Annotated in this window: 58 protein-coding genes and 1 pseudogene (1 of these 59 cut by a window edge); 23 read left to right on the top strand and 36 right to left on the bottom strand. The window is 65.3% G+C overall.

Annotation, left to right across the window (positions count from 1 at the left end):
- Positions 1-50: 50 nt before the first annotated feature.
- Both BN4346_RS39150 and BN4346_RS39155 read right to left on the bottom strand, forming a co-directional pair.
- Positions 51-1,442, bottom strand: coding sequence for an FAD-binding oxidoreductase (locus tag BN4346_RS39150; protein ID WP_067974227.1), 1,392 nt, complete (start codon positions 1,440-1,442; stop codon positions 51-53).
- Positions 1,443-1,448: 6 nt separating this feature from the next.
- Complete coding sequence (locus BN4346_RS39155) at positions 1,449-3,809, bottom strand: Tex family protein (RefSeq protein ID WP_067974230.1); 2,361 nt, start codon at positions 3,807-3,809, stop codon at positions 1,449-1,451.
- Between the two features lie 183 nt (positions 3,810-3,992).
- Between BN4346_RS39155 and BN4346_RS39160 the strand changes: the two genes are divergently transcribed.
- Positions 3,993-5,381: a 13E12 repeat family protein gene (locus BN4346_RS39160; RefSeq protein WP_067974233.1), complete on the top strand. Its 1,389-nt coding sequence runs from the start codon at positions 3,993-3,995 to the stop codon at positions 5,379-5,381.
- Positions 5,382-5,426: 45 nt separating this feature from the next.
- Complete coding sequence (locus BN4346_RS39165; protein ID WP_067974236.1) at positions 5,427-6,137, top strand: ankryin; 711 nt, start codon at positions 5,427-5,429, stop codon at positions 6,135-6,137.
- On the opposite strand, the gene BN4346_RS39170 is transcribed toward BN4346_RS39165, so the two are convergent.
- Both BN4346_RS39170 and BN4346_RS39175 read right to left on the bottom strand, forming a co-directional pair.
- Positions 6,128-7,702 carry a class I adenylate-forming enzyme family protein gene (locus BN4346_RS39170; protein WP_067974238.1) on the bottom strand — a complete coding sequence of 525 codons (1,575 nt, stop codon included), beginning with the start codon at positions 7,700-7,702 and terminating at the stop codon, positions 6,128-6,130. The two genes, BN4346_RS39165 and BN4346_RS39170, sit on opposite strands and share 10 nt — an antisense overlap.
- Positions 7,703-7,706: 4 nt before the next feature.
- Positions 7,707-8,543, bottom strand: coding sequence for an SDR family oxidoreductase (locus tag BN4346_RS39175; protein ID WP_067974241.1), 837 nt, complete (start codon positions 8,541-8,543; stop codon positions 7,707-7,709).
- A 149-nt stretch (positions 8,544-8,692) separates the two neighbouring features.
- Here BN4346_RS39175 and BN4346_RS39180 point away from each other — a divergent pair, with 149 nt between their 5' ends.
- From BN4346_RS39180 to BN4346_RS39200, 5 genes are all read left to right on the top strand, one after another.
- Positions 8,693-9,805 (top strand): glycoside hydrolase 5 family protein, encoded by a 1,113-nt coding sequence (locus tag BN4346_RS39180; RefSeq protein WP_067974244.1) that lies wholly within the window; start codon positions 8,693-8,695, stop codon positions 9,803-9,805.
- A 153-nt stretch (positions 9,806-9,958) separates the two neighbouring features.
- On the top strand, positions 9,959-11,053 hold the full coding sequence (locus BN4346_RS39185; protein ID WP_067974247.1) for a serine/threonine-protein kinase: 1,095 nt from the start codon (positions 9,959-9,961) through the stop codon (positions 11,051-11,053).
- A 26-nt stretch (positions 11,054-11,079) separates the two neighbouring features.
- Positions 11,080-11,586, top strand: a complete 507-nt coding sequence (locus tag BN4346_RS39190) for a hypothetical protein (RefSeq protein ID WP_154677612.1) — start codon at positions 11,080-11,082, stop codon at positions 11,584-11,586.
- 107 nt (positions 11,587-11,693) lie between these two features.
- The gene (locus tag BN4346_RS39195) at positions 11,694-12,734 is read left to right on the top strand and encodes a DUF1942 domain-containing protein (protein ID WP_067974252.1); all 1,041 of its coding nucleotides are present in this window, start codon (positions 11,694-11,696) and stop codon (positions 12,732-12,734) included.
- A 291-nt stretch (positions 12,735-13,025) separates the two neighbouring features.
- Positions 13,026-13,568 carry an MPT63 family protein gene (locus BN4346_RS39200; protein WP_235653756.1) on the top strand — a complete coding sequence of 181 codons (543 nt, stop codon included), beginning with the start codon at positions 13,026-13,028 and terminating at the stop codon, positions 13,566-13,568.
- An 18-nt stretch (positions 13,569-13,586) separates the two neighbouring features.
- Here BN4346_RS39200 and BN4346_RS39205 read toward each other — a convergent pair whose 3' ends face one another.
- Positions 13,587-14,675: an NAD(P)H-dependent amine dehydrogenase family protein gene (locus BN4346_RS39205; RefSeq protein WP_067974261.1), complete on the bottom strand. Its 1,089-nt coding sequence runs from the start codon at positions 14,673-14,675 to the stop codon at positions 13,587-13,589.
- Positions 14,672-15,811, bottom strand: coding sequence for a Rieske 2Fe-2S domain-containing protein (locus BN4346_RS39215; RefSeq protein WP_067974264.1), 1,140 nt, complete (start codon positions 15,809-15,811; stop codon positions 14,672-14,674). The genes BN4346_RS39205 and BN4346_RS39215 overlap by 4 nt, the downstream gene beginning before the upstream one ends.
- 78 nt (positions 15,812-15,889) lie before the next feature.
- Here BN4346_RS39215 and BN4346_RS39220 point away from each other — a divergent pair, with 78 nt between their 5' ends.
- The 3 genes from BN4346_RS39220 to BN4346_RS39230 all read left to right on the top strand — a co-directional run bounded on the left by BN4346_RS39220 (position 15,890) and on the right by BN4346_RS39230 (position 18,901).
- Positions 15,890-16,522 (top strand): TetR/AcrR family transcriptional regulator, encoded by a 633-nt coding sequence (locus BN4346_RS39220; protein WP_067974268.1) that lies wholly within the window; start codon positions 15,890-15,892, stop codon positions 16,520-16,522.
- Between the two features lie 44 nt (positions 16,523-16,566).
- Complete coding sequence (locus tag BN4346_RS39225; protein WP_067974270.1) at positions 16,567-18,150, top strand: Na+/H+ antiporter; 1,584 nt, start codon at positions 16,567-16,569, stop codon at positions 18,148-18,150.
- A 64-nt stretch (positions 18,151-18,214) separates the two neighbouring features.
- The gene (locus BN4346_RS39230; RefSeq protein ID WP_067974272.1) at positions 18,215-18,901 is read left to right on the top strand and encodes a cutinase family protein; all 687 of its coding nucleotides are present in this window, start codon (positions 18,215-18,217) and stop codon (positions 18,899-18,901) included.
- A gap of 24 nt (positions 18,902-18,925) precedes the next feature.
- On the opposite strand, the gene BN4346_RS39235 is transcribed toward BN4346_RS39230, so the two are convergent.
- The gene (locus BN4346_RS39235) at positions 18,926-19,645 is read right to left on the bottom strand and encodes a DUF2652 domain-containing protein (RefSeq protein ID WP_067974276.1); all 720 of its coding nucleotides are present in this window, start codon (positions 19,643-19,645) and stop codon (positions 18,926-18,928) included.
- 4 nt (positions 19,646-19,649) lie between these two features.
- A complete protein-coding gene (locus BN4346_RS39240) occupies positions 19,650-20,282 on the bottom strand; it encodes a TetR/AcrR family transcriptional regulator (protein ID WP_067974279.1) in 633 nt (210 codons plus the stop codon).
- A 125-nt stretch (positions 20,283-20,407) separates the two neighbouring features.
- Here BN4346_RS39240 and BN4346_RS39245 point away from each other — a divergent pair, with 125 nt between their 5' ends.
- Complete coding sequence (locus BN4346_RS39245) at positions 20,408-22,165, top strand: CocE/NonD family hydrolase (RefSeq protein WP_067974476.1); 1,758 nt, start codon at positions 20,408-20,410, stop codon at positions 22,163-22,165.
- Here BN4346_RS39245 and BN4346_RS39250 read toward each other — a convergent pair.
- On the bottom strand, positions 22,162-22,734 hold the full coding sequence (locus BN4346_RS39250) for a carboxymuconolactone decarboxylase family protein (RefSeq protein ID WP_067974281.1): 573 nt from the start codon (positions 22,732-22,734) through the stop codon (positions 22,162-22,164). The two genes, BN4346_RS39245 and BN4346_RS39250, sit on opposite strands and share 4 nt — an antisense overlap.
- Positions 22,731-23,036, bottom strand: coding sequence for a carboxymuconolactone decarboxylase family protein (locus BN4346_RS39255; RefSeq protein ID WP_067974284.1), 306 nt, complete (start codon positions 23,034-23,036; stop codon positions 22,731-22,733). Before BN4346_RS39255 ends, BN4346_RS39250 begins: the two co-directional genes overlap by 4 nt.
- Before the next feature lie 87 nt (positions 23,037-23,123).
- Here BN4346_RS39255 and BN4346_RS39260 point away from each other — a divergent pair, with 87 nt between their 5' ends.
- Positions 23,124-23,369, top strand: coding sequence for a type II toxin-antitoxin system Phd/YefM family antitoxin (locus BN4346_RS39260; protein ID WP_067974287.1), 246 nt, complete (start codon positions 23,124-23,126; stop codon positions 23,367-23,369).
- On the top strand, positions 23,366-23,758 hold the full coding sequence (locus tag BN4346_RS39265) for a type II toxin-antitoxin system VapC family toxin (protein WP_067974289.1): 393 nt from the start codon (positions 23,366-23,368) through the stop codon (positions 23,756-23,758). The genes BN4346_RS39260 and BN4346_RS39265 overlap by 4 nt, the downstream gene beginning before the upstream one ends.
- Before the next feature lies 1 nt (position 23,759).
- Here the strand turns inward: BN4346_RS39265 and BN4346_RS39270 are convergent, their stop codons facing one another.
- The 8 genes from BN4346_RS39270 to BN4346_RS39305 all read right to left on the bottom strand — a co-directional run bounded on the left by BN4346_RS39270 (position 23,760) and on the right by BN4346_RS39305 (position 33,411).
- Positions 23,760-24,530, bottom strand: a complete 771-nt coding sequence (locus tag BN4346_RS39270) for a MerR family transcriptional regulator (RefSeq protein WP_067974293.1) — start codon at positions 24,528-24,530, stop codon at positions 23,760-23,762.
- A 9-nt stretch (positions 24,531-24,539) separates the two neighbouring features.
- Positions 24,540-26,024 (bottom strand): flavin-containing monooxygenase, encoded by a 1,485-nt coding sequence (locus tag BN4346_RS39275; protein ID WP_407695097.1) that lies wholly within the window; start codon positions 26,022-26,024, stop codon positions 24,540-24,542.
- A gap of 11 nt (positions 26,025-26,035) precedes the next feature.
- Entirely contained in the window at positions 26,036-26,956 is a 921-nt protein-coding gene (locus BN4346_RS39280; RefSeq protein WP_067974297.1) for a reductase, read from the bottom strand.
- A gap of 38 nt (positions 26,957-26,994) precedes the next feature.
- Positions 26,995-27,852, bottom strand: coding sequence for an SDR family NAD(P)-dependent oxidoreductase (locus BN4346_RS39285; protein ID WP_067974300.1), 858 nt, complete (start codon positions 27,850-27,852; stop codon positions 26,995-26,997).
- Positions 27,852-28,844: an alpha/beta hydrolase gene (locus BN4346_RS39290; RefSeq protein ID WP_235653669.1), complete on the bottom strand. Its 993-nt coding sequence runs from the start codon at positions 28,842-28,844 to the stop codon at positions 27,852-27,854. The genes BN4346_RS39285 and BN4346_RS39290 overlap by 1 nt, the downstream gene beginning before the upstream one ends.
- A 159-nt stretch (positions 28,845-29,003) precedes the next feature.
- Positions 29,004-30,308, bottom strand: a complete 1,305-nt coding sequence (locus tag BN4346_RS39295) for a hypothetical protein (RefSeq protein ID WP_154677613.1) — start codon at positions 30,306-30,308, stop codon at positions 29,004-29,006.
- A gap of 270 nt (positions 30,309-30,578) precedes the next feature.
- Positions 30,579-32,345, bottom strand: a complete 1,767-nt coding sequence (locus BN4346_RS39300; protein ID WP_067974305.1) for a PI-PLC domain-containing protein — start codon at positions 32,343-32,345, stop codon at positions 30,579-30,581.
- Positions 32,346-32,574: 229 nt separating this feature from the next.
- The gene (locus BN4346_RS39305; RefSeq protein ID WP_096867557.1) at positions 32,575-33,411 is read right to left on the bottom strand and encodes a hypothetical protein; all 837 of its coding nucleotides are present in this window, start codon (positions 33,409-33,411) and stop codon (positions 32,575-32,577) included.
- Between the two features lie 381 nt (positions 33,412-33,792).
- Here BN4346_RS39305 and BN4346_RS39310 point away from each other — a divergent pair, with 381 nt between their 5' ends.
- Positions 33,793-34,551, top strand: coding sequence for a PE-PPE domain-containing protein (locus tag BN4346_RS39310; RefSeq protein WP_067974309.1), 759 nt, complete (start codon positions 33,793-33,795; stop codon positions 34,549-34,551).
- Positions 34,552-34,905: 354 nt separating this feature from the next.
- Here the strand turns inward: BN4346_RS39310 and BN4346_RS39315 are convergent, their stop codons facing one another.
- Both BN4346_RS39315 and BN4346_RS39320 read right to left on the bottom strand, forming a co-directional pair.
- Positions 34,906-35,616: a PaeR7I family type II restriction endonuclease gene (locus tag BN4346_RS39315; protein WP_067974312.1), complete on the bottom strand. Its 711-nt coding sequence runs from the start codon at positions 35,614-35,616 to the stop codon at positions 34,906-34,908.
- A complete protein-coding gene (locus BN4346_RS39320) occupies positions 35,613-37,295 on the bottom strand; it encodes an Eco57I restriction-modification methylase domain-containing protein (RefSeq protein ID WP_067974315.1) in 1,683 nt (560 codons plus the stop codon). The genes BN4346_RS39315 and BN4346_RS39320 overlap by 4 nt, the downstream gene beginning before the upstream one ends.
- Before the next feature lie 468 nt (positions 37,296-37,763).
- Here BN4346_RS39320 and BN4346_RS39325 point away from each other — a divergent pair, with 468 nt between their 5' ends.
- On the top strand, positions 37,764-38,762 hold the full coding sequence (locus BN4346_RS39325; RefSeq protein ID WP_067974318.1) for an amidohydrolase family protein: 999 nt from the start codon (positions 37,764-37,766) through the stop codon (positions 38,760-38,762).
- A 104-nt stretch (positions 38,763-38,866) separates the two neighbouring features.
- Here the strand turns inward: BN4346_RS39325 and BN4346_RS47370 are convergent.
- Positions 38,867-38,962: pseudogene (locus BN4346_RS47370) on the bottom strand (site-specific integrase); the annotation flags it as partial.
- An 81-nt stretch (positions 38,963-39,043) separates the two neighbouring features.
- Complete coding sequence (locus tag BN4346_RS39335) at positions 39,044-39,259, bottom strand: FitA-like ribbon-helix-helix domain-containing protein (RefSeq protein ID WP_096867711.1); 216 nt, start codon at positions 39,257-39,259, stop codon at positions 39,044-39,046.
- 56 nt (positions 39,260-39,315) lie between these two features.
- Between BN4346_RS39335 and BN4346_RS39340 the strand changes: the two genes are divergently transcribed.
- Both BN4346_RS39340 and BN4346_RS39345 read left to right on the top strand, forming a co-directional pair.
- Positions 39,316-39,516: a hypothetical protein gene (locus tag BN4346_RS39340; RefSeq protein ID WP_067974324.1), complete on the top strand. Its 201-nt coding sequence runs from the start codon at positions 39,316-39,318 to the stop codon at positions 39,514-39,516.
- Positions 39,516-40,082, top strand: coding sequence for a hypothetical protein (locus BN4346_RS39345; protein WP_067974326.1), 567 nt, complete (start codon positions 39,516-39,518; stop codon positions 40,080-40,082). The genes BN4346_RS39340 and BN4346_RS39345 overlap by 1 nt, the downstream gene beginning before the upstream one ends.
- Positions 40,083-40,278: 196 nt before the next feature.
- Here BN4346_RS39345 and BN4346_RS39350 read toward each other — a convergent pair whose 3' ends face one another.
- Together BN4346_RS39350 and BN4346_RS39355 are read right to left on the bottom strand one after the other, a co-directional pair.
- Positions 40,279-41,559 (bottom strand): type II toxin-antitoxin system HipA family toxin, encoded by a 1,281-nt coding sequence (locus BN4346_RS39350; protein WP_067974328.1) that lies wholly within the window; start codon positions 41,557-41,559, stop codon positions 40,279-40,281.
- Positions 41,559-41,891 carry a helix-turn-helix domain-containing protein gene (locus tag BN4346_RS39355; RefSeq protein ID WP_078058723.1) on the bottom strand — a complete coding sequence of 111 codons (333 nt, stop codon included), beginning with the start codon at positions 41,889-41,891 and terminating at the stop codon, positions 41,559-41,561. Before BN4346_RS39355 ends, BN4346_RS39350 begins: the two co-directional genes overlap by 1 nt.
- A gap of 318 nt (positions 41,892-42,209) precedes the next feature.
- Between BN4346_RS39355 and BN4346_RS39360 the strand changes: the two genes are divergently transcribed.
- Together BN4346_RS39360 and BN4346_RS39365 are read left to right on the top strand one after the other, a co-directional pair.
- On the top strand, positions 42,210-42,527 hold the full coding sequence (locus tag BN4346_RS39360) for a helix-turn-helix transcriptional regulator (protein WP_078058724.1): 318 nt from the start codon (positions 42,210-42,212) through the stop codon (positions 42,525-42,527).
- Positions 42,520-43,710, top strand: a complete 1,191-nt coding sequence (locus BN4346_RS39365) for a type II toxin-antitoxin system HipA family toxin (RefSeq protein ID WP_067974333.1) — start codon at positions 42,520-42,522, stop codon at positions 43,708-43,710. The genes BN4346_RS39360 and BN4346_RS39365 overlap by 8 nt, the downstream gene beginning before the upstream one ends.
- A gap of 276 nt (positions 43,711-43,986) precedes the next feature.
- Here the strand turns inward: BN4346_RS39365 and BN4346_RS39370 are convergent, their stop codons facing one another.
- Both BN4346_RS39370 and BN4346_RS39375 read right to left on the bottom strand, forming a co-directional pair.
- Positions 43,987-44,883, bottom strand: a complete 897-nt coding sequence (locus BN4346_RS39370; protein WP_067974336.1) for a nucleotidyl transferase AbiEii/AbiGii toxin family protein — start codon at positions 44,881-44,883, stop codon at positions 43,987-43,989.
- Entirely contained in the window at positions 44,880-45,467 is a 588-nt protein-coding gene (locus BN4346_RS39375; RefSeq protein ID WP_067974481.1) for a type IV toxin-antitoxin system AbiEi family antitoxin domain-containing protein, read from the bottom strand. The genes BN4346_RS39370 and BN4346_RS39375 overlap by 4 nt, the downstream gene beginning before the upstream one ends.
- Positions 45,468-45,664: 197 nt before the next feature.
- Between BN4346_RS39375 and BN4346_RS39380 the strand changes: the two genes are divergently transcribed.
- The 3 genes from BN4346_RS39380 to BN4346_RS39390 all read left to right on the top strand — a co-directional run bounded on the left by BN4346_RS39380 (position 45,665) and on the right by BN4346_RS39390 (position 46,916).
- Positions 45,665-46,015, top strand: coding sequence for a hypothetical protein (locus tag BN4346_RS39380; RefSeq protein ID WP_067974339.1), 351 nt, complete (start codon positions 45,665-45,667; stop codon positions 46,013-46,015).
- A 67-nt stretch (positions 46,016-46,082) separates the two neighbouring features.
- The gene (locus BN4346_RS39385; RefSeq protein ID WP_067974341.1) at positions 46,083-46,265 is read left to right on the top strand and encodes an antitoxin VbhA family protein; all 183 of its coding nucleotides are present in this window, start codon (positions 46,083-46,085) and stop codon (positions 46,263-46,265) included.
- A gap of 12 nt (positions 46,266-46,277) precedes the next feature.
- Positions 46,278-46,916, top strand: a complete 639-nt coding sequence (locus tag BN4346_RS39390; protein ID WP_067974344.1) for a Fic/DOC family protein — start codon at positions 46,278-46,280, stop codon at positions 46,914-46,916.
- A gap of 248 nt (positions 46,917-47,164) precedes the next feature.
- Here BN4346_RS39390 and BN4346_RS39395 read toward each other — a convergent pair whose 3' ends face one another.
- The 3 genes from BN4346_RS39395 to BN4346_RS39405 are packed head-to-tail and all read right to left on the bottom strand — an operon-like array spanning position 47,165 to position 50,272.
- The gene (locus tag BN4346_RS39395) at positions 47,165-47,653 is read right to left on the bottom strand and encodes a MarR family winged helix-turn-helix transcriptional regulator (protein ID WP_067974347.1); all 489 of its coding nucleotides are present in this window, start codon (positions 47,651-47,653) and stop codon (positions 47,165-47,167) included.
- A 22-nt stretch (positions 47,654-47,675) separates the two neighbouring features.
- Entirely contained in the window at positions 47,676-49,430 is a 1,755-nt protein-coding gene (locus BN4346_RS39400) for an AMP-binding protein (RefSeq protein ID WP_078058725.1), read from the bottom strand.
- A gap of 32 nt (positions 49,431-49,462) precedes the next feature.
- Positions 49,463-50,272: a sulfotransferase family protein gene (locus BN4346_RS39405; protein ID WP_067974350.1), complete on the bottom strand. Its 810-nt coding sequence runs from the start codon at positions 50,270-50,272 to the stop codon at positions 49,463-49,465.
- 130 nt (positions 50,273-50,402) lie between these two features.
- On the opposite strand from BN4346_RS39405, the gene BN4346_RS47750 reads away from it, so the two are divergent.
- Entirely contained in the window at positions 50,403-50,918 is a 516-nt protein-coding gene (locus BN4346_RS47750) for a hypothetical protein (RefSeq protein WP_067974353.1), read from the top strand.
- On the opposite strand, the gene BN4346_RS50080 is transcribed toward BN4346_RS47750, so the two are convergent.
- The 7 genes from BN4346_RS50080 to gjpA (BN4346_RS39435) all read right to left on the bottom strand — a co-directional run.
- Complete coding sequence (locus BN4346_RS50080; RefSeq protein ID WP_067974356.1) at positions 50,815-51,834, bottom strand: PGRS repeat-containing protein; 1,020 nt, start codon at positions 51,832-51,834, stop codon at positions 50,815-50,817. The genes BN4346_RS47750 and BN4346_RS50080 overlap by 104 nt on opposite strands.
- A 78-nt stretch (positions 51,835-51,912) precedes the next feature.
- The gene (gene gjpA / locus BN4346_RS39420) at positions 51,913-53,127 is read right to left on the bottom strand and encodes an outer membrane porin GjpA (RefSeq protein WP_154677614.1); all 1,215 of its coding nucleotides are present in this window, start codon (positions 53,125-53,127) and stop codon (positions 51,913-51,915) included.
- Positions 53,128-53,769: 642 nt separating this feature from the next.
- Positions 53,770-53,943, bottom strand: coding sequence for a hypothetical protein (locus tag BN4346_RS47760; RefSeq protein WP_154677615.1), 174 nt, complete (start codon positions 53,941-53,943; stop codon positions 53,770-53,772).
- A 32-nt stretch (positions 53,944-53,975) separates the two neighbouring features.
- Positions 53,976-54,239 (bottom strand): hypothetical protein, encoded by a 264-nt coding sequence (locus BN4346_RS49110; RefSeq protein WP_235653670.1) that lies wholly within the window; start codon positions 54,237-54,239, stop codon positions 53,976-53,978.
- Positions 54,236-54,592, bottom strand: a complete 357-nt coding sequence (locus BN4346_RS49115) for a hypothetical protein (protein WP_235653671.1) — start codon at positions 54,590-54,592, stop codon at positions 54,236-54,238. Before BN4346_RS49115 ends, BN4346_RS49110 begins: the two co-directional genes overlap by 4 nt.
- Positions 54,593-54,776: 184 nt before the next feature.
- Positions 54,777-55,451 (bottom strand): PGRS repeat-containing protein, encoded by a 675-nt coding sequence (locus BN4346_RS49530; RefSeq protein ID WP_067974363.1) that lies wholly within the window; start codon positions 55,449-55,451, stop codon positions 54,777-54,779.
- A gap of 77 nt (positions 55,452-55,528) precedes the next feature.
- On the bottom strand, positions 55,529-56,491 hold the 3' portion of the coding sequence (gene gjpA / locus BN4346_RS39435) for an outer membrane porin GjpA (protein WP_096867712.1). The gene runs 90 nt beyond the window's last position; 963 of the gene's 1,053 nt are visible here — the last part of the coding sequence; its start codon lies off the right edge, out of view; its stop codon occupies positions 55,529-55,531.

Raw genomic sequence — 56,491 nt, forward strand, 5'->3', positions numbered from 1 at the left:
GCTGCCTTTCTTGCCGGGCACCGAAGTATGCGGGACGCGCGCTCTGCTGCCTATAGAAGCACGCCGGGGTTGAGGATCCCGGCGGGGTCGAAGGCATCTTTGATCCGGCGCATCAGGGCGATCTTGACCGGGTCCTCCAGCTCCAGGAAATGCTGCGTCTTGACCCGGCCCAAACCGTGTTCACCGGAGATGGCGCCGCCGAGGGCCATCGCGGCCGCGAAGATGTCGTGCAGCAGCCGGTGACGGACCTCGTCGTCGGCGCAGAACACCGCCAAATGGACGTTGCCGTCACCGGCGTGTCCGCAGCCGACCACACCGGCACCTGCCGTTTGGGCTAATCCTTGTGCCTTGGTGAGGAATTGGTGCATCTCGGCCCGCGGGACCACCACGTCGATGACGTCGTGGGCACCGGCGGCCTTGGCCGTCCAAAACGCCTTCTCACGGGCCTCGATCAGGGCATGTGCTGAATTACCTTCCAGCACATAGACATCGTCGGCACCGAGTGAGGCAAGCAGCTCGCCCACCATGGCCACGTCGTCGTCGAGGCGCTCACGGTCACGGTTCTCCACACCGACCACCAGGTAGGCCTCCGCGGTCTCACGCACCGTGTCGGGGATGCCCAGGTTCAGGTTCTGCGAGTAGCTGATCGCGGCCAGGGTGAGCTTGTCGACGTATTCGAGGATCACCGGGTCCACCCCGCTGCGCACCACCGCTGGCACCGCACGCATCACCGCGGGCAGGTCCGGGAACGGCGCCAACAGGGTGGCCGAGTGCCCGAGCCGGGGGTAGAGCCGCACGGTGACTTCGGTGGCCAGCGCGCAGGTGCCTTCCGAGCCGATGATCAGCTGGGTCAGGTCATAACCGGTGGACAGCTTGGTGATTCGCCCGCCGGTGCGGATCAGCTCGCCGGTCGGCAACGCGGCCTGCAACCCGAGCACGTTGTGCCGGGTCACTCCGTATTTGACCGCGCGCATCCCGCCGGCGTTGGTGCCGACGTTGCCTCCGACGCTGGCGGACAGTTCCCCGGGGAAGACGGTGTACATCAGCCCCGCGTCGGCCGTCGCGGCGTCGAGGTCGGCCAAGGTGACGCCGGGTTGCACCACCGCAACCTGATTGTCGGTGTCGATCTCCAGGATCGCGTTCATCCGCTCGAAGGAGATCAGCAGACCGTCGGGGCACGGCCGCGCGCCGGCCGACATGCCGGTGCCCGAACCGCGGGCGGTCACCGGAACTTTCGCCGCGGTCGCCGCGGCCAGCAGCGCCGCAACCTGCTCGGCGGTCTGCGGGCGGGCGACGTAGCTCGGCGTCACCGGCGCTCCGACCAGCGCCTCGTCATGGGCGTAGTCGGGGCCGATCTGCTCGCCGGTGAGCAGTCCGCCGGCTCCGACGATGTCGGCGAACTTGCGCGCGGCCTCCAGGGATGAGCTGTCTACCGTGGCCATCCGTTCCTACTTTCCAAATCCGGCGTCACGCAACGCCTGAGCCATCGACCCGCCTGCCGGCGCCGCATCCCGGCGTCCGGCACTGTTGCCGGGACGCCGCCCACGATTCTGCTTGGCCGCATCACCGCGCGCAGCCGGTTTGGCCGCCGGGGCCCGGGAGGAATTGCCGGGCTTGTCCGCCGGCTTGTCCCCCAGCCGCAGGGTCAGCCCGATGCGCTGGCGGTCGACGTCGACGTCGACGACCTTCACCTTCACCACCTGGCCGGAACGCACCACCTCGTGCGGGTCGGAGACGAAGCGGTCCGCCATCGCCGAGACGTGCACCAGCCCGTCCTGGTGCACCCCGATATCAACGAAAGCGCCAAAGGCGGCGACATTGGTGACCACCCCTTCCAGGACCATGCCCACCTTGAGGTGGGCCACCTTCTCCACGCCCGCGGCGAACGTGGCCGTGGAGAACGCCGGCCGCGGGTCGCGTCCCGGCTTCTCCAGCTCGGCGAGGATGTCGGTCACGGTCGGGACCCCGAACCGGTCGTCGGCGAAGTCGCCGGGTTTCAGTGACCGCAGCACTCGCTCGTCGCCGATGATCTCGGCCAGCGAAACACCCGAGCGGTCCAGGATGCGCCGGACCACCGGGTAGGACTCGGGATGCACCCCCGAGGAATCCAGCGGGTCGTCGCCGTCGCGGATGCGCAGGAACCCGGCGCACTGCTCAAATGCCTTGGGCCCCAAGCGTGGCACGTCGAGCAGGGCAGCCCGACTACGGAAGGGTCCGGTCTGGTCGCGGTGCGCCACGATGGCCTCGGCCAGCGACTCCGACACCCCCGATACCTTGGCCAGCAGCGGGGCCGAGGCGGTGTTGAGGTCGACGCCCACGGCGTTCACCGCGTCTTCGACCACCGCGTCGAGGCTGCGCGCCAGGGTTCCCGGTGTCACGTCGTGCTGGTATTGGCCGACGCCGATCGACTTCGGCTCGATCTTGACCAGTTCGGCTAGCGGGTCCTGCAGCCGCCGCGCGATCGACACCGCCCCGCGCAGCGTGACGTCCAGGTCGGGAAGCTCATGGGCGGCATAGGCCGACGCCGAGTACACCGACGCGCCGGCCTCGCTGACCATCGCCTTGGTCGGTGCTGGGGCGCCGGCGCTCGCGAGGTCGGCGATCAACTCGGCGGCCAGGGCGTCGGTCTCGCGCGACGCGGTGCCGTTGCCGACCGCGATCAGGTCCACACCGTGGCGGGCCACCAGCGCGGCCAGTGCCGCCTTGGCCTGATCCCACTGCTTCTGCGGTTGGTGCGGGAAGATCGCGCAGGTGTCGACGACCTTTCCGGTGCCGTCGACGACGGCGACCTTCACTCCGGTGCGAAAGCCCGGGTCGAGCCCGAGTGTGGTGCGGTTGCCCGCCGGCGCCGCCAGCAACAGGTCCTTGAGGTTCTTGGCGAACACCGCCACCGCGTCCTGCTCGGCACGTTGGCGCAACCGCATCCGGGCATCGACCGCCGCCGAGAACGCCAGGCGAGTGTCCCAGGCCCACCGCACGGTGTCGGCCAGCCAGGGCGTGGCCGCGCCGGGGGCGGTCATGTTCACGCCCAGCGACTTGGCGACCATCGCCTGGTAGGGCTCGTTGTCGCCGCCGTCGAAGGCCAGGGCCAGGGCGTCTTCCTTCTCGCCGCGCAACACCGCCAGCACCCGGTGCGACGGCATGGTCTCCAGCGATTCGTTGAACTCGAAGTAGTCCCGGAATTTTTGTGCCGCAGCACTTTTCGCGGCATCTTCGGAGCGCGGCATGGTCCGTAGCGAGCCTGCCGACCAGAACTTCTCCCGGACTGCACCCACCAGCTCGGCGTCCTCGGCACAACGTTCGACCAGAATCGCGCGCGCACCCTCCAGTGCGGCCGCGGCGTCGGCGACCTCCTCGCCGGTGTACTCCGAAGCAAGCTGCTGGGGGTCCAGCGCGGGGTCGGCGAGCAGCCTGTCGGCCAGCGGCTCCAGGCCCGCCTCACGCGCGATCCGCGCCTTGGTGCGGCGCTTGGGCTTGTAGGGCAGGTAGATGTCCTCTACGCGGGCCTTGGTGTCGGCCGACAGCAGCGCGTTGCGCAGATCGTCGGTGAGTTTGCCCTGCTCCTCGATCGAAGACAGCACTGCAGCCCGACGGTCGTCGAGCTCGCGCAGGTAGCGCAGCCGCTCTTCCAGGGTGCGCAGCTGCCCGTCGTCGAGGCTGCCGGTGACCTCCTTGCGGTAGCGGGCGATGAACGGAACCGTCGCGCCCTCGTCGAGCAGCGCGACGGCGGCCGTGACCTGCCGTTCGGCTACTTCGAGTTCGTCGGCAAGGCGGGCATTCACCGGTTTGAGGGTCACGTTCGCGGTCACGCCGACGGACCCTACCGAACGCCGCTGACAGTTCCGTGGTGCGGCACGGCGTGCCGGGCTCGCGGCAGCTTGAACGGCGTTGCCGTCAGGCAATTTCGGGTGATTCATCCACAGTTGCCCGATTCATCCACAGATCGCCGTTCGACCCCCCGTGTTCGCACACTTGTTCGATACGTTGGAAACGTGTCCGAACTCGATCAGGTCCTTCCTCCCGCCGCGGCGGCGCGCGCAGCCATCCGCGCGGACCTGACTCTGATCGATGACGCCCAAACACGGCTGCGGACAGCCGACACAGACATCGTGGGCAATGCGTTTCGCGTCGAGATGGCCGAACACCTCGAAACCCAGCACCGAGTCAATCGCGGCCTGTCCTATCGCATCTTCGGCGAGATCGCCGACCCCGCCGACGGTCCCGAGGATCCTCGACTGCCCGCCGACACCAAGATCACGGACCTGCTGTGGTCACGCCTGCGCATTACCCGAGCCGAGGTCCGGCGCCGGTTCCGCATCGCCGCCCGCATCCGGCCGCGGCGCAATCTGACCGGACCCCCGGCCCCGCCGGAACTTCCCGAAGTCGCAGCCGCGGTCGAGGACGGTCAGATCGGCGATGACCACATCAAATCCGTTACCAAAGCCCTCGACCAACTGCCCGCGAACGTCGCGCCGGCCGATCGCAAGGCCGCCGAACGCACCCTGGTGCGCCATGCCACCGAACAGGACGCCGAGTTCGTCACCGCCATCGGGCACGCCATCGCCGACCGTCTCAACCCCGACGGCAACTTCACCGACGACGACCGGGCACGACGGCGCAACCTTGTCCTGGGCCGCCAAGGCTCCGACGGGATGAGCCGGCTGTCCGGCTGCGTCGACCCGGAAACCCGCGCCTATCTCGAGGCCGCCCTGGCCGCGGTCCGGCCCGGCCACCGCCAGCCCGAAAGCACCGAAGAACGCGATTCCAGGTCATCGGGGCAGCGCGACCACGACGCGCTCAAGCTCGCGCTACGCCACGGCATCGAATCCGGTGCCATGGGCACTCACCGCGGTGTACCGGTGACGGTCATCGTCACCACCAAACTCGCCGACCTCGACCAGGCGGTCCACGCCATGTCCAATCCGGATATCCCGATGCCGGCTGCGGCACGCACCGGCGGCGGCAGCCGCCTGCCGATGCGTGATCTGATCCGCATGGCGGCCAACTCGATTCACTACCTCGCTGTCTTCGACAACCACTCCGATCGGCCGTTGTATCTGGGCCGCAGTAAACGGATCGCCACCCTGGATCAACGGATCATCTGCCACGCCCGCGACCACGGCTGCACCCGACCCAACTGCACCGAGCCCGGCTACCACTCCGAGGTCCACCATTCGACCGACTGGGCTCAGGACGGCCGCACCAACGCCGACGAACTCTACTTCGCCTGCGGCAGCGATCACGGCGCCGTCACCCGCGGCGACCTCCAGACTCACGTCACCGAGCAAGGGCGCCTGGCCTGGACCGACGGCAGCAGCCCACCGCGAATCAACCATCTGCACCACCCGGAGGAGCTCCTGGATCCCGACGCGGATCCATAGCCGCAACCTCAGGTATCACCGCCCGAACCGCGAGAAGATGGCACCGTGACGACCTACGCCGAGATCCGCAACAACGCGCCACTGTGGCCAGGGGTGATGGACCGCTCGCTGCTCGGCAACCGGCAGGCTCAGGCGGCGTTGTATCTGGCCGATATGGCCAAGCGGGGCAAGTGGAGCAAGGTGATCCGCGAACTCGACCGAGGCGATCACGTGGTCGATATCAAGGCGTGGCGGCCCGGCGGCAAGACCTGGCTGACGGTGCTGCATCAAGCCGGCTGGCACGGCGCGTCTGCCGACGTCGCGACCTGGCTGATCGAGCAGGGCGCGCTGCGCTCACAACCGGACGCCACCGGTCGCACCGCCTACGACCTCGCCGTCGAACACCGGCGTTCCGATGAGCTGCTGGAGGTACTCAAGCCTCCCCCGGCCCCCCTTGACGACGACCAGATCGCTGCGCTGAACACCCAGCTCACCGCCGTCATCGACGACTTGATCCAACACCTGTTCCGAGGTGGCGCCCTGCGCCAACTGTTCCGCTATCCCCCGGTCGAGGTGCTGCACGAACTGCCCGGAAGGCAGCTGTGGTTCCCAGTGCCCTACCTGTGGGGAGGATTTCGGGTCAGCCTGCGCGACAACGACATCGAGCTGTTCGGCGGCTATCGAGAACTCGACCCGGTCGGTGAGGTGCACGTCGCGACGGTCGGCTATCGCATCACTGCCGAGGGCCCGTCGCAGGTTTATGAGAGCTACGAATAGCCACTGATCTGACGCAACTGTCCCTTGGCGATCTTGCCGCCGGATGAGCGCGGCAACTCGTCGATGACGACAAGACGTTCCGGCAACAGCTCTTTGGACACCCCGAGCGCCAGCAGATGTTCGACGAGGTCGGCCAACTCAAGGGTGCCGGCGCGCGCCACCTCAGCGAGTTCGACGTAGACGCAGACCTTCTCACCGAAGACCTCGTCGCGCATCGGCACCGCCGCCGCCACCGCGACCGCCGGATGGGTCATCACCGCGTCTTCGACCTGGGCGGCGCTGATGTTCTTGCCGCCGCGCAGAATGAAATCCGATGTTCGGCCGGTGACGCTCAGATAGCCGTCGGCGTCGATCTCGCAGATGTCCCCCATCCGCATCCAGCCGTCGGCGGTGAACAGCTTGTCGTGATCGACCCCGTTGAGGTAGCCGAGGCTGGTGGCCGGGCCGCGGCAGGCTGGCTGACCTCGGCCGGTGTCGGTCACGTCGGTGTTGCCGTCCTCGCCGCCGAAAAGCCGGACCGCCATCTCGTCGACGATCCGCCCACCGGTCCGCAGCCGCCGCTCCAACGAGTCGCCCAGAGTGGTGGCGCTGAGCACTCCGGTCTCGTTGGAGCCGTAGAACTGCAGGATTTTCGCTCCGGTGAGCTCCTCGAACTCCGCGGCCGGCCGGTAGGGCAACGCCTCCCCTCCGGTGAACACCACCCGCAACGAGCTCAAGTCGAATTCGCGGCTGGCCGGATCCGCCATCATCATGGTCAGTTGGGTGCTGACACAACACAATACGGTGACCCGATGCTGCGCGATCGCGGCACAGGTCGCGGCGGCGGTGAAGCGGTCCAACAGGATCGCGGTGGCGCCGAGGTGGATCGGGGTGGTGTGGCTGGTCCAGAGCCCGAAACCGAACGGCGTGGGAATGATCGGCAGGAAGATGTCGTCGGGGCTCAGTTCCCCGTTGGCGACGGCTAGCTGGTGAAAATAATGCCAACGATTCTGGGTGTGCACCACACACTTGGGCAGCCCGGTGGTACCGGAGGTGGAGTTGATCAGGAAGACGTCGTCAGGGCCGAGTTGCGGCCCCGGTATCCCGATTTCGGCGTCCACTCGCAGCTCATCGATGCTCAGCGCAGTGATCTCGAGTCCGGCCGCCGCCGCGCGCCGCTGCTCGTCGGTGATCAGCAGCTGGGCCTGCGAAGCGGCCAGGATCGCGGCCACTTCACGGGTTCCGGCCCGTGCGCCGATGCCGACCACTATCGCCCCGCATCGCTCAATCGCCACGAACAGCACATGGATGGCCGCGGAATCGCTATGCCACACCGCAATCCGGTCACCGGACCTCACGCCGGACCCCGCCAGGCAAGCAGTCAGCGCGTCGACGGCGATGTCGAATTCCTGCCAGGTCAGTGCCGCACCCTGGTAGTCGACATAGGCGGCCCGGTCGGGAAAACTCCGGGCATTGCGGCGCACCGCGTCCGACAACGTGGTCTGCGACCACCAGCCGACGGCGTGATAGTGCGCGGCCTCGGCAGCGGTGTAAGCCGGTGAATTCCAGGCGGTTTCGGGAGACATCCGATCAGTAGGTGTAGTCTTCGCCGCTCGCTCGCACGGTGATGTCACTGATACTGATGCCCCAGGGCTGGTCGATGACGTGCACCACCGCCTCGGCGAGGTCTTCGGGGGTGATCAGCCAGTACTTCACCGAGTCGACGTCGGTCTGCTCGGGTTCCAGGGTGCCCTCGGCGAACGCAGTGACCGACCGGATGTAGCTCTCACCGCGGGATCCGACGATGCCCATGATCGCGGCGCCGTTGACCACGCCTCTGCCGAGGTTGGTGCCCAGCACACCGGTCGGCTTGACCGTGGTCACCTTGATCTGTCCCTTCGCCTCGCTGCGCAGCGAGTCCGATAGGACGGCGACCGCGGCCTTGGTCGCGCTGTAGACCCCCGAGCCGGCTACACCGGCATTGGCGTAGATCGACGAGATGTTGACGACGTGGCCGCGGCCCTGCTCGATCATCTGGTCGTAGACGGCCGAAATGCCGTTCACCACGCCCTTGATGTTGATGTCGATCGCCCGGTGCCAGTGCTGCCAGGCCTTCTCGTGATCGGCGAAATAGGCCAGCGGCATCACGCCGGCGTTATTGACGATGACGTCAACCGCGCCGAAGGTCTGCACCGCGTGCTGCACGGCGTCCTTCATCTGCTCGATGTCGGTGACGTCAGCGACCTGATAGGTGCCGGACTGTCCGGCTTCCCGGATCCCGTCGAAGACCGCCGCAAGGTTCTCGGCACCGATGTCGACGCCGACAACACGGGCTCCGGCGGCGGCGCACTTCTCGGCGATCAGTTTGCCGAATCCACCGCCGGCACCGGTGATGACGACGACCTTGTCCTGCAGGTGCTGCGACATAGTCGGCCTCTCGACAACACGGATGGGACTGAGGAGTTTCGGTGCAGTTTAGGTGGCCGTTGTTGCGGGTGTTGCGGCCGCCCGATTTGCTCGGCGACAGGCCGAGCGTTCGAACGCCGGGTAACAGGTCCGGAAGCTATGGTCACTTCGTGAAGCGTCGAACGGCACTGGGGCTCCCCCTCCTGCTGGCGGCGGGTCCCACCTTGAGCCGGCTCCCACTCGCCGGCGCGGACCCCGGCCGGTGGTCGATCGACCGGGTAAATCGCTGGTACCAGGCCCAGGGTTGGCCGGTCGGCTCGAACTACATCACCTCCACCGCGGTCAATCAGCTCGAGATGTTTCAGCCGAGCACCTTCGATCTGCGGCGGATCGACTCCGAGTTGGGCTGGGCCCAAGCGGCGGGCTTCAACACCGTGCGGGTGTTCCTGCACGACCAGCTGTGGGCCGCCGATCAGCGCGGCTTCCAATACCGGCTGGGCCAGTTCGTCGCCGTCGCCGCCCGCCACCGCATCAAGCCGACGTTCGTGCTGTTCGACTCCTGCTGGGACCCGCACCCCAAGGCCGGACCACAGCCGGCCCCCCGAGTCGGCATCCACAATTCACGATGGGTGCAGAGCCCGGGCGCCGATCGGCTCGGGGACCGCGGCTACTACCGCACCCTGTATGACTACGTCACCGGTGTGATGACCCAGTTCCGGTACGACGAACGGATCCTGGCCTGGGACCTGTGGAACGAGCCGGACAACATGGCCCGCGAGTACAGCGCCGTCGAACGGTCGGACAAGCTGGATCTCATCAGTGACCTGCTGCCCCAGGTGTTCAGTTGGGCACGGTCCGTCGATGCCCGTCAGCCACTGACCAGTGGCATATGGGAGGGCTCGCGGCAGGGCAGCACGATCGTCAACACCCAGCTCAACAGCTCCGACGTCATCACGTTCCACTCCTACGACAAGCCGGCGACGTTCAGTGAGCGCATCGCCGAACTGGCGCCCATGGGTCGGCCGATGATGTGCACCGAGTATCTGGCTCGTACCCGCGGCAACACCATCGATGGAATTCTGCCGATCATGAAGCGGCACAATGTGGGCGCCTACAACTGGGGTTTCGTCGCCGGGCGAACGCAGACCTACCTGCCGTGGGATTCCTGGGAGCACCCCTACACCGCGGAGCCGCAGGTCTGGTTCCACGATTTGGTGCAACCCACCGGTCGCGCGTACCGGAATATGGAAATCATGACCATCAGCAACCTCACCGGCCGCTAACCAGCAACATAGCTGGCAAGCCGCAACCAAATCGGTCGATGTTGCCGCTACCGGCTCATCGCGGCGCGGTTCAGTGATGAAATCATTAGCGGAAATGTCGTCGGGCACGCAGTTCGGCGACTGGGGTCCAGAGGTTTCCGTGAGGAGTCGGTGATGAGCGAGACCGCGTCGGGTTCGCGGGCTGGGTCACGGGTGGGGCGTTACCTCCTCAAACGCCTGCTCGGACGCGGCACCACCGGTGAGGTCTACGAGGCGGTCGACACGCAAAAGGACCGCGCCGCCGCGGTCAAGCTGCTGGCGCCGGCGTTGGGCGGAAATCCGGCGTTCCGCGAGTGGCTGCAGCGTGAGGCGCTGGTCGTCGGGCGGGTGCAGGAGCCGCATGTGGTCCCAGTTCGTGACTACGGCGAGCTCGATGGTCAGGTGTTCATCGATATGCCGCTGGTCCAGGGCGCGGACCTGGCCGCGGTGTTGAAGCGAAACGGCGTACTGCCTCCCCCGCGTGCGGTGAACGTCGTGTGGCAGGCGGCGTCGGCCCTGGATGCCGCGCACAGCGCCGGCGTGATCCACCGCGGCGTCAAACCGCGCAACATCCTGCTGACCAGCGATGACTTCGTCTATCTGGTGGATTTCGGGCTGGCCGGAGCACCCGGAGCCAAGGCCGCCGACGCCGAGAACGCCGGAGCCCGCTGGAAGTACGCGGCGCCGGAGCTGTTCTCCGGCAGTGACTTCGGGCCGGCCGTCGACGTCTATGCGCTGGCATGTGTGCTCTATCAGTGCTTGACGGGTTCGCCGCCATACCGGGCCGACAGCCTCAAGATGCTGGCCAACGCGCATCAGAGCAAGCCGATTCCGCGGCCCAGCCATGCCGGGGCGACCATCCCGGCCGCCTTGGACGAGGTCGTGGCCAAAGGTATGGCCAAGGACCCGCAGGAGCGCTATGCCAGCGCCGCGGAGCTCGCGACCGCGGCCTATCAGGCGCTCAGCGCGCCCGACCAGCACCGGACACTGCAGATCTATGAGGCCAGCCAGCAGTCCACCCCACCGCTGATCGAACAGCCACAGCCGAGCGCGCCGGCGACCAAGGCGCCTGCGGCGGAACCGCCGGTACGGCCCGCTGCGGGATCAGTGCCGCCCCGATTCCCGAACCCCGGGTCTCGACGGCCGCCGACGCCTGGATCAGTTCGTCACGGCGACCGCAGAACGATCCCGCCACACGCAAGCTGCTGCTGCGGATCGGGGCGGCACTGATCGTGGTCGTCGGGTTGATCGCCTGGATGACGAGCCGATCCGGTTCTGACGACCTCGCCGCCGACACCGACACCTCGCAGAGTCAGCCCACCACGACCGTGTCGTCGGCCGAGGCGCAGGCCCGTCTCCTCAAGCTGCTGCCGTCGGGCTATCCGCAGGACACCTGTACGTCGACCACACCGGCGGACGGGGCCATCGCCGAGGTGACGTGTGGCCGCAACACCGACCTCGACGGCCCGCCCGCCGCGACCTATGCACTGTTCCCCGATGCCACGGCGCTGCGCCAGAGCTTCGACAACACGGTGCAGGCCACCACCGTCGTCACCTGTCCGGGCCGAATCCAGTCGCCGGGCGCCTGGCATCGCACCGCCACCCCGGACAAGACGGCCGGAACGCTGCTGTGCGGCATGCGGCAGGGGTCTCCCGTGGTGGTCTGGACCAACGACGCCAACCTGATGATCGGCTCCCTACGGACGGAGCGAAATACGCCCACGCTGGAGCAGTTCTACACGTGGTGGAGTTCGCACTCCTGACCGTCGATCCTGCAGACGCGAACAAAAGCAGCTGTCAAGTCCATTAGGATTTTCGACTTGGAGTCACTGCATCACCCAGATCAGTCGAACCGAGGAGTCAATCAACGATGAAGTTCTTCACAACGGCCGTGGCAGCCGCGGGCGCGTTGGCCGCAGCCGGAGCCGTCACCACCGCGACCGCCAGTGCGGACGCCGGTGACGTCGCCCCTTCGCCCCACCCGATCGGCACCCAGGGCACCGTGGAGAACGGTGGCGTCATCCAGGGCTGGACCGTCAGTGACCTGCGCCCCAGCTCGGATGCGATCCCTTACCAGCCGCGCGGCACCCTGTGGGAGCTGTGGGAGGCCACCGCCACCGACGTGGCCATCCAGGGCACCGTCACCCCGGTGATCGCCAACCTCGGCGCGCGCTCAGCGAGCGGTCAGACCTACCCGGCGCTGTTCACGGTTGCCAGCGCGCAGGGCGTGAACCCGGCCAACCTGGCGCAGGGCCAGCAGACCAGCGGCAAGGTCTACTTCGACGTCACCGGCGACGCGCCCAACAGCGCTGTCTACCAGGGCTCGGGTCGGGACCTGCTGGTCTGGAACCCCGCCGCACCGACCGCGCCGACCGGCGGTTCGTCGGGTCCGGCGGCCACCGGTTCGCAGCGGGCTTCCGGCCCGGCGGCCACCGGCACCAAGCCTGCCCAGCCGGGCAGCCAGGGCGCCTCGTCCGCTACCGAGACCACGCCGGCTGCGGCCGGTAGCCAGGGCACCCCGCTGCCCGCGAACAGCCAGGGCACCCCGCTGCCGGCCGAGGCCGGCGGCACTCCGGCCGGGACCACCGGCTCGGAGGCTACGGCCGCCACGGGCACCACGGGCTCCTCGGGCACGCAGGCCCAGGGCGCCGCCGGCAGCGCGGAAGCGTCGACTCCCGGCAGCGGCCCGGCACCGTCCTCGCAGCAGACCCCGGCTGCGTCGACGCAGTCCGAGGCATCGGCTGCCGCCGGCAGCTCCGGTACGCCCTTGCCCGCGGAGGCGCCCGGAACGTCGACGACGGAAGCGACCGGCACGACCGGCACGACCGGTACGACCGGCACGGCGGGCACGACGGGCGCGGCGGGCACCCCGTCGGCCAGCGGCGCGAGCGGCTCGACCGCCTCGAACTGACCGACGTTCTCTTGCCAGTCCGGCCCGACCTCCACTACCGCGAGGTCGGGCCGGACTCGTTCCTGGGTAGCCTGGTCCTTAGCCCGTTACGATTGAAGTACTTGAGTACCAATGTCGTCGGCATGCAGCCGATTTGAGGAGACAGTCCCATGAAGTCCATCTCTACCGCCTTGGTCGCGGGAGCACTGGCCGCCGCGGGCGCCCTCAGCAGCGGGATCGCCGGCGCGGACCCCGACCCGGCCCCCGCCGCCCCCCGCCCCTGCCACCCAACCGATCGGCACCCAGGGCACCCTGCCCGAAGGCCCCGGAGTCCACGGCTGGACGATCAGCGACCTGCGTCCCAGCTCGGATGCCATCCCTTACCAGCCCCGCGGCACCCTGTGGGAGGCCACCGCCACCGACGAAGCGATCCAAGGCGCCGTCTTTCCGATCGTTGCCAACCTCAGTGCCCGTTCGGCCAGCGGCCAGAACTATCAGGCTTTGTTCACGGTGCCCACCGCACAGGGCATCGCTCCCGTCGCCCTGACTCAGGGCCAGAAGGCCAGCGGCAAGGTCTACTTCGACGTCACCGGCGACGCCCCCAACAGCATGGTGTACCAAACCGGCGGCAACGATCTGATCCGGTGGGTGGCCCCGGCGCCGCAGGCTCCGCCGCAGCCCCAAGCCCCCGCTGGTGGGTCGCACGTGCCGGCGAACGGCGGCAGCAACCGGGCGCCTGTTGCACCGGCTCGTCCGCCCGCGGCGCGGCCCGCGCACCCCGCACCGTCAGCGCCGCCGTCCGGCAGCTCCGGGACGCCGCTGCCCGAGGGCAGTTCCGGGACCCCGCTGCCCTGATTCAGCTGCCGGCCTCGCTCAGAGCTTGAATCGTCCGGCGAATCCGCGCAGCGGCAGGTCGGCGCTGGTCAGCAGGCCCGGCGGCGCCGCCACCACCGACTTGATCGCATTGAGGGCGGGCAACCCGGTCACGGTCATGCCGATCGAGGCGAAGTTGTCCGGGTTGGACAGGTCCACTCCGGGCTTGGGAAAGATCATGTGCTTGTTGTAGACGCACGGATCACCGGTGACCCGGGTGATGTAGCAGCCCTTGATATTCCAGTTCGGTTCGGTGTACGGCGTCATCTGCCACTCCAGATGCGTCTCGACGCGCGGCACACCGTCCACCATGCCCTGATATTTGATGTAGTTGCCGCCCAACGACCCTTTGGGCAGGGTGTACCAGCCCAGGTCGACATCCCGGGTGCACACGCCCAGTTCGTAATCGAACGTCACCTCGTCGAGGGTCAGGTCGAAGCAGTCGGCCATCATCAGCACGCTGTCGGCGAAGACTCGGGTGAACTTCTCCAGCTTGGCCGGGATCTCCGGATCGTCGGCCGGCTGGCCGTAGCCGACCTCGATCCAGGTGTCGCGGGAGTGGTGACATGACACGTCGACGGATTCGATGGTGGTGATGTTCTCGATCTCGGCCACATCGGCTGAACACACCACGCCCAGAATCTGATTGAGGCCCGGGTTCATCCCGGTGCCGTAGAAGCTCGCGCCGCCCTTTTCGCAGGCCTCGGCCAGCAGCTGCGTGACCGGTTTGCCCGACGGGTGCGGATGGTTGCGGTCACGGTGCCAGCCGGTGATCCAGTCGGCGGTGGTCACGATGTTGATGCCCGCTTCCAGGATCGCGACGTAGAGGTCCTCGTCGGGGAACACCCCGTGAAAGGTCAGAACGTCGGGCTTGGCGGCGATGATCTCCTCGACACTGCCGGTCGCGATCACCCCGTTGGGCGCGATACCGGCCAGCTCGCCGGTGTCCTTGCCGATCTTGTCCGGCGAATAGCAGTGCACACCAACCAGTTCGAGGTCATCGCGGGCGGCGAACCGCCGGATCATCTCGGTCCCGACGTTGCCGGTGGCAACCTGGAAAACCCGGACGGGTGCGGCGGCTGCGTTCATGCGGTGGAACCTTTCTGGGCATAGACCTCGGCAGCACTGCCGCCGATGCCGTCGGGATAGAACTGCTTGGCCCACTGGCGGATTGCGGTGAAGCCCTCATACTCGGCGGTCGCCAGGGCAGGCGGATCCGAGTAGCGCTGATGCGACCAGATGTGGATGTCCTGCTCGAACTGCCGGATGACTTCGCGCCCGAAATCGGCCGCCCGGGCCTCGGCACGAGCGGGATCGCCGGGTTTATGCGGCGGTCCCAGCGTCGCCTCTCCTCCGTCGAGCCTCGCTGAACCGCCGGGTTTATGCGGCGGTCCCAGCTTCGCCTCTCCTGCGTCGAGCCTCGCTGAACCGCCGGACGGCGACCGGCCGATGTAGACCATGAAGCGCACGTCGGAGGTGGAGTCGTCGACGGGCGTGATCGCCGAGATGGTGCGGTTGTCGATCATCCCCCAGCTCTTGGTCACCGCGATCCCCAAGCCGCCGTTGATCGCTTCCACGCCGCTGTTGACGTCTTCGATCTTCTGGCCGTCGTCGCCCTCGAAGGTGATGGTGAAGTCGACGTAGGACACCGGTTCGGCGAAATCGTGGCGGGTGAAGACCGGCACGATCGGGGTCTGGTGGACGTACTTGAAGTGCGCGAAATCCACGCCGTTCTCCAGCACGTACTGCGGGTGCAGCTCCAGGCGTTCCCGGAACAGTCGCTGTTGCGGGTAGTAGTCGTCGGCGCTGCGGTCGTCGAAGCTGGTGAACACGTCCGGCGCATCGAAGAACGGCTCACGCCCGTGCGCGTCGTTCCAGAGGTAAACCGACTCGTTGCGTTCGGCAACCGGATAGGTGGTGATGCGCCGGCCGCGGTTGGGCTTGTCCTGGTACGGGATACAGGCATTGCGGCCCTGGGAGTTCCACTGCCAGCCGTGAAACGGGCATTGCAGCACCTCGCCGCAGACGGTGCCGCCGAACCCCAGATGTGCGCCGAGGTGCTCGCAGTAGGCGTTCATCACGGTGAGCTGGCCGGACTCGGCGCGCCAGGCGACCATTTCCCGGCCGAAGTACTTCATGGTGCGGACGTCGCCGACGCCGATCTCATCCGACCAGGCCACTTGAAACCAGCCTGTCGGGTTCATCGACAGGGGCGGTTTGGCCATGTCGGCGTGTCCTCTCGATGGTTGCCACTCGGCAGGAATCATAGCGGGTCCTATGAAACTATTGCTAGCATTCCGCGGATGACGCAACCGGTGCCACGGCGCAGCAACAAGCGGGGGCTGGCCACCCGTGCGGCGATGCTGGACGCCGCGGTGCGCGCGCTGGCCACCGGGGACCCGGGCGCGGTGTCGGCCAGCCGGATCGCCAAGGAAAGCGGCGCCACCTGGGGCGCGGTGCAGTATCAGTTCGGCGACGTCGACGGCTTCTGGGCGGCGGTGCTGCATCGCACCGCCGAGCGCCGCGACGCCGCGATCTCGGCATTCGGCAGCGTGAAATCAGATGCGCCGCTGCGGGAACGGGTCGCGGCCATCATCGACACGCTCTATGACGGGCTGGCCTCGCCGGATTCGCGGGCGATCGAGAACCTGCGGGCGGCGCTCCCTCGCGACCACCGCGAATTGGAACGGCTGTATCCGCGCACCGCAGCCGAATTGCACTCCTGGGGCAAGAGCTGGCTGAGCACGTGCCATGCGGCCTTCGCCGATCTGGGAGTCGACCCCCAGCGAGTGCGGGAGGTGGCGGCCCTCATCCCGGGTGCGATGCGCGGGCTGGTCTCCGAGCGCCAGCTGGGGTCCTATGCCGATCTGGACGAGGCCCGCCGCGGCCTGACCAATGCACTGGCGGCGTATCTCGAGCAGTCCCGGCCCGGCTGAACTCGGGGGCTGCGGAAACCGGGCGGCCACGCAAGGATGTGAGGGTGTTTGGCCTCGTCGTTGTTGTCACGCTTGTCGCCACCGTGCTCGCAGGCACGATGCTGGGCAAACGGTATCGCGTCGGCCCCCCGGTGTTGCTCATCCTGCTCGGCGGCATGCTGGGTCTGATCCCCCGCTTCGGCGAAACCCAGCTCGACGGGGAGATCGTGTTGCTGCTGTTCCTGCCGGCGATCCTGTACTGGGAGAGCATGAACACCAGCTTCCGGGAGATCCGGGCCAACCTGCGCGTCATCGTGCTGGTCAGCATCGGCCTGGTGATTGCGACCGCGATGGCGGTGTCCTGGACGGCGCGATCGCTGGGCATGGAGCCACATGCGGCGGCGGTTCTGGGCGCCGTGCTCTCGCCCACCGATGCCGCCGCGGTGGCCGGGCTGGCGAAGAAGTTGCCGCGCCGGCCGCTGACCGTGCTGCGCGCCGAAAGCATCATCAACGACGGGACCGCGCTGGTGTTGTTCGCCGTGACCGTCGCGGTCGCGACGGGCAGCCCCTCAATCGGCCCCGTCGACCTGGTGGGCCGTTTCGTCGGCTCCTACCTCGGCGGTATCGCTGCCGGACTGTTGGTGGGTGCCGCGGTCACGCTGCTGCGCCGCCGCCTTGATGCGCCGCTGGAGGAAGGCGCCCTGAGCGTGTTGACGCCGTTCGCGGCGTTCCTGCTGGCCCAGAGTTTTCACTGCAGCGGCGTCGTCGCGGTGCTGGTATCGGCCCTGGTGCTCAGCTATGTCGGCCCGCGGGTCATTGGGGCACGTTCGCGGCTGCAGGCATACGCGTTCTGGGACATGGCGACGTTTCTGATCAATGGCTCGCTGTGGGTATTCGTCGGCGTACAGATTCCCGGCGCGGTGCACGGCATCGTCAATGTCGGTGCGGGCCTTCGCCATGCCACCGTGCTGGCGCTCGCCGTCACCGGTGTCGTCGTCGTGACCCGGATTGTGTGGTCGGAGATCACCACCGTGCTCATTCGTACCCTGGACCGGCGCGCCGTGCAGCGGACCCGCCGCATCGGTTGGCGGCAGCGGGCGGTGTCGAGCTGGGCCGGGTTCCGTGGCGCGGTATCACTGGCCGCGGCACTGGCCGTCCCATTGACCACCCACGCGGGCAATCCATTTCCGGATCGCAACCTGATCATCTATGTGGTGTCGTTCGTGATCCTGGTGACCGTGCTGGTCCAAGGCAGCACCCTGCCCGCGGTCGTGCGGTGGGCCCGAATGCCCGAAGACACCGCGCACGCCGAGGAGTTGCGGCTGGCCCGTACCCGCGCCGCGCAAGCAGCCCTGGACGCGCTGCCGGGGGTGACCGACGAGCTCAACGTCAATGCGGATCTGGTGGGTCGGCTGCGCAAGGAATACCGGGACCAGGCCGCGTTGGTGGCGGTGGCCGATCGGCCCAACGCCGCAGCCGAGCGTGACGCTGTGGTGCGGCGGGTGCATCTGGCTGTCCTCGAGCACAAGCGGCGGGCCGTGACCGAGCTACGCGACCGAAATCAGATCGACGACATCGTATTACGTGAGGTGCAGGCCGAAATGGACCTGGAGGAAGTGCGACTGCTCGGACCCGCCGACACCGAATAGCGGCCGAACGGGCGGGTCCAGGCCGGTGACGACAGGCTGGTAGCGGACCACTACTATCCACTTTGTGAGCGATTCCCCGGTCCGCCGATTGCGACTCACGAGTTTGAGCACCGTGCTGGCGGCAACCTTGCTGACCGCCCCCGTCGTGATTCCCGCAGGGGCACCCGGTGCGGTGGCACCGGCCAGCGCGGCCTGTCCCGATGTCGAAGTGGTGTTCGCCCGTGGGCGTCTGGAATCGCCCGGCGCCGGCGCGGTCGGCAACGCGTTCGTCAGCGCGCTGCGCTCCAAGACCTCCAAGTACGTCAGCCTGTATGCGGTGAACTACCCCGCAGATAATCAGGTCGACCAGGGCGCCAACGATATGAGCGCCCATATCCAGAACACGATCAACGGTTGCCCCAACACCCGTATCGTGCCGGGGGGCTACTCGCTGGGCGCGGCAGTCACCGACGTGGTGCTCGCTGTCCCCTTCTCAGCGTTCGGCTTCAACAATCCCCTGCCACCGGGCGCCGACGAGCACATCGCCGCGGTTGCGCTGTTCGGCAACGGCAGTCAATGGGTCGGCCCCATCACCAACTTCAGCCCGGTCTACAACGATCGGACCATCGATCAGTGCCACGGCGCCGACCCGATCTGCAACCCCGCCGACCCGAACACCTGGGAAGAGAACTGGCCGCAACACATGGCCAGCGCTTATATCTCGTCCGGCATGGTCAACGAAGCAGCAGACTTCGTCGCCGGAAAGCTGTAGCCGGTCCGAGTTTGACCGCCGCCGTTAGCCCTTCGAGAGTTCGGGGGCGCCACGGCCCAGGCCACGAAATCCCTCGCAGGGCTCCTTGGCTCCGACCACGAACGGCAGCGCAGTCAGGCGGAATTTCAGCCTGTCGCGAAATCCCATGGCGTCTGCCGGCGGTGGTAGTGCCGACTTCGCGAGATCCAGGTAGTACGTCGACGTTTGGCCCAGTCCTTCGAAGTCGTGCACCAACGGCGTGCACACGGCACGAACCGGCTCGTCAAGCCGCTGCGCGATGGCATCGGTCATCAACACGTATTCCGCTACCGGCACCTGGTTTTTCAGCATTCGATGCACCAGGATCACGTCGACGCCGGCAAGCTCGGTGTGGCGCTTGACCTTCTGCTCGGCCACCTCGCCCTCATGCGCGACGAACTTCAGCGAGAGGTTCACCAGCTGCTCGCAGCTTTCGCAGTGACAGTTGCGGCCGTTCTCGATACGAGCCCGTCGATTCAGGAACGCCTGATGCATCCGCGACAACCGCTGGCTGACCAAGACCTGGGCGTCACCGTCGGGCGCCCAGAAGAAGGCGGCGTCGCCCTCCAGCTTCGCCAGCTTCATGCCCTTGGCGGCGTCGATGACCGATTCCAGTAGCGCGGCCACGGCCATCTGGGCATGCACCAGATGGGTCCGGTTCCAGTTCATGTAGGCGGTGTATCCGCCGATGTCGGCAATGACGAGCACCGCGCGTCGGATGGCCATGAACTCAACAGTCTAGTCCGGGCCGGGCCGACGTCAGCACACTCTGCACGGCCGGCGCGACCAGTGCGACCAGTGTTTCCCGGTCTGCATTGGCAAGTGTCGGGACACCGACGATTTGCCGTCCCACGACGATCCCGACCAACATGGACGACACCAGCCCGGCCCGCAGCGCCGCATCGTCGTCCACCGCGCGCGGCCCCACGGCTTCGAGCAGTCGAGCCTCGATGAACTCCCGCAACTGCGCGCTGGCCCGCTCGTTGACGATGGCGCCCCGGAGCATCGCCATCAGCGGCTCCGAATCCGGTGACGGGCCCTCCCACCAGTCGAGGTAGGCGCCGACCACCCGTTCACCGAGGTGTTCGTCAGATCCGTCGAACGCCGCGCTGAAGCGCGCCAACGCCTCGGGTGAGATCGACATCACCGCGGCGAACAACTCGTTCTTGGAGCCGAAAAACTGCATCACCAGCGACGCGTCGACCCCGGCGTCGGCGGCGACCCCTCTGATCGTCGTCGTGGCGAAACCGTCGCTGGCGAACCGGGCCCGTGCTGCGTCAAGGATGTCCTGCCGGGTCGTCGTCGTCCCTGGCCTACGCCCGCGGCGGCGCACGGTGGACACCGGCTTGCAGTTCACGGTCATGGTCGGAAATTTACCGCTTCGCCGTCATTAACTCAACCGGCGTTGATTTTATGCGGTGTGCCAATTACCTTGGCAACTACCCCAGTCGGACCCGCCTGGCGGCCGAGGGTGAAGAGGAGCTCGCCATGAGCGATGACCAGAAGATTTTCATTCCGTCGCACCCGCTGCCGGCCGCGCGCACCGGCTTGTTGACCGGCTTCGATCCCGGGCCCCGAACCTTGGCGGCGGGCTTTCAGATCGCGCCCCAGTTCCGGGCCGTACCGGTGGACATCGTGCTGGACAAGGACGTCGCGGTGCAGTTGCGCGATGGTGTGACGATCTACGTTGATGTGTTTCGTCCCGCTGGAGCGGAGAAAGTGCCGGCCATCGTCGCATGGAGCCCGTATGGCAAGGGGCAGGGCACCTCCGCCAGCGTGATGGGATTGTTCGGCATGGTTGGCCTGGACAATGGGATCGTCTCGGGCCTGGAGAAGTTCGAGGGCCCCGATCCGGCCTACTGGTGCGCGCAGGGCTATGCGATCTGCAATCCCGATATTCGCGGTGTGATCGACTCCGACGGCGACAGTGTGATGTTGGACCGCCAGGAAGGGCGCGACTGCCACGACCTGATCGAGTGGCTCGCCGAGCAGGCCTGGTGCACCGGGAAAGTGGGGATGAGCGGCACCTCCTACCTCGCGGTGTCGCAGTGGTTCACCGCTGCCGAGCAACCCCCGCACCTGGCCGCGATCAACCCATGGGAGGGCATCAGCGATGTCTACCGCGACCTGGTGATGCGCGGCGGCATGCCCGACACCGGGTTCGCCCAACAGATTCAAGACGGCAGCTTCTTCGGCAAGAGCCGCAAGGAGGACATCCTTGCCGAGGCGCAGCGCTACCCGCTGATAAATGCGCTGTGGGAGAACAAGATCCCGGACTTCGACAAGATCACCGTTCCTGCCTACGTGGTGGCAAGCTACTCCAACACACTGCACACGGCAGGAACATTTCGGGCCTGGCGACGGATTGCCTCGCCAGCGAAGTGGTTGCGCATCCACAACAGTCAGGAATGGCCCGACTACTACGACGAGGCGAACAGGGAAGACCTACGCCGCTTCTTCGACCGCTACCTAAAGAACGAGGACAACGGGTGGGAGCTGACCCCCCGGGTGCGCTACTCGGTTCTCGACCTCGAAGGTGGCGACCAGGTTGGCGTGGTTGCCGACGCATTTCCTCCAAAGAATGCCGTGTCGACGAAGTACTACCTCGACGCCGGTTCGCGTGTGCTGAGCACCGAAGCGCCGGCCGACGCGGCGACCGCAGACTACGACGTCGACGCCAACCCGCATGCGGTCTCGTTCATCGTTGCGTTCGACCGAGAGACGGTGCTGGTCGGCTATCCGAAGGCTCACCTGTGGGTCGAGGCGCACGGTGCTGACGACATGGATCTGTTCGTGCTCGTGCAGAAGCTCGACAGATACGGCACGCCGCTGCAGCAGTTCACCGTGCCCAATCACAGCGCTGCGATCCACGACCTCACCGATCACGGCGCCAGCATCTTGCGGTACAAGGGCTCCGATGGACGGTTGCGCGTTTCCGCCCGCCACCTCGACGAGACGCTGTCGACCGATGAGGTGCCCGCCCACAGCTTCGACCGGGTCGAGAAGCTCTCACCCGGTGAGATCGTCGACGTCGAAATCGACCTGCTGCCAATCGGTCTCGCGTTCTACCCCGGCGAAGCGCTCCGCCTCGTGATCAGCGGCCGAAACATCCTGGGAACGCTGATGCCCGCAATCCGCGAATACACCGGTGCTAACAGCGGAAAACACGTCATCCACACCGGTGGGGATCACGCATCGTATCTGCAACTCCCCGTCATCTCCGGCGAGCACGTACACAGCGACTAGCCGTAACCACGTTTCACCAGATGGCGTGCTCCGGCCGCCATAGCGGCCGGGCTCGCTACCTCGAAGTCGAATGCGTTGGCCAACCGGTCGGTGATGTTGAAGACCAGGCTCACCGCCAGCGCATCCCTGACCTGCTCGGGGGTGACGCCGGCCGCCAGCACGGCGCGCACGTCGTCGGGGGCGACGCGGTGCTCGCGGGTGAGTTTGCCGAGCAGGCCAAGGGTGGCCCGCAGCTCTTCGGGGATCGGGGCGGTGTCCAGATCGGCGAGGGTGGCGGCAGCGGTCTCATCGCCGTAGCAGAGGTTGGAGGTGGCGGTGTGCGCGGCGACGCAGAACGGGCAGTCGTTGACCTTGGAGAGGTAGGCGGCCATCAGCTCTCGCTCGCCGATGGTCCACGCCGAGGGCCCGCGCATCGCCTCGTTGGTCAGCGGTCCCCCGCCGTAGAACTCCGGGCGGTAGAACGCGAGTTTGACGGCGTCAACGACCGGATGCCGTGATACCAGTCGAATGATGCCCAGCAAGGCTTTGGTGCGCAGGCGGTGGCCGTGGTCAAGGATGGCCAGTCTCATGGCGTGCTCCCGTCGGCCAGCGCCTCCAGCGCCCTGGTGTACTGCCGGGTCGCCTGGCCGACCGCGGCGCACACCACGATCTCGAAGATCTGGTCTTCGCTCAGGCCTGCGGCACGCGCGTCGGCAATGTCCTCGTCGGTCACCCGGGAGGAGCGCAGCGCCACCTTGTCGACCAAGACGCTGACTGGTTCGTCAAGGCCGGCATTGTCGAAGGCGGCGCGGCGAAGGTCCAGCGGCGCCCTCGCCTGGGTGCCGAGAATGCGACCGATTAGGGCTTTGTGCAGTTCGGTGATGTCGGACATGGTGTTTCGCGGACCTCCTATTCCAGGACTGTCAGATCGAGTTCTTCGGGACGGGAAGTAAGGGCGCGCATCCACTAAACTAAGTTCATGACTAAGTCTACGGTCCTCAGGGTAGGTGTGCACGAAGCGAAGACACGCCTATCGGAGCTGCTGCGGCTCATCGACGGTGGACAGGAGATCGAGATCGCCCGGGGCGGTGAACCCGTGGCGAAGTTGGTGCCGATCCGTTCCCGCGAGACCCGGCGCCTGGGTATCGATGAAGGCGTGTACGCGGTGCCCGATGACTTCGACGCACCGCTGCCCGACGACGTCCTCGCGGACTTCGACCGGTGACGCGCTACCTCGTAGACACCCAGATATGGCTCTGGATGCAGAGCGATCCCGGCCGGCTGCGCGGTGAAACCCGAGCCCTCATCGAGGATGTCCGCAACACCTTGTTGTTCTCGGCGGCCAGCTCCTGGGAGATCGCGATCAAGTACCGCCTCGGGAAGCTCCCGTTGCCCGAACCGCCAGGCGTCTATGTACCCGACCGCATGCGCCGCTCCGGGACGTCCCCGCTGCCGGTCGACCACGCCCACACGTTGCGGACCGCTGAGCTCCCGGATCATCATCGGGATCCGTTCGACCGGCTTCTGGTCGCGCAGGCTCAGCTCCTGGATCTGACGATCATCACCGCCGACGCTCAGTTGTCCGCGTACGACGTCGCGCTGATCGGCGCTTGAGTCAGGCGTTGCCTTCCAGGCGGGCGTCGTCCTCGTCACTCTCCTGCCGGTAGCGCCGCAGCTCGGCGCGAACTGCCGCGTCGAATGCCCGGTCCAGGCTGGCGTGCGCCGAGCGCCTGGCCACGCGGCGCATGGCGTCCACCAGGTCGGCCGCCCACGCGAGTTCGACATCGTTGCTGGGTAGCCAGCCAGGTCCGCGCTGGCGCACCACTTCCGAATATCCGCTGCTGGTCAGCGCAGCGGCCGCTTCGTCGAGCTTCTTGTCGACCGTGGTGGTGGCCGTCAGTATCGCGGTCAACGGCATGCCCCGCGAGATCAGCGTGGCGAAGTCTTCGACCTGACTGACGTCGGCCACCCGGTAGACGTTGTCGACGTCGGTCGGCTCGATGACACCACCGGTAATCAAGCGCCGCAACAAGGGAGCATCCAACCGGCCCAGCCGCGCCTCCAACTGTTCACGCGTCATGGTCTGCGATACCGGACGCGACCACGGCGCGGTCACCAACTCCCCCAGATCAGCCAGATCCAAAACCTCGACCAAATCCTCGCCGCGCTGCAGCCCGGTCAGGAACTTCAGGATGTGTTTGACCGTGAATCCCTCGCCGAGCAACCGGATAATCGCTTGCAACTGCTTCAAGTGCCGGTCGGTGTAGATCGCGACCCGGCCCCGGCGCTGGGGCCGGGGCAACAGACCGCTTTCCTGATACACCCGGACGTTGCGCGTGGTGGTCCCAGCCTGCCTCGCAAGATCGTCGATCCGGTACTCGGTCACGATGACATCCTAGGCAGTCAGGACCGGGTCGCTGCTGGTCTTCGCGGCGGTGATCTTGAAGTCTTCCAGGTCCAGCGTCTTGAGTTGGTTGACGAATTGTGTGGCGAAACCAGGGAACATGGTGGCATTGAAGCCATCCTCGGTCAGATACCAGCTCTGACATCCCGAGTTCCACGTGGTGGCCTTCAGCCGCCGCTGGATGTCCTGGTTGTAGCGGTCCTGCACTTCAGGCCGCACATCGAGCGATTTCCATTCGTACTGCAGCAGTTTCGAAATGGCGCCGACGATGTAGTCGATCTGAGCCTCCATGTAGACCAGGGCCGAGCTGTGGCCGGGTCCGGAGTTCGGCCCGAAGGTGAAGAACAGATTCGGGTAGCCCGACACCGCGACACTGCGGTAGGCGTAGGCACCCCTGCTCCACTCCGAGGCCAAGTCACGGCCGTCGATTCCAGTGATCGGGATCGGGGTCCCTGCTTTGGACACCTCGAAACCGGTGGCGAAAACGATGGCGTCGAACTGATGCTCGATGCCCTCGACGGTGCGAATTCCCTTGGGCGACAACCGCGCGATGGGCCAGGTCACCAGCTTGCAGTTGTCCTGCTGCAACGCCGGATAGTAGTCACTGGTCATCAGCAGTCGCTTGCAGCCGGCGGAGAAGTCCGGCCTGAGCTGACGGCGCAACCACGGATCCTTTACCTGTGCACGCAGATTCGCCAGACTCAGGGCTTCCACCAGCCGGGTGAAGGGGCTATCCCACACCACACCGACCGCGACCGACTCATGGCCCCAGAACCAGGCGGACCGCATCAGCTTCTCGGCCAGCGGCACATCCTTGTAGATCTTCTTCAGCCAGCCACTGGTCGCCGTGTTGAGCCGCGGCAGCACCCAGCCCGGGGTGCGCTGGAACACCTTGACCGACTCGGCCACCTTGACCAGTTCGGGGATGATCTGCACACCGCTGGCACCGGTGCCGACGACGGCCACCTTCTTGCCGGTGAAGTCGTAGTCGTGGTCCCAACGGGCACTGTGGATCTTGTGACCCTGGTAATCGTCGATGCCCGGAATGTTGGGGAAGCTGGCGTTCGCCAACGGCCCGGAGGCGACGATGACAGACTTGGCGCGCACCGCCTCCCGGCCGGCCAGCTCGATAGTCCACTCGCCGGCTTGCGCGTCGTAGCTGATCCCGGACACGGTGTGCTCGAACCGGATATACGGCGCGACCCCGAAGGACTCGACCATGTTGTCGATATAACCCAGAATCTCGGCGCTGCCCGAATAGGTGTGCGACCAGTCGGGATTGGGCGCAAAGCTATAGGAGTACAGCCGCGACGGGATGTCGCAAGCCGCGCCCGGATAAGTGTTGTCGCGCCAGGTACCACCGACCCGCGAACCCCGTTCGAAGAGGACAAAGTCGGTGATTCCCTGGTCTTTGAGGCGGATGGCCGCACCGATCCCGGCGAAGCCGGCACCGATGATCGCTACCGAGATCGTCACGTCTTGCTCCCTCATGCCACCGGCTCGTAGGTCAGTTCCTGCGACCACGTTGGGGTGTTATGCACCAGCGAGGGCGGGATGACGCCGGTGATCTTGACCAGGGAGTCGGCCAGCCAGTGGTACTTCGAGCTGCGGTCGATCACCTTCTTGCCGTGCCAGGAGATGAACCGATACATCGGCACCCGGCGAGCGAAAGCGCTGCGTTCGCCGACGCTTTGGAAGCGGCGCATGGCCTGGTAGAGGCGTTCTTCGTTGACGCCCATCGCCACGATGTTGTCGCGCATCTTGTTCAGCAGCGGAAAGTAGCTCAACGTGCCGATCAGCAGCGCGGGGTTCATCCAGCTGCCGACCAACTCGACCGCCAGCTTCCGCATGCTGGCGTGGCCCAGAATGTCCATCACCTCGAAGTCGACCGCCAGGTGCCGCGACTCGTCGGAGTTGATTCGCTTGAAGACTTCTTGGGCCACCGGGTCTTTGACCTCGTCGGTGATGAACTTGATCAACGCGCCGTCCAAGGCCACTTCCAGCATAGGAATGACGGTGCCCAGGATCGACAGCGACATGCTGTCGGAGAACTTGTCGAGCCAGGTGATCACCAGCTGGACGTTGACGCTCGGCGGCGGAATTTCGTCGTCGTCGAGCATCCCCCACCGTCGCATCAACGCGAGCTCGGCGTTGGCGTGCTTCTGCTCCTCGGCGTGGAAGTGCTCGTAGATGCTCTTCAGGGTTGGGGTCGGCGCCTTCTTGGCCAGCGCCGCGAAGCCACGGGCGCCGACGTTCTCGATCCACATCAGGTCGGTCATGAACGGCTTGAGCTTGGCCCACAGCTCCGGCTCGATCAACTCGGCACCAGGGGCGTCCCAGTCGATGTCGACCAAGGCCCACTGCTTGTCCTTGATCTTCTGCAGCATGTCGTCGAGGTTCATCGCCATGATCAGTTCTTTCCTTTCATAAGAAGGTCATTCGCAGTTCAGTTCTGGGGAAGCAGCCGGGCGAGCAACCCGGTGCCTCGGACGTAGAGCCCCGGGAAGTGCCGCTTCAGGTGCCAGATGACCGTGGCGTCGAGTTGCGGCACCACATAGAGCCGACCACTGTCGTGCGCGTCCAAAGTGCGCGCCGCGACATTGTCTGCAGACAGTCCGGTCCAGCGGGCCAGCTGCTGGGACAGGCTCATCGACGCCGGCGTGATCCGGCCGTCGGTGAAGACGTTGGTCTTGACGAAGGTCGGGCACAGCACGGTGACCGCGATGCCGGTGCCGTCCAATTCGGCGGCCAGTGTCTCCGAGAGCGACATCACGCCGGCCTTGGATACGTTGTAGGCCGCCATCGATGGCGCTGCGGCGAATCCTGCCGCCGAGGCTACGTTGATGATGCCGCCGCGCCCGGCCTCCCGCAGCAGTGGCGTGAACACTTCGCAGCCGTAGACGACGCCCCAGAGGTTGATCCCGAGCGCCCAGTCCCAGTCCTCGAAACCGATGTCGCCGACCGGTTTTCCGCCGATGCCGACGCCGGCGTTGTTGATCACCAGCGTTGGTGGGCCACCGAAGATCTCCTGGGCGCGCGCGGCCAGCAGTTCGATCGCGCCGCGATCGGACACATCGCACTGCACCGCATGCGCTGTCCCGGTGGGCAACTGCTCGATCAGCGCCACCGTCTCGGCGGCCCGATCGGCGTTGATGTCGGCGCAGATCACCTCGCCGCCACGACGAGCCAGTTCCAGGGCGAACGAGCGTCCGATGCCGCTGCCGGCGCCGGTCACCACCGCCCTGGCGTTGGCCGTCCGTCGCTCACTGCGAAACAGCGACAGCACCGTGTCGAGTCCGAACATCAGCGTGCCACCCCCAGTTCGTCGGATCGCTGGTCGGCATAGACACCGGCGATGAAGGCCGCCACGCGGCGCAGCGCAGGCTTGGCCTCCGGGGCCAGCCGCGGCAGCGCCTGAAAGACATGCACCATTCCCGGCCACACCTCCAAGGTGCTGGCTCCGCCGTTGCGGCGGATCTCGGCGTCCAGGTAGCGCGCGTCGGCACTGAGCATCTCGAAGCCACCCACCTGGGTGAAGACCGGCGGCAGCCGATCCGCCCGGGCGAAGTCGAGCCGAAGGCGCGGGTTGTCGGGGTCGTGGCCCCGCACATAGAGCTCCACCAGCGCGCGGGCCGCGGCCGCCGACACCGCGGGGTCACGGCGCACCTTCTCCTGTTGCTCGGCCAACTTCAGCGTGAGGTCGATCAACGGCGAGAACAGCACGACCCCGGCCGGCTGAAACGCCGGCTCGTCGGCATGCGCGAGCAACATGTCGCAGGTCAGATGGCCCCCGGCGGAGTCCGCACCGATCACGATGTCGGCGGCGGCATACCCCTGCGCCAACAACCACCGGTAGCCGGCTTCGACATCGTCGGCGGCCGCCGGGAACGCATTCTCGGGTGCCAAGCGGTAGTCCACCGAGAACATCGGCAGTCCGGTCGCCTCCGAAAGCCTGGCGACCAGCTTGCGGTGGGTCCGCGTGGAGCACAGCACGTAGCCGCTGCCGTGCACGTAGTAGCCGGCCCGCCGACCGAACTCGACGCCGGGCCCCAGCACCCATTCGCCGCGCACCCCGGCCTCGCGCACCGGAATGACCCTGGTGCCGGCCGGAGTCGACCCGAGCGTTCCCATGATGGTGGCGATCAGCCAGCGCGCGAACGCGATACCCGGCCGGTTCATCGGAATCATGTTGTTGAGGATGTGCAGCGTCCAGCGCGTGGACGTGCCGGCCAGCACGGCACGCATCGATGCGCGGGTGGGTACGGGCGGCAGGGGCGAGCCATCGAGTTCCGTCACGGCACACACAACACCAGCGATCGCGCCATTTGTCAATGGCACGATTGGTGGTGTAAGTGTCGTTCGGTCGTCGGATGCCACCGTTTTGCGGCGACCCATCCAGCTTCGGGCAGCAACACCCCCGGGACCTTGTCCCCGGCAACTACGGCTCGGGCCTCGTTAAAGCCAACTAAAAAGTTGGCTAACCCAGTCGGTGGCCGTGGCGTCGGCAGCAGCATCTTCTAGGCCGGTGGGGGAAACAGCTCCGCTCGCGATCTGTGCGGCCAACGGGCTAAAGTCGCTCAGCTCCTCCGGTGTCACTGCGGGCAGCACCTCGCCCGGGGTGACCTCGACAACTTGCAGCGACCCGTTGACGTCGTCGAACGTGTACCAGTGGTTGCTGATCATGTACTCAAACGGGTGCAGGCTATCGCCGTATCCCGCATCAACCTGCAAGGTGTTCTGCGGCAGGAACTGCTCGTAAAACGACCTGACCCACAAGGAGTTGTAGGCACTCGGCAGCAGCGAGTCGTAGTCGGGTTTGGCGTCGGTGCCGTAGTTGTACACGTCGGGCATCAAGTGAAACACCGTCTCCCCAGCTGGAGCCGTGGCACCCGGGGCGATGATGCTAACGCTGCCATCTGAACCAATGGTGTAGTTGGTGGCGTGGGCCATCTCGTAGGTGAACTCATTGGTGGTCAGCGAACCGTATCCATTATGGATGTAGGTCATCGCGTCCGAGGAATTGGTCTGTGCAGTCGCGTTTCCCGTCGTGGGAAAGTCACAGACCGCGTCATATATACCGCAGTACACATCGGCATTGGGAGCGTTGATAGGGAAGATCTTGGCGACAAGCTGACCGCCGATTCCAGTGGTGTACATATGCGGGTACATCACTCGATAGTTCAGACCCCCGTCGGGGGAATTGGTATACGTTCCTGCAGGATAGGGGACGGTGAACAGACCGGCTGCGTTGCCGTGCTGGCCCATTGACGGCGGGGCCAGGGCGATCCAGTGGATGTCTTCATTAGACAAGATTGCCTGTGCCCCGGGAGCCAGGTTCTGGGTGAAGGCACCGATGCCCTGAGTGGGGATAGTGCCATTCGCAATGTCGTCGATGAGCAGCCCCATGGCGCCAGCGCTTTGGGAAATGCCGAAGACGGTTATCGGGTCGGCGGGGTCGATCACGTTCGCGGGTGTGTTCCCTATCAGCCCGTTGGCCAGATAGATTTCATCGTCGACGTAGGTACCGGAGTAGATACCCTCCGGGGTGAACAGGTCCAGTCCAGTGCTGTTGGAATAGGAGTTGGTGCCAGCAATCGGACTCACAGGTGCGTCACTGAAGTCGGTCCCGTAAACCCGATTAATCACATCGGCGATGAGACTGAAGGTCGTGCTCGGCATCACCTGTTCCAAAGTGCCGCCCATCTCCACCAGCTGATCGGCGGAAGTCAAGATCACCGAACGGTGTTGGACGGCCGACACCGCGCCGAGGGTAGACGCTGCAGCCAGTACGGCCATCCCAGACACAGCTGTGGCGAGGGCGGGCTTTTCCATAATTCTGAAGGTCCTGTGCATGCGCCCTCCCGCGGCCCGAACTGTATTATCGCCATACGATACTTACCACAGGCCATGCTTGGAAGGCGCTGATTTTTGCGCTGACCATCAAAAGCGTATTTCTTCAGGCTATATAAACCAGCAAGCGTCATAGCGACGGAAGTGAGCCAAGTCGGCTCAGTCCGCTCAAGCCCGGCGTCAGGACACCGTGACCGGGCCCAGCGCCTCGGGCACCTCCGCCAGGTACGGCGGCAGGCTCGGCGTGGTCGGCCTCAGCGGAGTCGACGGTGCCGGCGGTGGCGTTGCTCCCATCGTCCAGTTGCCGTCGGTGCCGGCGGTGTATGCCAGCCAGACCCGGTCCACGCCGGCCTGGGCTTTGGCCGCCTTGAGCAGTTCGTTCTGATATCCGGTGCGCGGCACCGCGAAGGCGCCCTGGCCGATGCAGGCGAGGGCGCCGCCGCCGAATTGGCCGGCGCCGGAGCTGATGTGCCAGCCGTCGGGGCCCTGGCAGGCGTAGCGCAAGAATTGGCCGCAGGCCTCGGCCTGGAAGCGGCCGTCGCCGTTGTGCACGGCGCACTGCTGGGTGGGGTTGGTCAGCGGTTGGCCGTAGGACCAGCTCCACACGAAACCTGCCAGCTGATCAGCGTGCGGGTCCAGGAAGTTCACGCCGGGCGCGTTGGTTCCGCAGCGCATCATTTCGTGGATCTGGTCGGCCGTCATCGGCTGGGCATTGCCGCCGCCGGCGAGCACGTCGACCAGGGTGTTGGAGTCGAAGAACCGCGTGTAGGAGCTCTCGAACTGCGTCCTGCTGAAATAGCAGTCGGGGTACTGCACGGCGACCGGCATCCCCTTCTCCTCCACGTTGCTGTCGTTGAAGCCGAGCGCGTCCCACGCCGCGTCGTGGCCACAACCGCTGTTGGTATAGAGCAGCACCTGCTTGCCGCTCGCCAGCACCTGGGCCATGGTGACGCCCAGGGGTATTGGCTGGGTGTCGCAGGTGCCACCGGGCTGCACCTGCGAGGGACGGAACAACAAGTCGCGCGCCGAGGTGTTGCCCAGCGTGCTCTCGATAACGGCGGCCCCGGCCGGCAGCGACTTGCTGATGTCGTCGACCGGGTCGTCGAGCCGATTTTCGATGTAGAGAACGATCACCTGGTCAGGGTGGGCATCCAACCAGCCGCGGACTTCCTTCAGGCCGGAGGCAGCGGTGCGTTCGAAGGTGCAGCCCAAGTGGTTGTCGAAGCCGTGGCACAGGATCGGCGCATACCCGCCGGGCGCGCCCAGACTGGGGTACCAATGCATGTCGAGTTCGATGAACCGCATATCCAGGTCGAGTTGGTCGACCAACGAGTACAGCTGGTCGGGGTCCATACCCGACAACGTGGGCGGGACGTTGGCGTTGGTGTAGTTGAACGAGTTGTGGGTCGCCGGCAGCTGGGCCTCCCCCAGCGGCAGGGTCGAGATCAACTGGTACTGCTGGGCCAACGCCTTGTGCACCGGCCCGGCCAGATAGTTCTGCACGGATCTGTTGCCGATCGGACTGCCGCTGCGCAGCGCGCAGTAGTCGATCGGACCGTTGATCACCCGGCACTGGCTGGCTACCAGTTGCGCCGCGGCGTCGAGCGTCTTACAGGCCGCCGCGAGTTGGCCGGTGGCGATGTCGAAGCAGGCGCTGATCAGCCCATGCTTGTTGCCGCCGAACCAGCTGCACGCATCCACCGAGGCCACCGTGCTGCAGGCCTGCACCACCGGGTCGCTGACGTCACCGATCGCGGTGCATACCGGGGTGAAGGCCGGGCCCAGGTCGGTACAGGCGGTCGCCAGCGACGGCGGCGCCGAATTGGGAGACAACACTTGGATGCCGACGGTGGCCGGCGTCGAGACTCCCCGGAAAGTACTGACAGCACGGCGATTACCGCGGTCCAACGCAGCCGGCGGGTTGCGCTCCCCGCGGTGGCGGTCCACCCGAAGTGACGCCGGAAACGCTCAACTGCCGCCAGATCGACCACAGGTCAAACTCCTCACACGGTTACGACCCCCGGAACACTCAGGCAACTTCCGTAACAATGAGCACCAAGAATCACACCGGTAACACGACATGATCACAGATAGAACTCAATGAATTCTGCGAGTTAACTTAGTTTTTCTTTATGTCAGCAGCTCGGCATGGGGAGTGCCACGAACGCCGGGCGACTCAGGAGTCCGGCAGGAGCGAACCATCGATCGGAATGTTCGCGGCGCCGATCGACTCCGCGACAGCTTGCGGCAGATAGTTCACCAGGGCATCGAGGAAACCCGTGTGGTTCACGTCCTGGAAGGGCGCGAGAAGGCCGGCCAGGCCCGGGCTTTCGCTGTTGAGATAGGCGTTGAGCAGGTCGGCCGGCGCTCCGATCAGCCCGATCAGCGCGCCGGTGAGATCCCCGGCCGACAGGTCGTCGACAAGATTGCGGGCCACCGTCTCGAACTCGGCAGCGACGGCCTGCAGGGAGCTCAGCGCGGCAAGGCCGACCGGCACCTGCAGCGCATGCAGGGTGGCCATCGCCGCGTTCACGACGTTCCCGAGGATGTCGATGGGGATCGCCACCAGTCGATCCACCAGGCCCAACACCGGAAAGGCGCTGATCACGATGATGATTGCCTGCCCCAAGGCCGCCGTGATATCGCTCGACGAGATGGCGCTGAACAGCGTTTCGAGCTGGTCGGGCAGGTTGATCAAACCGTCGACGAAGGACTGGGCGGCGCCGCCGAACGCATCGAACGTCCTTTGCGCGTAATCGAACCCGTTGGTGGCCAGCTGGACCACCGTGGGCAGCGGGTTGTCGAGCCAGTGCGCGCCAATGGCGCCCAGATTGTTGACGGTGTTGGTGATCAGGTCCACATACGGGTCGAACGGACTGGCCGTCAGCTCGACTGCGCGCACGACGACGTCAGGGGGCGACGCCACCAACGGCGGCGCGATGACGGTGCCCGCGGCCAGCGCTGCGATAGCGACGCTGAGACCGAGGTAACTGGCTGATCCCACAACGCTCATTTCATTACTGGAGCCACTACGGTAACTCTGGGCACGCTGGTCAACCGCGGGAATGGGGGATTTTTGGCCTGCCGCTTGCGGGCCGCACTACCCCGATGGGCCCGTCGGAGATGTGGCGTGCGCTCCTCAAGCGCGGACCTAAGTCTTCTTATGCCGGCCCGCCGACTCCTTTATCACATCAACGGGCCGGACGTTGGCGGTTTCATTCAGCGAATCTTTCAAATCTGAAGACGGAAATTGACGTACCTTGCAATAATTCTGTCGTTGTCACCCGACGGCACACTGCACGATCGACATCTTTTGGGGAGATGTCGGCCAACGTAATCACCTGCCGTGCAATGGGCTTGGCCACATCACGATCGTTGCGAACAAGGGGAACCGATGAAGCAAGTGGTCTTCGGCGCCGCACTGTGCGGCGCGGCGCTGGCCCTGGCCGGTGCGGCCAACGCCGCCAACGACAACTACGACTTCCTTTACGGATCAACCAACGCGTTGGTGTTGGGCCCGACCGGGATCCCGACACCGAGTGCCAGCTACATCAGCAACGGGATCGACCTGTACCTCGGGCCGCTGGGCTACCACGGCACCGACGCGTCGACGTTGCCGCTGACCATGCCTAACAGCCTGGACTTCTTTAACAGCGTCCCGCAGGGTCAAACCATCCTGGTCGACGCGATCCTCGCCGACTACTCCGCCGGCGAGATGGGCTGCGACGCCTCCGGCGTCTGCAGCGACCCGCTGACCATTTTCACCTACTCCCAGAGCAGCCTCATCGCCTCCTACGCCCAGGAGCAACTCGTCGATGCCGGTGTCCCCAGCGACGCTTTACGTTTCGTGATGCTCGGCGCGAACCCCGGCTCCGTCCCCACCGACATGTACCCCACCGAAGTATTCAACATCCACGGCGACATCTTCACGAACCCCTTTGTCCAAAGCTGGATAGACCTGCTGTTCGGGGGCACAAGTTGGCTGGACGTGCTGTACGGGTTGGCCCTGCATGACGCCTACTTCGGGTTGACGGCAGACCAAATCGACTCGGCCACATCGACTGTCGACGGGATGACCACGTTCAACGATATTCCGACACTCGACTTCGGCGACCTGACGCAGGCGCTGATCAACGCGCTCTTCGCCGTCTGACGCAGACAGCGCCAAGGTCCGGGGCGCGGCTGTGACGGTCTCGAATTCACGCTTCAGTTGAGCCGCGGAAGCAACCGCTCCAACAGCAAAGAAGACAGCGAATGGTCACGGGTATGCATTTCATAGGCCTTTAGCCTGTGATTTGCTTACTGAAATGAGGGGGACCGCCTGCAGACTCTGGCGACCGCACAACGACGCGGCGCATCGCTGGAACGGGCCAGAGCCTGGGCGCAGCGGTGAACAGCGACGAAAAGGCCGCCGTCGCGGAGCAATTCGGTGTCCCGACCGAACAGGTCGAGCGCGACCACCTGATCTCCCATCTCCTTGCCTGTCTCAGTCGAGGATTCGGCGGTGCTACACCAACCCTTTGATGTAGGCCACCCGGCCTGCGATAGCGGCGGTGAGGTTGCGCGTCGACACCTCCGACAGCGGCTCGGCGTGGATACCTTCGCCTCTGGCCGTGGATATCAGGCAGGTCGCGTCGTAGAGCCGTTCGCGCACGAGTCGGTCGAACAGGATCGTGTACCGGTCGCTGTAAGAAGAATCGTCGAACACCGGGTCAGTCGGATACAGCGGCCGGCCCCGATCGCGGACCGGGCTCGTGGACGCGGGCGCGTGCTCAATCACGAATGTGAACCCCAGCCACGGACGGACCTTCCCCAGGTAGCCGGCCTCGTAGGCCCGCCATAAGTCGACCGCATTGCCGATGGCCTCTTCGGTGCGGTTGTTGAAGTTCTTAGCGAAGGAACCCACTTGGGACTTGCACTCAATCGCCGCGACCAACGTGTCACCGAGCGTGACAACGACGTCCCAGTTTTTCGCGCGCCGGTAGAAGCCCGGCAGAGGGATTATCCCGGTGCGCCGGACTTCGGCGCCCATCTCCACCAACGGCGCGAACTGATCGGCGATCACGTCCTGCAGGGGTGTGAGGTGCTGGCCGCCGGTGACTGATCCTCGTGTGCCGGCGTCAATCCGCCCCGAATCGATCTGCTTCTGCGTCTGCAGATCACGACCAGTCCAGAAGGCGCGAATAGCGGTGTCGTAATCCTGGAACGTCGTCGTCACGCCGCCGGCACCAGGAGCTCGAACTCCGCCGGATCGATGCCGTACGCCTGTGCGGCAGCACGGGTAGCCGCGTCCACGTCACGAGCACGAAAGGCTCCCCGCAGCGACTCGGCCAGGGTCGCAGAGATGCTCTCCGGTGCTGGAACTCGAATCTGCTTGAGGTACTGAGCCTGGAACCGCAATGTGCCTCCTCGCATCCGCACGCAGTACGCCTCGATGTATGCCTGGGCGATCCGACTCAGCAGCAACCCGCCGAGCACTTCCATGTCCCACGCGTCGGAGACGACGTAGTAGAGGTTGTGGTGTGGGTAGTGCCCACCGGGCTCCAGCACCGGGTGGATGTGCGCCTTCATGTCCTGCAGCAGCAGCTTCGGCTTCGGCGTGAGCGCGGGGTTGAGTTTATCGATGGTGCGGTACCACGACGCGGGCGATTTCCGCGCAACGAACCGCTCCCATAACGCCGGGTGCGCGGTCAGGTAGGCGGCCAGTCGCGGGTAGTCGCCGAGGTGTACCAGGGAACCGTCGTCGGCCCATGGGTTCACCAGATAGGTGCCGCGCCATTCGAACCGGCCGGAGCCGAGGTCGCGCTGGGTGGCCAGCGGTACCAGGCGGTCGCGTTCCACCGCGTCGGGGTCGGTGGTGACGTACACCTTGTCAGCGCCGGTGGCGATGCCGATGCCGACTCTCGTCCCGGCCCGGGGGTCATGCAGTGGGCCGAAGTTGTCGTTCAACTGCTCGATGAGCGCCAGGCGTGCCGGTGATCCGGTCGGCCACAATCCATCGCCGGAGAACCAGTGCGGCAGCCGGTGCGCAGCCACACCCGGGCCGACGTACTCGACACGCGTGTCGTCGGCCATCGCTGCCACGAGGCTGCGTCCACCTGCCTCGCCGAACGCCGCCGTGGTGTCGGCGACGACAGCTGACTTCTGCGGGGCGTTGGCGATGACGGTGATCGCGGGATACGCCGACACCTGCGCTTCGAAGGCGTCCACGTCGTGCATCTTCCAGGCATGCTCGACGGCGAACCGCCGGGCAACCAGCTCCCGTAGCGAAGCCCCGTACTGGTTGTGCATCCACCGGTCGGCACAGATGAAGCCGAGTCGCCCGCCAGGCTTGAGCACCTGCAGGCCGCGCTCGATGAAGCCCACGTAGACATCGCACCGGCCACGCATCGTCGGCCATGTCCGCCGATACTCCGCGGCCAGGCCAGGCGCCAGGTCGTCGTGGCGGATATAGGGCGGGTTGCCGATCACGACATCGGCCGCAGGTACGTCGTCGCCGTCGGCGGCGTCCAGGCCGGTACCGAGGAGAAGGAAGTCGCCATTGCGGACCCACTGGCGGGCCAGTTCGACGGCAAGCACAGGTGGCGCCCCCGCACCAGCCAGCAGATCCCGGCACAGCTGTCGGGTAGTGGCGACGTGTTGTGCCTGTAAGTCATAGGCGCGGACGACGTCGCCGAGATCGGCCAGGCTGCGGCCGTGAGCCTTGGCGCTGGCCAGCAACCGCTCGACCGCCGGACCGAGAAACCCACCAGATCCGCACGACGGCTCGACCAGATTCAGCCCGCCGAGGTCCCGGTCGGCGGTGTAGCCGGTCAGGTCCAGCAGCACCTCGACCACCCAGCGGCGGGTGAAGACTTCGCCGTAGCTCGGTGTCGTTTCGGCAGCCGGACCACTCACGGCGGCAACTCTATCGGCGTAGCTGCTGCGGCGACTCCCGACACAGCGGCCAGGCTGTGGATAGTTCAGAGACCGTCATTCCGCGGCCTCGAGTGTGTGAAACCCAAACGGTGTTGCGCAACGGCCGGCGCACCCTGGTCGGTGCGGCCGGGGTGCGTCGGGGCCGGTTGCACCGGGCACTCAACGCCTTGGCCAGACTGCTGGAGCGCACCAGCCAGGTCGTCGACCACAATCGGATGCCAACTCGACGAAGAGGTGCTGCACAAGGGCAGCACCGGCGACCTCATCTTCACCGGCACCCCGACGGCGTGGCCACCGTACCCACCCCAACTATTCCTCCCCCGCGGCGCCACCTTGACCAGCTACGTTGAAGATCTCGGCGAACTTCACAATCCACTCATCTAGCCATTCCGCCCCGTGTGAGCGCCAACAGCTGCACGGGCGTACCAGGCCAAAGGAGCGAACTGGATGCGCATCATCACCGTTGAGGAACACTTTGAGCACCCCGAGGTCAGCCGGCGGGTTCTACAGCTAAGCGGGCCACCCGGCGACTTGCCGCTCGATGAACTCGTCGCATTCGGTTCGGTCTTCAACGACGACCCCGACGCGGCCGCCCGCCTTGGTGGGCATCGGTTGGAGCATATGGATGCCGTCGGTGTCGATGTCCAAGTCGTCTCGCACGGCAACGGCAGCCCAAGCGCACTGGCCGCTCCGGAGTCGGTGCAGCTGTGCCGTCAGGTGAACAACGATTTGGCACAACAGATTTCCGAGCATCCCGACCGGTTTCGGGGATTTGCCACACTCCCCCTTTACGACCCCGCGGCGGCGGCTGAGGAACTACGCCGTTGTGCGGGCGACCTGGGGTTCGTGGGCGCGTTGATCGCGGGGACCTTCGAGGGACTTTTTCTCGACGATGCGCGTTTCGACCCGATACTGGCAGCAGCCGAGGCGGTGGACTTACCGATCTACGTGCATCCCGGACTTCCCCACCCCCAGGTCTCGCGGCCCTACTACTTCGGCGACTGGCCCGCCGCCGTCGGCCTCATGTTCTCCGGACCCGCATTCGGCTGGCACGCCGAGGCCGGTATACACATCCTTCGGCTGATCTTGTCCGGCGCGTTAGACCGTCACCCCGGCCTGAAACTACTCAGTGGGCACTGGGGAGAGGTGATGGCGTTTTGGCTCGAGCGTCTGGACGAGACCTTCGCACTGGTACGTCAGGGCCGTGACCGCCACATCAGCGACTACTACCGGCAACAAATCTGGGTGACCCCGTCGGGGATGTTCAGCCAGCATCAGCTCGACCACGTGGTCGCCGAACTGGGTGCGGAGCGGATCATCTACTCCGAGGACTTCCCCTACGTCAAACGTGACAACGTCACCGAATTCCTCACCGGCTCTGGGCTTTCCGAGCCACAGATGCATGCCATCGCACACAACAACGCCGAAGCGCTATTGCGTATCTGAGGCTCGAACCCACGACCAACGGATTATGAGTCCGCGGCTCTAACCGACTGAGCTACCGCCCCTGGGCCTAGCTAACTGCGGATATTGTTCTCCTCACCGGGTCCGGCTGTCGCGTGGCCAAGTATCCGCTGCACGACCCTGACATTAGCGCCCGGGCTGATAACCGGTGACGCCGTGGTAGGCCTCAGGTGGTGCGAGACCCGAGTCCACCCATCGCCTGGACGGCCGGTTGCGCCACGGCACACGCAAGGCCGACACCACGTTGGTGTCCAGCACGTACGTCACAGGTCTGCGGTGCGGGCCGTCGGGCCGAGATGTTCGGGCTCGAAGTCGATGTCATGGCCGGTATCGGCGGCGAGCAGCACCGACATGGGGACGTCTTCACCCGACAATCCCGCGCTGAGGATCGCGCGGGCTTCCGCCTCGACGGAGTGATGATGACGCGCGGCGCGTACACGCAACGCTGCCTTGGTCCCATCGGGAAGATTGCGGATCAACATCTGCTCCATGACCACCTCCGCTCTACTCGTTGTCTACCGCGTACAACATAACCATGAACCCAGATGGCACGTACTCGTTGAGTTATCGCAACGATGTCTACGACTGGTACAACTTCGCGACGCATCCCTACGCCAGCGGCACAACTCAGCAGATTTCCTCCTGGGCGCATGACCTGCAAGCCGCCGGACTGGCGCAAGATTTCCTCATAACAGGTTCAAGCAGCGTGCAAACCGTTGAAGGCGTGGTGCGCTAATGCCACGCAGACTCCTGACCACCATTGCGGTGGCGTTTCTCGCGGCCCAAGTCCTGGCGGCCTGCGGCTTCGAAAGCGTCACGACGACGTCCACCCAAGAGATTTCTATCGACGACGCGGTGCGCAAGATCAACGGGGTTGCGAAATGGGCACAACTTCCGGCGTCTTTGGTCCCGTTGGAATCCACCGCACATCGGACCAAAGCACCAATGGAGTCCGACACCAGCATCACAGTGGCTTTCAAGGCCCCGCTAGCCGACATCGACACTTACCTCACCGCCATGCACGCGCGCAAGGACTACACCCTGGTGCGACCCGCGAATGACTGCCCCCCACCGCCGAGCGGACAGACTCTGCTGAGGGAACCGCCGCCGCCCTCGCCCGAGCTATGGTCTGATTCCGGAATCTTCGAACGCTGCGCAGCCGTAGAGCAGTGGCAGATGTACAGCGATGAATGGACCACACCTGGAACGACGGTCGGAACCCTGTACCGCCAGGCGGACATCCACCCCGGCGGCACAGAACCCATCAACGTGCTGTTCACACTGAGCGGGCATAACCTCTAGCCCAATGCTTTTCGCTCTGTGCACCTATTCGGTACCTCACTGCGCATCCCGTACGGCGCCACGCAGCTCGCGCGCCCACCGCTGAGCCTGAGCCGGGGTCAGCCGGGTCCGCCCGACGATCGAGGTGATCAGCAGTACAACCAGCTTGCCGGTATATCAATCGGGCGCAGAGAACTCCTACCGGCGGATTCGATGCTCAGCGCCCCGGATTGGGCTTCCATGTACCGGCAATATGATCGATGATCCGTTCCGTCATGTGTTCTGCGGTGGATCGCACTGCTATAGGCAGAGAGGCAGCGGCGCGTTCGAAAGCGCCGGGGAGTTGGTCGCGGAGTTCGTCCACCAAGGCCACGGCCTGCTCGCCGGGTATCCCGAGGCGGCGTCCAACCTTGCGCCAATCGGAATTGGTGACATCGAGCATCGTCCAGTGATCGCCGATCTTCATCGACGATTGGAGGCGCTCGTGCTGGTCGTAGGCTGCCGCCGAGGCGGCGTCATACAGCGGCGACACCTGGGCGCGTGATCCTATGAGAACAAGAGAGTAGTTCTTGGCGTGGGCGTCGGTACCGCCGATCAGGACGTGGTAGGCCAGCGCTTTGAAGACGCGTTCGGCGTTCACCTCGCGGTCTTCGATCGGGAGCCGGCCGAGGAGGTCGGCGATATCACCCACCGCAGGCCCGCCGTCGGACTGGTATTTCAGACTGGGATGCACCGATAGCGCTTGGCACATGTCCTCCTGGTGCACGCGATGCCACCCGGTCCGATCATGACGGCGGTCGTAGCGAGTCGAGATGAGCACCTCAACATCGCCGGCCTCCAACACCTCTGATTCAGCGGCCAGCAGCCCCGCTTCCCGTGCCGCACGTTGGCACAGCGCTTCGTTGATATGGTGCTGCGCGTACCTGGCGATCGCAGGTTTGACGATCACAGTTGTCGGTGTCGAATCTCGTGGGATCCCAAACCGTCCAGACTCGGGCTCCCGGAACAGCGCGATCTTCGGTTGCGCGCCGGCGAGGCTCCACCGTCCCCCGAATCTGCCCGGATCCCAGTCGGATTGATGAGTGGCGAGATCCTGCACGAGGTCGACGAAGTCGTTGTTGCTGAGCCATTCCATGTCACCGGTTCGGGCCCTGGCATCGCTCGGGTCGGCCTCGGGGGGAAGGATCTGCACCGCGCCGGCCGCATCGCGGCCGACGTGAGCAAGCAGAGCGAAGGGATTGTTCGTCGACACGTGATATTCGCGTGCCCATCGCTGTCGCGCACCTTCACTGTCCGGAAGCAGGCCTTCGAGGTATGCCCGAACAGCCTTGTCCCGGTGCCGATCTGACAAGATGGGCAGCGACAATGATAGCGGTGTCGGGTCGCCCGTAACGATGTACTCGCTGTCGTAGCTGAAATTCAGAGAACCATGACTGGACTGCGTCGCCGCGCCGATCAGAGTCCCATCGAGGTACACCTGCAGTGTCCGGGCGGCCATTAGCTCTTCCTCGTGCCGAACAGGGCGTCGAATGGATCAGGAGGGGTTGGATCCGTCGCTACCTTCTTGGACTCCTGAGCAGTGCCGTCCTGACTGCGTGCGCGACGGGCATCCGTCGGCGCCTCGGGCACGGTTGCTTCCAGGCTGACGCCGACGACGCGAAGGGCATCGAGCACCCGTTGCGCTTCGAGCCGCGGATGCCCCTTCTCCAAGCGGACGACCCAATCACGACTCACCCGCAGTTGCGCAGCAAACTCGGCCTGTGTCATTCCGCGAGCGGTGCGAGCCGAACGAACGAGTGCACCAAGATCGCGCATGGTCTTGACGTGCATTTCCCTCGCTCCTTGTAGTCGTTCGGCAACATTTTGGATTGTAGCCGTTCGACATCTTTCATGACAGTCGCCGTTCTGCTACTTTTCGCTCCAGGACACCTGATACGGGTCTGCCGCAGGATTGAGCTCCTTAGCCCTGATCAGCGAAAACGGCATGGGTGTGCGCAGGCAGGTTTTCAGACCCCAGCTACGGTGATGGCAGTGATTTCGAAACTCTGACGTCACGGTTGCCGCTCGCGCGTCGACCCGATTGCCTTCGCCTCATAACCCAGTTAATCTGACGGATTAAGCGGGTTAATACGTGATATTCTATGGTTTATGGCTACCCGGAGGTCAGTGTCCAAGGACCGTGCGATCACCGCTGCCTCCGATCGGATCGGTGATGCGCTCTCGGAATGGCGCCGAGCGCAGCGACTGACCCAGGCTGAGTTGGCCCAACGGGCACACACCTCGATCAGCACCATCGCCAAAATCGAATCCGGCAACCCGACCGTGTCGATGTCGACGGTCCTGTCGGTAGTCCATACCCTCGGACTACTGGACAGGGTCGTTGAAGGATTCGACCCGCTGCGTTCGGATTTCGGCGCCGCACTGATCACCGACGAACTACCCAAACGGGTCCGCCGCCGTGGCTGACTATCGCACCGTCGACGTACTCGACGACCAACTGGGGTTGATGGTCGGCCGACTACTGGTATCACGCGCACGAGGCGTAGAACGCTACCGATTCACCTACGACGACGACTTCGTGGGCCACCCCCACTCCTACGACCTTGGCCCCGAACAGCCACGCAGCAGTACCGCGTTGGCGACAGCGCACCTCCTGGCCGCGTTCACCGATGCCGCGCCCGACAGGTGGGGCCGCACATTGATCGACCGGGGACGCACCGGCCACGTCTTCGAATCCGACTACCTCTTCGAGGTTCACGACCCACTACGGCAGGGCGCGTTGCGGTTTCGGGAAAACGGTACCTGGCTCAACCAGTCCGGGACCGTCCCCCGCATCGTCGATCTGCCCCCGCTGCGGGCATTGGCACGTGACGTGGTCGCCGGCGACCCCAAACGCGTTCACCTGGCCGCCAAGGAACTACTCGACGCCGGCACATCCGCTCTTGGCGGTGCACATCCGAAGGTGTCCGTGCTCGGCGAGGACGGCACGCTATACCTCGCCAAGCTCGCGTGGGAACCCGCCGACTCACATCACGTGCGCAACGAGCACGCGACACTACTAGTCATGCGCGAGTTAGGTTTGCGCAGCGTGGGGGCACCGATCCTGATCGGCGATCATGCCGCCGAGACCGCTCTGCTCATTCCGCGATTCGACCGAACACCGACCGGCCGGATCGCCTACGCCAGCGCCAAGACACTGTTGGGCGCAGCCGAAGGCGAGCACGGCGACTACCTGGACATTGCCGCGGTCATGGAAGAGTCCGGTGCTCAGCACGACGACAAGGTCGAATTGTTCCGGCGTGTGGCCCTCGGGGCGCTGATCCACAACACCGACGACCACTTACGCAACCACGGATTCGTCCGGGAATCGGGGCGCTGGCGACTCTCACCGGTGTTCGACGTGAACCCGAACACCGACCTGGCGAAAACCCATGCGACCGCGCTTGACGGGCGATCCGACAGCGAAGGGATGCTGACGGCCCTGCCCGCGGCTGCGCAGGCATTGGGTGTCGAACGCGACGCGGCCCGGGACTTCGTCGATCACGTGCATGACGCCGTGCAGACCAGCCCATACCTCAGCGACGAGGTCAAAGCCATGGAGACCGACCTCCACACCCAGGCCGTGAGCGCACTGCGCGCAGCCAATTAGGGCGCGGCTATCTTCGCTAACCCAACCAAAACATCCCCTCAACAGCGGTAAGGGGATGTTTCAACGACTCAGTTGGAAGGTCTCGAATCGTGTCGCAGGTGGCCAAGTCCCCCCTACGACATAATTTAGGTTAGCTAATAAATTCGCAAGGCTCGCTCTGAAATACACCGGAGCGGGCTTTTCCGTCTTCTGGTTTCGATCGGATATCGCTGGCTCCGAGATCATGACCGTTCGATGCCATCGGGCTGAACATCGTCTTCGGATGCCGATCGTGCGTTAGCGCCATATCCCGTCGTCTGGGCTCCAGCTCACGTCGGTGAGATCGTCGGTGATCGCGGGTTCGGCGAAGGCGATGACTTCGGCGAGCAGATCGGCGAACTGCTCGGGGAGTTCATCGCGGGCTTGTCGGTTGCGCCACGCCCTCCACCGGGACTGAGCCAGTTGGGGATAGCCGTCGAGCACGTCGGCGAGCGGTATCAACTCGGCCTGTCGATGTTGCGCAACTTCCCTAATCGCCGTCTGAAGATCCGTTCCGCCCAGCGCGTGAGCGCGAGACAGAACCCAGATGTCACCGAAATCGCGCCAACGCGTATTGGCGACACCGCGCTGTATAGCGGTCACAACTTTTTCGGCGTGCACCATGTGCAGCGGATAGCCGTTGAGGGTGATGGGCTCGCCTCCGAGCAGCCGAGGCACCGACACCAGCGTGGGGCTGGGCACAATGGGGTCGCCGACGCTCACGTCGACGTGAAACGTATGCCGGGACGTGGCGACCTGGGCTCCGGCGCTGACGCGGACACCGGAATACTCGTTATCCTCCCGAATAATCTCTGAACGCACTGCAACAGAGTCGAACTCGATTCCATCATCCTCGGATAGACGCACCTCAAGGACCGATCTGATGAGGCCAACAATCTCGGCCTCCGAGTTCCCAAGGTCCTGACCAGCCAGGTCAACGTCACGGGTAGGACGACGGCTACCGAACGCCGCCAAGAGGACCCTACCTTTGAGGACGAACTTCCTCCTCGACGCGCTGCGGCTGAGGCGGGCAAGGAATCCCTCAAGGATGTAAAGCTGGAGCAGTTCTTGGGTGCTCCGGCGGCTGTCCTTAGCGCGCCGTTGGAGATCGATATAGGCTCGGCCGCCGGCCGTTTCACGCGAGACTGGGCTCATAGCAGAATGGCCAGCGCCTGCTGGAGAGCGCGCTGCGCGCGCGGGAACGACCGCGCCATCCGCAGCAGTTCGGAGGGTTGACCACCTTGGCGCAACCACCGCTTGAGGGCATCGTTAGCCAGATCGATACCTTCGCGATGATGCAAGCGATAGGAATCGATGATGCTGCGCGGTGCGGAGTAGATACCGATCTGCGTGCCCGCGCCGGTCGCCAGAGTGTCGCGTCCGATGGTGAAAGTGGCCGGGTCAAAGCGATGCCACCTGATCGGTGTGTTCAGCAGCGGCGCCCAACTTCCCCGAGGGATGGCGATGTCGAATAGGTCAGGGATGTCGTCGATGAGGTCATGGCGTGCCAGCGCCGATCGAAGGGCGATCGTGGCCTGGGATGACGCAGAGCTGATCTCGGCGAGGTCTTCATCGCCGTACCACGTGCTCTTGCGGTAAAGACCGCGTGCGATCTGGACGATGCGCCCTTCGTCGCGAAGGTTGTAAAACTGGCGCCTATTCATGTGCTCTAGGGCTTCGGAAAATCGGAACGTGTCCGGCATCGCACTCAAGCTGTCGCAGCTGGCTGCATCGTTCATGGCGACCACCGCCCCTCCGTACCAAATCCTGTACATACCTGTCATCACTGTATAGGATTTGGTACGTACCGTCCACGAAGCTTTCAATCCGTCATGAGCATGACTTTCAATCCGTCATGAGTATGAGATGTGAAGTCAGACACGAGGCGGGTCCGTCACAACACAATGAAGACGGCTACTGGGCAGTCTTCATCGATGTGGACTTCCTGATTGCCGCGCTGTGGCGGATGCGCCAGGCAGGCGTGCTAGCCAAGTCGAGAATCGGGCGCTGGTGGGCTCCCCTCAATGCCTTCGAGCGAGCACTCCCCCACCTCAAGCTGATGCGCGATGTCAGCCAGCACATAGCGGAGTACGGCATCGACGGTGACGGGCGTAAAGCAATAAACCCGCGCACTGGGAAGCCAGTGGGGCGCAGAGCCCTTGAGGTCAAGAGTCTCGGAGACACCTTCGGCTGGCTGGGCGGCGAGCTGGACCTGACCGCCGCCGACACCGCTTCCATGACGCTGCTGAACGCCATACGAGCAGAACGTGACGCTCAGAATCCGTGAGCCGCGGCAACGCGGTTCCTCGGTGGCGGACTATTCTGGATGAAACATCGATGCCAAGGGGGCGAGCGTGACCGAGACAGAAACGACGGAGCGCCGCGCTAAGACCGTTCGCTCGATTCGGCGCAGTTCTGAACTCGAAGGCGCCCAAAGCACCGCAGCAACCCGCGCCGACCAAGACGACTATGTCCGCGGCGCGATCACAGCCGCCGAGTTGGGCGACCGCGTTCGTCGCCGCTACAACATCCAATAACCGGCCCTTGTAGTGGCACACCCCTGGGACACCGGTGATCCCGACCGGAATTGGCAGGGCTACTTCATCCCCGGTACCCACGTACTCCGAAACCGCGTCGGAGCCACCACACCCGCCGAGCTTCGGGATGCCGAGAACGACCTCGTTGAAGCTCGCGTGGTCGAGCTTCGCGAGAATCCCAGCCTGCTTGCTCCACGCTCGTACGACTTGCTGCTGCTGCGAGCGATCCATCGGCACCTGTTCCAGGATGTCTATCTCTGGGCCGGCGACATACGGACCGTGGGCATCGAAAAGGGCAATGAATCATTCTGTCCCCCAGGCAGTATCGGCCAGCCCATGGATCACGTCGGCGCCGAAATCTACCGCCTGAACCAGCTGGCCGACGTAGCCGACGCTGATCTCCCCCGCACCGTGGCCTACCTCTACGACTACGTCAACTTCGCCCACCCATTTCGGGAAGGCAACGGACGGGCCACCCGCGAATTCTTCAATCTCCTACTCTCCGAACGTGGCAACGGCCTCGACTGGAACCAGACCGACGTCACCGAGTTGCACACCACCTGCCACACCGCGCGCGCCGACGGCGACCTCACCGGACTGACGCGCATGTTCGCCAAGATCATCGACACTGATCCCGCCTACAACTTCTGACCTCACGGGCTCCGCGTTGGAATCTGCTGTTCAGGGGCCAATTTGAAAGACCTCAACCCGTGTCGCAGGTAGCCAAGTCCCCCCTCGGACACTTGCTCGTAGCCAGCGTAACGACTCACGGACACCGGATTCGTCCCGTTGCTCCTCAGACGACACGACGCGATCTTCGCCGGCGTCGACGCCGTGACGGTGATTTCGAAACTCTGACGTCGCGCTTGCCGCGTGCGCATCGATCCTCATTGCGGACGTCAAGGTCGCCCAGGCCCTTTCAGGCCGTCGCCGATCTGGCGGCAGGTGGTGGCCATGGCGGCAATCTGGGGGCGGGTCAGCGGCCCGAGGAAGTGGGTGCGGACGGCGTTGGTGTAGGTGATCAGGGTCTGTTCCAGCAGTGTTTTCCCGGTGGCGGTGATGGTGGCCATGACGCGGCGGCGATCGTGCGGGTCCAGCGTCCGCTGCACCAGGCCGCGCTCTTCGAGCTTTTTGATCTGCCGGGTGAGCCGGCTGGGCAGCGAATCCAGCGCCTCGGGCAGCTCCCCCATCTGGACACTGCCGGCCGGTGAGGTATCCAACAGGTCCAGCAACTGCAGATCGGCCAGCGACAACTGGTGGGCATCAAGCAGTTCCCTGTTAAGCAGCGTGGTCATATGCAACACGGTCGCCAGATAGTGCTGCCAGGACTTGTGTTCGGCCAGATCCAATTTCGGTACGCCGGTTCGGCCGGGAAGGAAACAGGCCATCACGCATACCGCGTCGCGCGGGTCATAAGTGGGAGATCCGGTGGCGTCGGGCGATGACGCCCTCGGTGAACTCGACGACGTTGGCCGCCCGCGTGCTCTGCGTGACGCCGGGTGCGTGCCATTGCGCGACGGTGTCGAGGTCACCGTCCAGATACAGCCAGCGGCAGGCGGCACGCCTGATCTGCCCCTGCTCAGTGCTGGGCAATTGCATCGGGGACACCAGCAGGATCGAATCCGCCTGCACACCAGAAGATTCGGACAATGCCGATTGGATCACCTGAACCAGCGCGGCCAGTTCCGTCTCACCGGGCGGGCAGCGGACCTCGTGGACGATCACCAGGCGTTCGGATTCGTCAGCGAACGCCACACCGCGCCCGGTCAGCAACACCGCATGACAATCCGCCACGGCCGCTTCCAACTCGCCCGGGTAATAGTGCAGCCCACCGAGCACCACCAGATCGGCACACCGCCCAACAACAAACACTTCCCCGCCCCGCAGAAACCCTCGGTCCCCGGTGCGCAGAAACGGGCCCTCGCCGCTGCCGGCCAAAAACGCCTCAAAAATCCGATCGGTCTGCCTAGGCGCACCCCAAACCCAGATCTCCCCGACCTCATCGGGGCCGCACTGCACCCGGGTATCGGGATCGACGATCACCACCTGCTGGCGCGGCCGCCCACAACCGACCACCGCAACAGCCTCAGGATCAACCGGCGCGGTGTCCAACGCCCACCCCGACGCCAACCCCGCCCGATCCACGTGACACACCACCGGCGCCGCCTTATCCGAACCACCGCAGACCAGCAGCGTCGTCTCCGGGCGCCCATACACCGGCACAAACGCCTCAGCGCGAAACCCGGCCGGCGCGAACGCGTCCGCGAACGCCGCCATGGTGGCCGCCCGCACCGGGCCGGTCCCCACGATCGCGGTGGACAGACTCGATACATCCAGGCCCGCACGCTGCGCGGGGGTGCTGCGCTGCACACACACTCGGTAGGCCCACTCCGGGGCCAGGGTCACCGTGGCCCGCCAGCGAGAGATCGCCTCCCACCAGCACATCGGCTGGGCAACAAACGCCGACTCCGACAGCAACACCGCGCTGGCACCGGCGTGCACCGTCGCCAACACCCCACCGAGCAACCCCACCGGGTGATGGGTCGGCAGCCAACACACCGCCACATCCCGCGAGCCGCCCCACCCCGCGGCGGCCATGGCATCCAGGTTGACCATCACGTTCTCGTGGGTCACCACCACACCCCTCGGGCAATGCTTCGACCCCGCCGCATACGAAATCAACGCCACACTGTCGGAATCGACACCCGGCGCCGCCCACGCACCGGCATCACCCTCAGCGGTGCAACACCAGCGAACCGATTCGGCCAGGGCCTCCACCGCCACGCGCACACTGCGCGGCAACTCCGGGGAGGCCACCGCGAAACCCGGCCGCGCATCGGCGATCACCGCCGACAGCCACGGCCCAACCCGCTGCGGCACCGGCACCGCGACCGCCCCGGCATACCAACACCCCAAAACCCCGGCAATACCGTCCAATCCGGGCCCACACACCACCAACACCCGCGCGCCGTCAGCACCCCGCTCCTGCAGCGCCGCCCCGATCGCGCGCGCCCGCACATCCAACTCCCGATAGGTCAGCTGGTCACCGTCGCGGCCATCACCGCAATGGGAGAAGCTAAACGCCACCTTCTCCCCACAGCGGGCCGCCTGCTGGCGCACCAACTCCACCACCGTGTCCGCGGTCGGTGCGATCTCCCCACCCATCCCGGCTCCTTCACCCCGTACGCGTCACGGGCTCACACGACACGTAAACCGTCCGGGACTCGGCGCGGGTCAGCCCAAAACGCATCGTGGATGAAGCGGTTGAACAGATCCGGCGGCAGCACGGTCTCGCGCGGCTGCGCTTTGACCGTGCTGCCGACGGTGTGCAGGCCGGGGGTGCCGGCGCGTTCGTCGAACTCGGTGACGTCGTAGGCGACATGATCGAAGTCGTGGGTGAATACCGTCTCACCGATGAAGTCATAGATCGCGTGCAACACCTTGGCGGGCTCGGTGGTCAACGTCTCGTACTGCACCACCAGCAGCCGGTCGCGTTGCGCGCCGTAACACGCCTGCTTGAGCGCATCAAAGGGGGCACCGACCATACCGTTCTGCGACGCCACCCCATTGGCCCGGGAATACACCGTGCCGCCCGGCTGATAGTTGAAGATCGACGACGGCGTGAACACATTGCGCTGGATCAATCGCTCAATACTGTCGAGCACCCACGGCATCTCCCGCACGCAGGCAATCACTTTCGCAGCCGGGAACAACTGCACCAGCGCCGGCATCCACCCACACCAGGCCCGGTTGGTATCGAAGATGACCTCGGCAGGGCAGTCGGCATAGAAGTTGTCGAACAATCCGTGCAGGATGCGTTGGCGTTTGACGTCGTCGATGAACACCGAGAACTCGTTGCGGGCACTCATCTCACCCAACAGCGCACCAAACAGCCCGGCTAACGGCCCCGACATCCCGGCCTCGAACCGCGGGTTTTGCCGCAGCAACGCCGCTAACAGTGTTGAGCCCGAACGCGGTAGCCCGGAAATAAAGTGCATCGACGCCATCGCAGGCTCCTCGTAATCAGGCGGGCGGTCGCCGAGTCCCGGGGACCCGACGACCGCCCGCCTGTGGGTGACGCCGTAGCCGATTGGAGATATTTCGCATCAACGAACCCGCCGTGCCGGAGCCACACCTGTGGGTGAGCAACCCCACGCGCTAACCGGGCTGCCCGTCGGCCCCGGTGCTGCCCTTAGCACCGGCCTGGCCGTCGGGGTTACCGGTGCCACCGGCGCCGCCGGTGTTACCAGCGCCGCCGGCACCGCCGGACACGCCCGTACCACCGATACCGGCACCGCCGGTACCGCCGTCACCGCCGTTGCCCGACACCGTGCTCGGCAGCGTGCCATCGGCCCCGGTCGCGCCCGCGGTACCCGCTGTGCCACCGAAGGGACCACCGCTGGCGCCAGCCGCACCGCCAGCGCCGCCGGCACCGACCGTGCCGAGGTTACCACCCGTACCACCTGCGCCACCGGCCCCACCGCCGACAATCTCGTCACCAACGGCCCGGGTCCCAAGTTCGGTAACGGTGCCACCGCCGGCGCCACCGTTACCGCCGGCGCCACCGTTGCCGGCCAGGCCGGATCCGCCGCCGACGCCGCCGGCGCCGCCGGCTCCGGCGGCGCCGGCGGCAGTTGCCGCCGTCGCCGATGAGGAACCCGCTGCTACCGCCGTCTCCGCCGATACCGCCGTAACCGCCGCCGCCTCCGTAACCGTTGCCGCCGTTAGCGAACGTGCCGGCGGCACCGTTGGCACCGGCGCCGCCGGCACCGCCCGCCCCACCATTGCCGAACAGCCAGCCCGATGCGTTACCCCCGGCACCACCAGTACCGGCAGAGTGACCGAACTCGCCGGGGCCGGCGGCGACGCTTGCACCGCCGGCACCGCCGACACCACCGTCACCCATGAACGAGCCGCCGGCGCCACCGTTGCCTCCGTACGCACCCAGGCCGCCGGCCCCGCCGTCACCGCCGTCACCGATCAACCCGCCAGCACCACCGGCACCGCCGACAACCCCGGCAGCGCTGGCTGCGTCGTACCCGTTCCCGCCGTCGCCGAACAACAATCCAGCGTTGCCGCCGTTAGGGTCGGTCGCGGTGCCATCGGTGCCGTTACCGATCAAGTACACGCCCGCCATCTGATTGATGGCGTTGTCGACCTGCTCACCGAACGAGCTGGTGATCCACGCCTCCACACCGGTGTGAATCGGCGTATACACCCACTGATCGAACAACTGGGCATAGTCGATCGACGACGACGCGGCAGCACCCGCACCGTCCAGCAACGAATCCGCCGACACCCCACTCCCAGCGGTAAACGTGGGATCCAACGCTGTCACCCACGCCGACACCTGCGCCCCCAACGTCGGGTCGATGCTGGACAGGGAATCAATGACCGGGTCGAGCATCAGGTCGAGTTCGTCAGCGCGCGCCGGCGGGGCAGCCGCCAACGGCGACAGGCCGAATGCCACAAACGCGCCGGCAGCACCACCGGAACCGATCACTCGATTGCGGCGGTGCGCCTTCGTGCGGCGGGCACCCTGCTGGTTATTGGTGTGACGACGACTCATCTGGGAACACCTTTCGTGAGAACGGCTCTACCGAGCCGGTGAAGCATCGAGGGCAAAGACGGGGAGTGATTCGGTCGATCAGAACGCGGCAAGAAGGTCCTGCAGCCAGGTGGACGCGTCCGCGGCCGCGGCGCCGCCGTCGAGGAGATCGGTGGGAATGATGGGCAAGGTGACGTCGCTCAGGGGCGACCCCGAACCGTCCCAGCCCAGCAGCGAGGCGATGGTCTGCACCATGCCCTCCCACGCCCCCAGCGGGCCGATCGGATGTGAAGTCAAAGTGACCTGGTCAATCTGAGGAACGCCGGTTAAATGGAGGCCGATGCTATTGAAAATCGACCCGCCGACCCCATCAACGACGTCGCCGCTGCTGAGCAATCCCCCGAATGCGAAATCCAGATTCGTCATGTACATGCCCGACGGGAAAACATCCGCGCTATTTATCGCCGGAACCAGGCTATCGAGGTTGAGATCCGCGCCGTTGAAATAGGCGCCGACCATGTTGGCCAGCGTCTCATTCAGGTCATCGCCGGCGCTGATGCTGTTGCCCAGCGCCACCCAAGGTGCGATGAAGGGACCCAACTCGCCCATGATGATGCCGCTGACCGGTGAGCCCAAGAAATTGAGGATCGGCGCAACCTCAGCAGGGTTGACATTGGGGGGCAGGAAATTGGGAGCTTCCGAAAAAAGGAACCGATGCTCCACATCGAGGGTGTGGGCAAGAACCGTGTTCGTGGTGTCTTTGGTCGCGTTTTGCAGTGGTAAGCCCGTCAACACCGCCGCGAGATTCGCCTGCATCTGCTGACTGATGGCGGTGACGGTGCTGCTGGTCGGGTCGTTGAGGAAGGCCTGCAGGTAACCGACCTGGTTGGCGATCAGCTGCTGCAGCCCGACATTGGGGGCGTCGAAGAAGGCGTTGAGCAGTTGCGTCGCGTTCTGCGAAGCGGCGTTGTACTGGTCGATCCACGGTGTCAGCAGATCGGAGTCGCCGGCGATCAGGGCTACGTCACGAACCGTGGCCGGCACGGGCAGGTACCCCACACTCGGGGGCGCAGAGACGACAAAGCCGGCGCCCAAAAGAACGGCACCGGCGATTGCGAAGGGGCGGAGCTTTGTTGGGCAGGGCGAAGCCCCGGGCCGGGCGCGCCTCGTAGCGCGCGGAGGCGTCGGCGTGTTCTGAGGAGCCATGGATGTTGTCCCTTCGCTGTGGTGAGTGGATGCGCTGAAAGTCATGGCAGAGCCGAACGATTGCGATGCGGGAGTAGGCCCGGCGGCGGTGCCGCGTGCCAAGTGCACGATGCCTCCTCAGATGGGTGTCGGCTCAAGCGATCTCAAGGTGTGACCGAGTAAACCTGAGCACTACCAACATCTCCATGGCCTCTTCTTAATTCGCCACAGAGCCTCTCTGGTTAGCAATCTATAGATGGCATTGAACGTGCTGCTCAATCCGGGTAGGCCGCTCACCAGGGCGAACACAATTTCGTGAGGCGATACTTCAAAGAGCAACGGTCAACGAGGCGGGCTCTGAAACACGTTCCGGGCGCCGCGTCTAGTTTGCTGAGCAGCACAAATACCAGTTACCCGAGAGTAACAACTACGAAATGCGGTTAGCTGTGCTGACATACCGCTGCACGACGTTTTGTTGAACTCTTCTGCCGCAAATCACGCTCGTCGCTGAGTCGCAATACACGATCTTGCTAAGCATCACGATGCAAGTGCCGGCCGCTATCACGGCACGTCGTGCCGGCGTCGCTTCCCACGTCACCCCAGAAGACGACTAAACAGACTCACTCACAAGGATATTCATCAGTCAGTGCGAACATGGCGGAACCTAGCCCCACTTCGCCATCAGGGTCGGGCAGATCGAGACCGCCCAACCGGGCCGGGTCGACGTCGACACAATGCCGGCCAGCCGACCGTCGCGCACCGTGCAGGTCATCAAGGTGAACGCTCGCCCAGAGCCTCGAAGTCGCCCGCTTGCGACGCCGCCAGAAAGACATCGACCACCGCGCGCTGCTCACCCAGAAACGCGATCTTCTCCCCGAACCGCGCCGCCTGTTGGCGCACCAACTCCACCACGGTGTCCGCGGTAGGCGCGATCTCCCCACCCATCCCGGCTCCTTCACCCCGTAAGCATCACGGGCTCACACGACACGCAAGCCATCAGGAACTCGGCGCGTGTCAGCCCAGAACGCGTCATTGATGAAGCGGTTGAACAGATCCGGCGGCAGCACGGTCTCACGCGGCTGCGCTTTGACCGTGCTACCGACGGTGTGCAACCCGGGGGTGCCGGCGCGTTCGTCGAACTCGGTGACGTCGTAGTCGATGTGATCAAAGTCGTGGGTGAACACCGGCTCACCGATGAAGTCATAGATCGCGTGCAAGACCTTGGCGGGCTCGGTGGTCAACGTCTCTTACTGCACTTATACACCGTGCCTCCGGGTTGATAGTTGAAGATCGACGACGGCGTAAAGACGTTGCGTTGGATCAGACGTTCGATGCTGTCGAGCACCCACGGCATCTCCCACACGCAGGCAACCACTTTCGCAGCCGGGAACAACTGCACCAGCGCCGGCATCCAGCCGCACCAGCCGCGGCTGGTATCGAAAATGACCTCGGCAGGGCAGTCGGCGTAGAAATTGTCGAACAACCCGTGCAGGATGCGTTGACGTTTAGCGTCGTCGATGAACACCGAAAACTCATTGCGCGCACTCAACCCACCCAACAGCGCATCGAACAGCCCGACCAGCGGACCCGACATCCCCGCCTCGAAACGAAGGTTTTACCGCAGCAACGCCGCCAACAGCGTCGAGCCCGAACGCGGTAGCCCTGAGATGAAATGCATTGTCGTCACAGCGAACTCCTACCCAGTCCGAGGCCGAATGCGATCACGGTCACCGGACCCACGAGAGTCCAATGACCGTGATCGCTGTACATCGACGCACTCAGCCGGGCTGACCGGCAGCACCCGCTGCTCCGGTGCCACCCGGCGGCGTCCCGGTTCCACCCGCGGCGCCGTTCCCGCCGATCAACCCGCCCGCGCCACCGGCACCGCCGGCAACACCGGCGTCCGCGCTTGCGTCGTAGCCTGAGCCGCCGTCACCGAACCACAACCCGCCAGCACCGCCATCGGGATCGGCTGCCGTCCCGGCGGTGCCGTCACCGATCAGATAGAGTCCGGCTATTTGGTTGATGGCGTTATCGACCTGCTCACCGAATGAGCTGTTGATCCAGGCCTCCAGGCTGGTGTGAATCGGGGTGTAGATCCACTGGTCGAATACCTGAGCCATGTTTACGGACGCGGCGGCACCCGCGTTCGCGGAATCGAGGACCGAATCCACGGCCGTCGCGCTGTCACCGGCGAACGTCGGATCAAAGGCCCCCACCCAGGCCGTCACTTCGGCCCCCATCGCGGGGTCGACATTCGACAGCCAATCGATTGCGGGGTCGAGAATCAGGTCGAGTTCGTCGGCCCGGGCAGACGGCGCCGCGCCGAGCGGCGCCATACCGAATGCCAAGAACGCACCCACCGTGCTGGTGGCACCGATCACTCGTTTGCCGCCCCCCCGACCGGCCGCGCTCTGACGGGCCCGCTGGCTGCTGGTGTGGCGATGACTCATGTGGGAACACCTCTCGTGTGAAGCGGATTTCAATAGAGCAAGAATTGAGATTCCTCAGCGGAATGGACTGTTAGTGATCAGAACAACGCAACGAGCTCTTGCCACAGACTGGGCGCATCCGCGGCAGCGGCACCGACTCCGCCGTCGTCGAGGACATCGGTGGGGATGACCGGGAGGGTGACGTCGCTCAACGGCGACCCGGTACCGTCCCAGCCAAGAAGCGACGCGATGGCCTGCGCCCAGCCCTCCCAGGCCCCTAGCGGCCCGACCGCTTGGCCCAGGTAATCAATCGGTGCCGGAGCACCGGCAAGGTGGATGCTGACACTGTTGAAGATCGAGCCGCCGATTCCGACGGGATACGGCGCGTAGCCCCCCACTTCCCCCGGGCTGAGCAGCCCACCGAAGGCGATGCCGAGGTTCTCGATGTTGTAACCCGCCGGCAAGAAACCGGCTTGCTCAATCGACGGGATCAGACTGTTAAGGCTCAGATCCGCGCCGTTGAAGTAGGCGCCGACCATGTTGGCCAGCGTCGTATTCCCATCGTCGCCGTCGGTGATGCTGTTGTACAGCGCGACCCACGGGGCGATCTCGGGGCCCAGTGCGCCCATGATGATGCCGCTCAGCGGCGACGATAGGAAATCGAGGATCTGGGTCACTTCGGCAGCGTTGACACTGGTCGGTAAGAACTGCGGAACTTCTTGGAGCAGGAAAGAGTGACCCGAATCTAGGGTGTGCGCAATGACCGTCGCTATGGTTCCCTCATTGCCCGCCAGACTGCCCCACGCGTTCTGCAGCGTGAAGCCCGTCAGCACCGCCGCGAGATTCGCCTGCATCTCCTGGCCGATGGCGGTGACGCTGCTACTGGTCGGGTCGTTGAGGAAGGCCTGCAGGTAACCGAACTGGTTGGCGATCAACTGCTGCAGACCGACATTGGGGGCGTCGAAGAAGGCGTTGAGCAGTTGCGTCGCGTTCTGCGAAGCGGCGTTGTACTGGTCGATCCACGGTGTCAGCAGATCGGAGTCGCCGGCGGTCAGGGCTAC

The sequence above is a fragment of the Mycolicibacter icosiumassiliensis genome (assembly GCF_900078685.2).
In the GTDB taxonomy this organism is placed as follows: domain Bacteria; phylum Actinomycetota; class Actinomycetes; order Mycobacteriales; family Mycobacteriaceae; genus Mycobacterium; species Mycobacterium icosiumassiliensis.

What these genes read in the sequence shown, in the direction of transcription:
- BN4346_RS39260 (WP_067974287.1), top strand. Translation starts at nt 23,124, where the DNA reads ATGACTAAGTCTACGGTCCTCAGGGTAGGTGTGCACGAAGCGAAGACA.
- BN4346_RS39195 (WP_067974252.1), top strand. Translation starts at nt 11,694, where the DNA reads ATGAAGTTCTTCACAACGGCCGTGGCAGCCGCGGGCGCGTTGGCCGCA.
- BN4346_RS39405 (WP_067974350.1), bottom strand. Translation starts at nt 50,272, where the DNA reads ATGGCGTCGATGCACTTTATTTCCGGGCTACCGCGTTCGGGCTCAACA.
- BN4346_RS39245 (WP_067974476.1), top strand. Translation starts at nt 20,408, where the DNA reads ATGAGCGATGACCAGAAGATTTTCATTCCGTCGCACCCGCTGCCGGCC.
- BN4346_RS39150 (WP_067974227.1), bottom strand. Translation starts at nt 1,442, where the DNA reads ATGGCCACGGTAGACAGCTCATCCCTGGAGGCCGCGCGCAAGTTCGCC.
- BN4346_RS39375 (WP_067974481.1), bottom strand. Translation starts at nt 45,467, where the DNA reads ATGAACGATGCAGCCAGCTGCGACAGCTTGAGTGCGATGCCGGACACG.
- BN4346_RS50080 (WP_067974356.1), bottom strand. Translation starts at nt 51,834, where the DNA reads ATGAGTCGTCGTCACACCAATAACCAGCAGGGTGCCCGCCGCACGAAG.
- BN4346_RS39215 (WP_067974264.1), bottom strand. Translation starts at nt 15,811, where the DNA reads ATGGCCAAACCGCCCCTGTCGATGAACCCGACAGGCTGGTTTCAAGTG.
- BN4346_RS39355 (WP_078058723.1), bottom strand. Translation starts at nt 41,891, where the DNA reads ATGCACGTCAAGACCATGCGCGATCTTGGTGCACTCGTTCGTTCGGCT.
- BN4346_RS39205 (WP_067974261.1), bottom strand. Translation starts at nt 14,675, where the DNA reads ATGAACGCAGCCGCCGCACCCGTCCGGGTTTTCCAGGTTGCCACCGGC.
- BN4346_RS39280 (WP_067974297.1), bottom strand. Translation starts at nt 26,956, where the DNA reads ATGGCGATGAACCTCGACGACATGCTGCAGAAGATCAAGGACAAGCAG.
- BN4346_RS39370 (WP_067974336.1), bottom strand. Translation starts at nt 44,883, where the DNA reads ATGAGCCCAGTCTCGCGTGAAACGGCCGGCGGCCGAGCCTATATCGAT.
- BN4346_RS39305 (WP_096867557.1), bottom strand. Translation starts at nt 33,411, where the DNA reads ATGAGCGTTGTGGGATCAGCCAGTTACCTCGGTCTCAGCGTCGCTATC.
- BN4346_RS39340 (WP_067974324.1), top strand. Translation starts at nt 39,316, where the DNA reads ATGAACCCAGATGGCACGTACTCGTTGAGTTATCGCAACGATGTCTAC.
- BN4346_RS39250 (WP_067974281.1), bottom strand. Translation starts at nt 22,734, where the DNA reads ATGAGACTGGCCATCCTTGACCACGGCCACCGCCTGCGCACCAAAGCC.
- BN4346_RS39185 (WP_067974247.1), top strand. Translation starts at nt 9,959, where the DNA reads ATGAGCGAGACCGCGTCGGGTTCGCGGGCTGGGTCACGGGTGGGGCGT.
- BN4346_RS39235 (WP_067974276.1), bottom strand. Translation starts at nt 19,645, where the DNA reads ATGGCCATCCGACGCGCGGTGCTCGTCATTGCCGACATCGGCGGATAC.
- BN4346_RS39325 (WP_067974318.1), top strand. Translation starts at nt 37,764, where the DNA reads ATGCGCATCATCACCGTTGAGGAACACTTTGAGCACCCCGAGGTCAGC.
- BN4346_RS39360 (WP_078058724.1), top strand. Translation starts at nt 42,210, where the DNA reads ATGGCTACCCGGAGGTCAGTGTCCAAGGACCGTGCGATCACCGCTGCC.
- BN4346_RS39310 (WP_067974309.1), top strand. Translation starts at nt 33,793, where the DNA reads ATGAAGCAAGTGGTCTTCGGCGCCGCACTGTGCGGCGCGGCGCTGGCC.
- BN4346_RS49530 (WP_067974363.1), bottom strand. Translation starts at nt 55,451, where the DNA reads ATGAGTCATCGCCACACCAGCAGCCAGCGGGCCCGTCAGAGCGCGGCC.
- BN4346_RS39255 (WP_067974284.1), bottom strand. Translation starts at nt 23,036, where the DNA reads ATGTCCGACATCACCGAACTGCACAAAGCCCTAATCGGTCGCATTCTC.
- BN4346_RS39240 (WP_067974279.1), bottom strand. Translation starts at nt 20,282, where the DNA reads ATGACCGTGAACTGCAAGCCGGTGTCCACCGTGCGCCGCCGCGGGCGT.
- BN4346_RS39285 (WP_067974300.1), bottom strand. Translation starts at nt 27,852, where the DNA reads ATGTTCGGACTCGACACGGTGCTGTCGCTGTTTCGCAGTGAGCGACGG.
- BN4346_RS49115 (WP_235653671.1), bottom strand. Translation starts at nt 54,592, where the DNA reads ATGTCGGGTCCGCTGGTCGGGCTGTTCGATGCGCTGTTGGGTGGGTTG.
- BN4346_RS39170 (WP_067974238.1), bottom strand. Translation starts at nt 7,702, where the DNA reads ATGTCTCCCGAAACCGCCTGGAATTCACCGGCTTACACCGCTGCCGAG.
- BN4346_RS39190 (WP_154677612.1), top strand. Translation starts at nt 11,080, where the DNA reads ATGACGAGCCGATCCGGTTCTGACGACCTCGCCGCCGACACCGACACC.
- BN4346_RS39345 (WP_067974326.1), top strand. Translation starts at nt 39,516, where the DNA reads ATGCCACGCAGACTCCTGACCACCATTGCGGTGGCGTTTCTCGCGGCC.
- BN4346_RS39395 (WP_067974347.1), bottom strand. Translation starts at nt 47,653, where the DNA reads ATGGCCTGTTTCCTTCCCGGCCGAACCGGCGTACCGAAATTGGATCTG.
- BN4346_RS39175 (WP_067974241.1), bottom strand. Translation starts at nt 8,543, where the DNA reads ATGTCGCAGCACCTGCAGGACAAGGTCGTCGTCATCACCGGTGCCGGC.
- BN4346_RS47760 (WP_154677615.1), bottom strand. Translation starts at nt 53,943, where the DNA reads ATGGGTGGGGAGATCGCGCCTACCGCGGACACCGTGGTGGAGTTGGTG.
- BN4346_RS39350 (WP_067974328.1), bottom strand. Translation starts at nt 41,559, where the DNA reads ATGGCCGCCCGGACACTGCAGGTGTACCTCGATGGGACTCTGATCGGC.
- BN4346_RS39400 (WP_078058725.1), bottom strand. Translation starts at nt 49,430, where the DNA reads ATGGGTGGGGAGATCGCACCGACCGCGGACACGGTGGTGGAGTTGGTG.
- BN4346_RS39220 (WP_067974268.1), top strand. Translation starts at nt 15,890, where the DNA reads ATGACGCAACCGGTGCCACGGCGCAGCAACAAGCGGGGGCTGGCCACC.